At 36.8% G+C, this 57,671-nt stretch carries 51 protein-coding genes and 1 pseudogene (1 of these 52 running past the window's edge); 35 read left to right on the top strand and 17 right to left on the bottom strand.

All coding sequences use genetic code 11. The features are described 5' to 3' along the window. From AC3WV0_RS11840 to AC3WV0_RS11810, 7 genes are all read left to right on the top strand, one after another. Positions 1–578, top strand: partial view of a glycosyltransferase family 4 protein gene (locus AC3WV0_RS11840; protein WP_488846270.1) — the 3' portion only. The gene continues 625 nt to the left of window position 1, outside the view; 578 of the gene's 1,203 nt are visible here — the last part of the coding sequence; its start codon lies beyond the left edge, outside the window; its stop codon occupies positions 576–578. Continuing rightward, entirely contained in the window at positions 578–1,474 is an 897-nt protein-coding gene (locus tag AC3WV0_RS11835; protein ID WP_488846269.1) for an NAD-dependent epimerase/dehydratase family protein, read from the top strand. Before AC3WV0_RS11840 ends, AC3WV0_RS11835 begins: the two co-directional genes overlap by 1 nt. Next, on the top strand, positions 1,471–2,445 hold the full coding sequence (locus AC3WV0_RS11830; protein WP_488846268.1) for an MraY family glycosyltransferase: 975 nt from the start codon (positions 1,471–1,473) through the stop codon (positions 2,443–2,445). Before AC3WV0_RS11835 ends, AC3WV0_RS11830 begins: the two co-directional genes overlap by 4 nt. A 3-nt stretch (positions 2,446–2,448) precedes the next feature. Next, a complete protein-coding gene (rfbC, locus tag AC3WV0_RS11825; RefSeq protein WP_488846267.1) occupies positions 2,449–2,994 on the top strand; it encodes a dTDP-4-dehydrorhamnose 3,5-epimerase in 546 nt (181 codons plus the stop codon). A gap of 93 nt (positions 2,995–3,087) precedes the next feature. Continuing rightward, positions 3,088–4,389, top strand: a complete 1,302-nt coding sequence (gene rimO, locus AC3WV0_RS11820; RefSeq protein ID WP_488846266.1) for a 30S ribosomal protein S12 methylthiotransferase RimO — start codon at positions 3,088–3,090, stop codon at positions 4,387–4,389. Between the two features lie 188 nt (positions 4,390–4,577). Continuing rightward, a complete protein-coding gene (locus AC3WV0_RS11815) occupies positions 4,578–5,246 on the top strand; it encodes a hypothetical protein (protein ID WP_488846265.1) in 669 nt (222 codons plus the stop codon). Positions 5,247–5,560: 314 nt separating this feature from the next. Next, on the top strand, positions 5,561–5,932 hold the full coding sequence (locus tag AC3WV0_RS11810; protein ID WP_089997993.1) for a septal ring lytic transglycosylase RlpA family protein: 372 nt from the start codon (positions 5,561–5,563) through the stop codon (positions 5,930–5,932). Positions 5,933–5,995: 63 nt separating this feature from the next. Here AC3WV0_RS11810 and AC3WV0_RS11805 read toward each other — a convergent pair whose 3' ends face one another. Together AC3WV0_RS11805 and porX are read right to left on the bottom strand one after the other, a co-directional pair. Further along, complete coding sequence (locus tag AC3WV0_RS11805; protein WP_488846264.1) at positions 5,996–6,760, bottom strand: exodeoxyribonuclease III; 765 nt, start codon at positions 6,758–6,760, stop codon at positions 5,996–5,998. A 140-nt stretch (positions 6,761–6,900) separates the two neighbouring features. Then, the gene (porX, locus tag AC3WV0_RS11800) at positions 6,901–8,445 is read right to left on the bottom strand and encodes a T9SS response regulator signal transducer PorX (RefSeq protein WP_089997991.1); all 1,545 of its coding nucleotides are present in this window, start codon (positions 8,443–8,445) and stop codon (positions 6,901–6,903) included. 217 nt (positions 8,446–8,662) lie between these two features. Here porX and AC3WV0_RS11795 point away from each other — a divergent pair, with 217 nt between their 5' ends. The 9 genes from AC3WV0_RS11795 (at position 8,663) to AC3WV0_RS11755 (ending at position 16,812) form a co-directional block, all read left to right on the top strand. Next, positions 8,663–9,874: an HD domain-containing protein gene (locus AC3WV0_RS11795; RefSeq protein WP_089997990.1), complete on the top strand. Its 1,212-nt coding sequence runs from the start codon at positions 8,663–8,665 to the stop codon at positions 9,872–9,874. 87 nt (positions 9,875–9,961) lie between these two features. Beyond that, entirely contained in the window at positions 9,962–10,993 is a 1,032-nt protein-coding gene (gene lpxD / locus AC3WV0_RS11790) for a UDP-3-O-(3-hydroxymyristoyl)glucosamine N-acyltransferase (protein WP_488846263.1), read from the top strand. Continuing rightward, positions 10,986–12,383: a bifunctional UDP-3-O-[3-hydroxymyristoyl] N-acetylglucosamine deacetylase/3-hydroxyacyl-ACP dehydratase gene (locus AC3WV0_RS11785; RefSeq protein ID WP_089997988.1), complete on the top strand. Its 1,398-nt coding sequence runs from the start codon at positions 10,986–10,988 to the stop codon at positions 12,381–12,383. The genes lpxD and AC3WV0_RS11785 overlap by 8 nt, the downstream gene beginning before the upstream one ends. Continuing rightward, entirely contained in the window at positions 12,384–13,178 is a 795-nt protein-coding gene (gene lpxA / locus AC3WV0_RS11780) for an acyl-ACP--UDP-N-acetylglucosamine O-acyltransferase (RefSeq protein ID WP_089997987.1), read from the top strand. 6 nt (positions 13,179–13,184) lie between these two features. Continuing rightward, entirely contained in the window at positions 13,185–13,517 is a 333-nt protein-coding gene (locus AC3WV0_RS11775; RefSeq protein ID WP_488846262.1) for a hypothetical protein, read from the top strand. A gap of 15 nt (positions 13,518–13,532) precedes the next feature. After that, positions 13,533–14,099 carry an elongation factor P gene (efp, locus tag AC3WV0_RS11770; RefSeq protein WP_027379799.1) on the top strand — a complete coding sequence of 189 codons (567 nt, stop codon included), beginning with the start codon at positions 13,533–13,535 and terminating at the stop codon, positions 14,097–14,099. Positions 14,100–14,256: 157 nt separating this feature from the next. After that, positions 14,257–15,159 carry a UDP-3-O-(3-hydroxymyristoyl)glucosamine N-acyltransferase gene (locus AC3WV0_RS11765; RefSeq protein WP_488846261.1) on the top strand — a complete coding sequence of 301 codons (903 nt, stop codon included), beginning with the start codon at positions 14,257–14,259 and terminating at the stop codon, positions 15,157–15,159. Positions 15,160–15,249: 90 nt separating this feature from the next. Next, the gene (gene sucD / locus AC3WV0_RS11760; RefSeq protein ID WP_029294782.1) at positions 15,250–16,122 is read left to right on the top strand and encodes a succinate--CoA ligase subunit alpha; all 873 of its coding nucleotides are present in this window, start codon (positions 15,250–15,252) and stop codon (positions 16,120–16,122) included. Between the two features lie 21 nt (positions 16,123–16,143). Next, positions 16,144–16,812: a porin family protein gene (locus AC3WV0_RS11755; protein ID WP_488846260.1), complete on the top strand. Its 669-nt coding sequence runs from the start codon at positions 16,144–16,146 to the stop codon at positions 16,810–16,812. 87 nt (positions 16,813–16,899) lie between these two features. Here the strand turns inward: AC3WV0_RS11755 and AC3WV0_RS11750 are convergent, their stop codons facing one another. The 3 genes from AC3WV0_RS11750 to AC3WV0_RS11740 all read right to left on the bottom strand — a co-directional run bounded on the left by AC3WV0_RS11750 (position 16,900) and on the right by AC3WV0_RS11740 (position 19,578). Next, complete coding sequence (locus tag AC3WV0_RS11750) at positions 16,900–18,210, bottom strand: ABC transporter permease (RefSeq protein ID WP_488846259.1); 1,311 nt, start codon at positions 18,208–18,210, stop codon at positions 16,900–16,902. 2 nt (positions 18,211–18,212) lie between these two features. Then, positions 18,213–19,124, bottom strand: a complete 912-nt coding sequence (locus AC3WV0_RS11745; protein WP_488846258.1) for an ABC transporter ATP-binding protein — start codon at positions 19,122–19,124, stop codon at positions 18,213–18,215. A 103-nt stretch (positions 19,125–19,227) separates the two neighbouring features. Then, entirely contained in the window at positions 19,228–19,578 is a 351-nt protein-coding gene (locus AC3WV0_RS11740; protein WP_089997982.1) for a T9SS type A sorting domain-containing protein, read from the bottom strand. A 121-nt stretch (positions 19,579–19,699) separates the two neighbouring features. On the opposite strand from AC3WV0_RS11740, the gene hemB reads away from it, so the two are divergent. The 4 genes and pseudogenes from hemB to AC3WV0_RS11720 all read left to right on the top strand — a co-directional run bounded on the left by hemB (position 19,700) and on the right by AC3WV0_RS11720 (position 24,775). Then, positions 19,700–20,689: a porphobilinogen synthase gene (gene hemB, locus AC3WV0_RS11735; RefSeq protein ID WP_488846257.1), complete on the top strand. Its 990-nt coding sequence runs from the start codon at positions 19,700–19,702 to the stop codon at positions 20,687–20,689. Positions 20,690–20,775: 86 nt separating this feature from the next. Beyond that, positions 20,776–21,501 (top strand): annotated as a pseudogene (gene lptB / locus AC3WV0_RS11730) (LPS export ABC transporter ATP-binding protein); the annotation flags it as partial. 502 nt (positions 21,502–22,003) lie between these two features. Continuing rightward, positions 22,004–23,728: an ABC transporter ATP-binding protein gene (locus AC3WV0_RS11725; protein ID WP_488846351.1), complete on the top strand. Its 1,725-nt coding sequence runs from the start codon at positions 22,004–22,006 to the stop codon at positions 23,726–23,728. A gap of 93 nt (positions 23,729–23,821) precedes the next feature. Then, entirely contained in the window at positions 23,822–24,775 is a 954-nt protein-coding gene (locus tag AC3WV0_RS11720) for a helix-turn-helix transcriptional regulator (RefSeq protein WP_488846256.1), read from the top strand. 121 nt (positions 24,776–24,896) lie between these two features. On the opposite strand, the gene AC3WV0_RS11715 is transcribed toward AC3WV0_RS11720, so the two are convergent. Continuing rightward, positions 24,897–25,388: a DinB family protein gene (locus AC3WV0_RS11715; RefSeq protein WP_488846255.1), complete on the bottom strand. Its 492-nt coding sequence runs from the start codon at positions 25,386–25,388 to the stop codon at positions 24,897–24,899. A gap of 465 nt (positions 25,389–25,853) precedes the next feature. On the opposite strand from AC3WV0_RS11715, the gene AC3WV0_RS11710 reads away from it, so the two are divergent. From AC3WV0_RS11710 to AC3WV0_RS11695, 4 genes are all read left to right on the top strand, one after another. Continuing rightward, complete coding sequence (locus AC3WV0_RS11710) at positions 25,854–26,423, top strand: cob(I)yrinic acid a,c-diamide adenosyltransferase (RefSeq protein ID WP_488846254.1); 570 nt, start codon at positions 25,854–25,856, stop codon at positions 26,421–26,423. Next, on the top strand, positions 26,413–27,042 hold the full coding sequence (locus AC3WV0_RS11705; protein ID WP_488846253.1) for a thiamine diphosphokinase: 630 nt from the start codon (positions 26,413–26,415) through the stop codon (positions 27,040–27,042). The genes AC3WV0_RS11710 and AC3WV0_RS11705 overlap by 11 nt, the downstream gene beginning before the upstream one ends. 99 nt (positions 27,043–27,141) lie before the next feature. Continuing rightward, the gene (locus tag AC3WV0_RS11700; protein ID WP_488846252.1) at positions 27,142–28,017 is read left to right on the top strand and encodes a tyrosine-protein phosphatase; all 876 of its coding nucleotides are present in this window, start codon (positions 27,142–27,144) and stop codon (positions 28,015–28,017) included. A gap of 110 nt (positions 28,018–28,127) precedes the next feature. Continuing rightward, positions 28,128–29,522, top strand: a complete 1,395-nt coding sequence (locus AC3WV0_RS11695) for a type III PLP-dependent enzyme domain-containing protein (protein ID WP_488846251.1) — start codon at positions 28,128–28,130, stop codon at positions 29,520–29,522. A gap of 109 nt (positions 29,523–29,631) precedes the next feature. Here AC3WV0_RS11695 and AC3WV0_RS11690 read toward each other — a convergent pair whose 3' ends face one another. Next, positions 29,632–30,291 (bottom strand): HAD family hydrolase, encoded by a 660-nt coding sequence (locus AC3WV0_RS11690; protein WP_488846250.1) that lies wholly within the window; start codon positions 30,289–30,291, stop codon positions 29,632–29,634. Between the two features lie 163 nt (positions 30,292–30,454). On the opposite strand from AC3WV0_RS11690, the gene speB reads away from it, so the two are divergent. The 3 genes from speB (at position 30,455) to AC3WV0_RS11675 (ending at position 33,159) form a co-directional block, all read left to right on the top strand. Beyond that, on the top strand, positions 30,455–31,312 hold the full coding sequence (gene speB, locus AC3WV0_RS11685) for an agmatinase (RefSeq protein WP_488846249.1): 858 nt from the start codon (positions 30,455–30,457) through the stop codon (positions 31,310–31,312). A 66-nt stretch (positions 31,313–31,378) separates the two neighbouring features. Beyond that, entirely contained in the window at positions 31,379–32,227 is an 849-nt protein-coding gene (locus tag AC3WV0_RS11680; RefSeq protein ID WP_488846248.1) for a bifunctional helix-turn-helix domain-containing protein/methylated-DNA--[protein]-cysteine S-methyltransferase, read from the top strand. A gap of 320 nt (positions 32,228–32,547) precedes the next feature. Beyond that, positions 32,548–33,159 (top strand): alpha-ketoglutarate-dependent dioxygenase AlkB family protein, encoded by a 612-nt coding sequence (locus AC3WV0_RS11675; protein WP_488846247.1) that lies wholly within the window; start codon positions 32,548–32,550, stop codon positions 33,157–33,159. Positions 33,160–33,259: 100 nt separating this feature from the next. Here the strand turns inward: AC3WV0_RS11675 and AC3WV0_RS11670 are convergent, their stop codons facing one another. Beyond that, the gene (locus tag AC3WV0_RS11670; RefSeq protein WP_488846246.1) at positions 33,260–35,119 is read right to left on the bottom strand and encodes a CocE/NonD family hydrolase; all 1,860 of its coding nucleotides are present in this window, start codon (positions 35,117–35,119) and stop codon (positions 33,260–33,262) included. Between the two features lie 55 nt (positions 35,120–35,174). Between AC3WV0_RS11670 and AC3WV0_RS11665 the strand changes: the two genes are divergently transcribed. Beyond that, positions 35,175–35,429 carry a hypothetical protein gene (locus AC3WV0_RS11665; protein WP_488846245.1) on the top strand — a complete coding sequence of 85 codons (255 nt, stop codon included), beginning with the start codon at positions 35,175–35,177 and terminating at the stop codon, positions 35,427–35,429. A gap of 95 nt (positions 35,430–35,524) precedes the next feature. On the opposite strand, the gene AC3WV0_RS11660 is transcribed toward AC3WV0_RS11665, so the two are convergent. The 3 genes from AC3WV0_RS11660 to AC3WV0_RS11650 form a co-directional block, all read right to left on the bottom strand. After that, positions 35,525–38,293 carry an outer membrane beta-barrel protein gene (locus AC3WV0_RS11660; protein ID WP_488846244.1) on the bottom strand — a complete coding sequence of 923 codons (2,769 nt, stop codon included), beginning with the start codon at positions 38,291–38,293 and terminating at the stop codon, positions 35,525–35,527. Between the two features lie 176 nt (positions 38,294–38,469). Continuing rightward, entirely contained in the window at positions 38,470–38,889 is a 420-nt protein-coding gene (locus AC3WV0_RS11655) for an SH3 domain-containing protein (RefSeq protein WP_488846243.1), read from the bottom strand. Positions 38,890–38,897: 8 nt separating this feature from the next. Then, a complete protein-coding gene (locus AC3WV0_RS11650) occupies positions 38,898–39,389 on the bottom strand; it encodes a BON domain-containing protein (RefSeq protein ID WP_488846242.1) in 492 nt (163 codons plus the stop codon). 206 nt (positions 39,390–39,595) lie between these two features. Between AC3WV0_RS11650 and AC3WV0_RS11645 the strand changes: the two genes are divergently transcribed. From AC3WV0_RS11645 to AC3WV0_RS11635, 3 genes are all read left to right on the top strand, one after another. Beyond that, entirely contained in the window at positions 39,596–40,846 is a 1,251-nt protein-coding gene (locus AC3WV0_RS11645; protein ID WP_488846241.1) for a dicarboxylate/amino acid:cation symporter, read from the top strand. A 292-nt stretch (positions 40,847–41,138) separates the two neighbouring features. Next, on the top strand, positions 41,139–41,867 hold the full coding sequence (locus AC3WV0_RS11640) for a phytanoyl-CoA dioxygenase family protein (protein ID WP_488846240.1): 729 nt from the start codon (positions 41,139–41,141) through the stop codon (positions 41,865–41,867). A 337-nt stretch (positions 41,868–42,204) separates the two neighbouring features. After that, a complete protein-coding gene (locus AC3WV0_RS11635) occupies positions 42,205–42,792 on the top strand; it encodes a hypothetical protein (RefSeq protein WP_488846239.1) in 588 nt (195 codons plus the stop codon). Positions 42,793–42,932: 140 nt separating this feature from the next. Here the strand turns inward: AC3WV0_RS11635 and AC3WV0_RS11630 are convergent, their stop codons facing one another. Further along, entirely contained in the window at positions 42,933–45,734 is a 2,802-nt protein-coding gene (locus tag AC3WV0_RS11630; RefSeq protein ID WP_488846238.1) for a GH92 family glycosyl hydrolase, read from the bottom strand. 127 nt (positions 45,735–45,861) lie between these two features. Here AC3WV0_RS11630 and AC3WV0_RS11625 point away from each other — a divergent pair, with 127 nt between their 5' ends. The 3 genes from AC3WV0_RS11625 to AC3WV0_RS11615 all read left to right on the top strand — a co-directional run bounded on the left by AC3WV0_RS11625 (position 45,862) and on the right by AC3WV0_RS11615 (position 48,461). Next, complete coding sequence (locus AC3WV0_RS11625; RefSeq protein WP_089997962.1) at positions 45,862–46,968, top strand: Mrp/NBP35 family ATP-binding protein; 1,107 nt, start codon at positions 45,862–45,864, stop codon at positions 46,966–46,968. Between the two features lie 38 nt (positions 46,969–47,006). Next, entirely contained in the window at positions 47,007–47,255 is a 249-nt protein-coding gene (locus AC3WV0_RS11620; protein WP_066439129.1) for a NifU family protein, read from the top strand. A gap of 591 nt (positions 47,256–47,846) precedes the next feature. Continuing rightward, positions 47,847–48,461 carry a LuxR C-terminal-related transcriptional regulator gene (locus AC3WV0_RS11615; protein WP_488846237.1) on the top strand — a complete coding sequence of 205 codons (615 nt, stop codon included), beginning with the start codon at positions 47,847–47,849 and terminating at the stop codon, positions 48,459–48,461. A 144-nt stretch (positions 48,462–48,605) separates the two neighbouring features. Here the strand turns inward: AC3WV0_RS11615 and AC3WV0_RS11610 are convergent, their stop codons facing one another. From AC3WV0_RS11610 to ppk1, 5 genes are all read right to left on the bottom strand, one after another. Further along, a complete protein-coding gene (locus AC3WV0_RS11610; protein ID WP_488846236.1) occupies positions 48,606–51,647 on the bottom strand; it encodes a choice-of-anchor I family protein in 3,042 nt (1,013 codons plus the stop codon). A gap of 189 nt (positions 51,648–51,836) precedes the next feature. After that, positions 51,837–51,989 carry a hypothetical protein gene (locus AC3WV0_RS11605; protein ID WP_175443587.1) on the bottom strand — a complete coding sequence of 51 codons (153 nt, stop codon included), beginning with the start codon at positions 51,987–51,989 and terminating at the stop codon, positions 51,837–51,839. Further along, entirely contained in the window at positions 51,986–52,639 is a 654-nt protein-coding gene (locus AC3WV0_RS11600) for an NAD-dependent epimerase/dehydratase family protein (protein WP_488846235.1), read from the bottom strand. The genes AC3WV0_RS11605 and AC3WV0_RS11600 overlap by 4 nt, the downstream gene beginning before the upstream one ends. Before the next feature lie 350 nt (positions 52,640–52,989). Next, positions 52,990–53,874, bottom strand: coding sequence for a Ppx/GppA phosphatase family protein (locus AC3WV0_RS11595; RefSeq protein WP_488846234.1), 885 nt, complete (start codon positions 53,872–53,874; stop codon positions 52,990–52,992). Then, on the bottom strand, positions 53,871–55,943 hold the full coding sequence (gene ppk1, locus AC3WV0_RS11590) for a polyphosphate kinase 1 (protein ID WP_488846233.1): 2,073 nt from the start codon (positions 55,941–55,943) through the stop codon (positions 53,871–53,873). Before ppk1 ends, AC3WV0_RS11595 begins: the two co-directional genes overlap by 4 nt. Before the next feature lie 276 nt (positions 55,944–56,219). Between ppk1 and AC3WV0_RS11585 the strand changes: the two genes are divergently transcribed. Then, entirely contained in the window at positions 56,220–57,446 is a 1,227-nt protein-coding gene (locus tag AC3WV0_RS11585; protein ID WP_488846232.1) for a M43 family zinc metalloprotease, read from the top strand. Positions 57,447–57,671: the final 225 nt, after the last annotated feature.

Here is a 57,671-nt window from a genome sequence, read left to right as displayed (position 1 = left end):
AAAACTTCCCATTGCCTGAGCTTCCAGAAGGATTCAGGGTAATGTTCGCTGGAAATATCGGTGAAGCACAGGATATGGATAATGTTATGAAGGCTGCTTTGTATTTAAAGGAAAATACTGATATTAAGTTTATTTTAGTAGGAGATGGTAGGAGAATGCCTTTTGTTCAGGAGTTTATTAAAAACAATGACCTTAAGGAAACTGTCTATACGGTAGGTCGCTATCCCGTTGAAGCTATGGCTTCTTTTTTCAATGCTGCAGATATATTATTAGTAAGTCTTAAAGATGATCCTATATTCAATATTACTGTTCCTGCAAAAGTTCAGGCATACATGAGTTCAGGAAAACCAATTTTAGCAATGTTAAATGGAGAAGGAGCGGAAAACATAGCCGAAGCTAATTGTGGCTTTTCTGTGCCTGCGGGTCAAGCAGAAAAGCTAGCATCTGTAATTCAAATGATATCACAAATGAAAAATGATGATTTGGCTACCTTAGGAAGAAATGGAAAAGAATATTATGATTTTAACTACACAATGGAGCAATGTATTTCAAATCTTGAAAAAATAATTTCTCAATAATGAAAGTTATAATCACCGGAGCATCAGGCTTTGTAGGGCAAAATGTATCGAAATATCTTAATGAAGAAAAAATAAATATTTTCGCAATTTCCATGCGTAACGAATGGAATTGTCCTAAAGATGCCGATGCCATTATTCATCTTGCAGGTAAAGCACATGATACTGAAAATACTTCAGTTGCAGATGAGTATTTTAAGGTGAATACTGAATTAACAAAGAAAATTTTCAACGATTTCTTACATTCTGATATAAAAGATTTCATTTATTTCAGCAGTGTAAAAGCTGTAGCAGATACCGTTGAAGATATTTTGTATGAAACTCAAATCGCACAACCTCAAACACCTTATGGAAAATCTAAATTACTTGCAGAAGAATATTTACTTTCTATTAATCTTCCAAGTACAAAAAGACTTTTTATTATTCGCCCATGCATGATTCATGGCCCGGGAAATAAAGGAAACTTAAATCTGCTTTATAAGTTGGTCAAAAAAAATGTTCCGTGGCCTTTAGCAGCCTTTGATAATAAAAGATCTTTTTTAAGTATAGATAATTTAAACTTTTTAATATTAAAATTATTAACAAATAAAGAAATTAAGTCTGGAATTTATAATTTTGCAGATGACGATTTTGTATCAACTAATGAATTGATAGAGATTATTGATGAAGTTCTTGGAAAAAAAACAAAACAATTAAAAATCTATCCTTTCGTTATAAAATCTTTTTCGAAAATTGGTGACAAATTAAAATTTTCATTAAATTCGGAAAGATTAAAAAAACTAACGGAAAATTATAAAGTTTCCAACCAGAAAATAAAAGAAAATTTAAATATTCGACATCTTCCCTCGTCGACTAAAGAAGGATTAATAAAAACTATAAAAAGCTTTGAACACGAATGATAGAACATCTCTTGGTTTTCATAACATTATTTATTTTAATACATATCTATTTTAAAATCGCCGATAAATATAATATTATCGACAAGCCTAATCATCGCAGCGCCCATTCGCAGATTACACTGAGAGGAGGTGGAATTATCTTTCCGATAGCCTTTGTGATTTTTTGTTTATTTAACTTTAAAGAGGCAACTGAAGAATACTTGTCCTTCGGACTTGGATTACTGGCAATATGTCTCGTCAGCTTTATAGATGATATCAAAACGCTGTCAGGTAAAGTGAGAATTTCAGTTCATTTTATATCTGTATGCCTTTTGCTGTATTTCACTAAAACATTCAATCTATTACCCATTTGGACGTGGCCGATGTTCTTTATAATGATCATAGGTACATTAAATGCCTATAATTTTATGGATGGAATAAATGGGATGACAGGTGCTTATACTTTAGTTACATTACTGACTTTGCTGTACATCAATCAATATATTATTACTTTTACAGCAGATGACTTTATAACCTATGCAATTCTTGCATCTTTGGTCTTTCTGTTTTTTAATTTCAGAAAAAAAGCGAAATGCTTTGCAGGAGATGTGGGAAGTATGGGTATCGGTTTTTGGGTAATTGGTTTGGTAACTCTTCTTATTATGAAAACTCAAGATTATAAATATATTTTGCTGTTTTCTGTTTATGGGATGGAAGTCGTACTAACCATTATCGAACGACTAAGTCTGAAGGAAAACATTTTCGAAGCTCACAGAAGACATCTGTATCAGTTGCTTGCTAATGAAAAAAAACTGTCTCACCTCACAATCAGTAGCATTTATGCTATTAGTCAGTTAGTGATCAATGTATTTTTACTCCATACAAAATTACCCATTGGTATTGTTATATTGATTATTTTTATTCCCTTTGGAGCAATATATTTAGGTATGAAAATAAGCTTAAAAAGGAAAATGAAATCTGTTATTAAATAAAATATGAAAATAAAAGAAACTCCGCTAAAAGATTGTTATATCATCGAACCTACAATTTTTGAAGATGAAAGAGGATATTTTTTTGAAAAATTTAATGAAAAAAAATTTGAGGAGCTTACAGGAATGAACGGGCATTTTGTTCAGGATAACATCTCCAAGTCTTCTTATGGTGTAATCCGTGGAGTACATTTACAGAAAGGCGAGCATGCACAGGCCAAATTGGTTTCTTGCCTTGAGGGCAGCGTTTGGGATGTTGCAGTTGACCTGAGAGAAGATTCACCAACCTATGGAAAATGGTTTGGAATTGAACTTACAGCAGAAAACAAAGTACAGCTGTATGTGCCAAGGGGGTTCGGACATGGATTTTCTGTACTCAGCGAAACTGCGGTTTTCTCTTACAAATGTGATAATTTTTACAATAAGGAATCCGAAGGAAGTGTAAGATATAATGATTCAGATCTTAATATTGACTGGAAAATTAGTGTACAGGATGCCATACTTTCCGAAAAAGATGAAAATGCTCCCAGCTTTAAAGAAAAGAATTTTTAAACAGATACTGGAAAGTCACTTTATTAAAGTGGCTTATTTTTTTAATCTATACTCTTCAATATTTCGTATCTTTGCAAACTCAAAATCAAAAAGATGCGTACAAAATCTGTAGGAAAGAAGAAAATCAATGTAGTAACACTTGGATGTTCCAAGAATGTTTATGATTCCGAAGTTTTGATGAGTCAGCTGAAAGCCAATGGTAAAGAAGTTGTTCATGAAGACAGAGGAGATATTGTTGTCATTAATACCTGCGGATTTATAGATAATGCTAAAGAAGAATCGATTAATACGATTCTTGATTATGTAGAGGCCAAAAACAGGGGCGAAGTAGAAAAAGTATTTGTTACCGGTTGTTTATCAGAACGATATAAACCGGATCTTATAAAGGAAATTCCTGATGTTGATCAATATTTCGGGACAAGGGATCTTCCGATTTTGTTAAAGCATTTGGGTGCAGATTACAAGCACGAACTGGTGGGCGAACGTTTAACGACAACTCCTAAACACTACGCTTATCTTAAAATTTCAGAAGGTTGTGACAGGCCTTGTTCTTTCTGTGCAATTCCACTTATGAGGGGTGGACATGTTTCTACACCTATTGAAAAATTAGTTTCTGAAGCTCAAAAGCTGGCCAAAAAAGGAACTAAAGAATTGATTCTTATTGCACAGGATCTTACCTATTACGGGTTGGATATTTATAAAAAACGTGCGCTTGGGGATTTGCTAAAGGAATTGGTAAAAGTAGAAGGTATCGAGTGGATTCGTCTTCATTATGCCTTCCCTAGTGGCTTCCCGGAAGATGTGTTAGACATTATCAGAGAAGAACCCAAAGTTTGTAATTATATTGATATTCCTCTTCAGCACATCAATTCAGACTTATTAAAGTCGATGAAAAGAGGAACTACTCATGAAAAAACGAATGCTCTTTTGTCAAAATTCAGAGAGAAAGTTCCGGATATGGCAATCAGAACAACACTTATTGTCGGCTATCCTGGTGAGACAGAAGAAATTTTCCAGGAGCTTAAAGACTGGGTAAAAGAACAAAAGTTTGACAGGCTTGGATGCTTTACGTACTCTCATGAAGAAAATACAGGCGCTTACGTTTTGGAAGATACTATTCCACAGGAAATAAAAGAAGCCAGAGTAGAGGAAATTATGGAGCTTCAGTCACAAATTTCATGGGAAAAAAATCAGGAAAAAATCGGAAAGATATACAAGTGTATTTTCGATAGAAAAGAAGGCAATTATTTCATTGGAAGAACAGAATATGATTCTCCGGATGTCGATAATACAGTTTTGGTATCAGCAGAAAATACTTACATTTCCATCGGTGATTTTGCTGATGTAAAAATTACGTCTGCGGAAGAATTTGATCTTTATGGAGAATTGGTTTAAGATTCAGAGTTCATAATGAATTTGATCACTGATTATTACACAGCTTTATTTTCCATTTAAAATAAAATATTACATTTGCGATAGATAATGCTTTGAAAGTTAATTACATTTGAAGACAAATAATTTAATAATAATTTATAAATGCACAAGTTGATATTAGAGAATTTATTTAAATCTTAAAAAAACATATGAAAAAAACATTATTAACATCAACAATTTTAGTTGTTTTAGGAATAAGTATTCATGCCCAGCAGGGTAGAGTAGGAATTAACACAACCAGTCCTGCCGCAACTTTAGATATCCAGGCTAATACTTCAAACAATTCTTTACCGGATGCGATTTTGGTTCCCCGTTTGACGCGAGCTCAGCTGGAAGCAAAAAATGCAGCCTATACCAATGGTACCGGAGCTGCAAACCAAAACGGAGCTTTAGTATTTGTAAATGATGCAACCAGTGGAACAGGAACAGGCAAAACGATAAATGTTAAAAGTTCCGGATTCTACTATTACGATGCGCCAAACGCAGTTTGGGTAGCGGTAACCCCAAATCTGAAAGTTTCAGTTGGTACTGCCGAGACGCCTACCAATACACTTGTCGGCAGCTCACAGGTTTATGCGATAAAAGGATCGTTTAATGCAACAGGAACTTCATCCACAGTAAGCATTCCCTCACCTCCCGGAATGACCTCTTTATATTCCATTACTATATATAAGACAGGGTCAGGAGTGGTGTATGATAGAAGTCTTTATTCTTATACTATTTCAACAAATGCTGGAAATGCTGTTACAGGCTCACCCAATATGTCTGTAATATATCCTATGGGTAGCTACGATTATGTAATGGAATATCTTAAATGAGAAATTTTATTTAAAGCTATTTATAGCATGGTATAATTGGCAAAATTGCTAAAGGTGATAATGTTTAAATATCTGGTTATTAATAATTTATATTTTTTAAATTTTAAAATTCAATAGAAACAAGTTAAATTTGTTAACTTTTTAGTGGTAATTTTAACATTTTTTAACAATATGGTTTATTTGTTTGATTTTCAATTTTTTAAATAAAAAATTAACATTAATTTATGTTTTTGTTAACATTTATTAACAGTTAGAATAGGCACTTTAAAAGAATCCTGATACATTTGCCAAGTCAAAACCAATAAAAGTTCAAAGTGATGAAAAGATTCATTCTCGTAATCATAATGATGATTTCAACCCTTGGTGTTTATTCGTTCAAAATGAATGCCATAGATGCGAAAAAAACAAGTTATGCATCGTACTACCACGATAAATTTAACGGTAGAAAAACTGCAAGCGGAGAAATCTTTGATAATGCAAAATTCACTGCAGCAAACAGAACGCTTCCTTTCGGAACAAACATTAAGGTAACTAACCTGAACAATGGTAAAGAGGTAATTGTGAAAATTAATGATAGAGGACCTTACCATTCGTCAAGAGCTTTAGATATGTCTAAAGCAGCGTTCGATGAAATCGGAGATACCGATAGGGGTACCATTCCGGTGGAATATGAAATTGTCGATTAATCTTATGATTTAAATTACAAAAGCCAACTAAAGAGTTGGCTTTTTGTTTTTATATAAATGTATTTAAAAATGAAGTTCTACGAGGGCCGGACAATGATCAGAATGTGCAGCTTCTTTTAAAATAACCGCTCTGGTAAGTTTGTCTTTTAAAGTATAAGAAGTAAAATTATAATCCAGTCTCCAGCCTTTATTTTTTGCCCTGGAATTCTGCCTGTAGCTCCACCATGTATAGTTATCAGGTTCATTATTAAAAAACCTGAAACTGTCGATTAATTCACACTCATTAATGAAATCGGTCATCCATTCTCTTTCCATTGGTAAAAACCCTGAAACATTCTTTAAACGGACCGGATCATGAATGTCAATCGCTTCATGACAGATATTAAAGTCTCCCGAAATAATAAGATTAGGAATTTCCTTTTTTAAATTTTTGATGTAGTCTAGAAAATCATGACAGAACTGCATTTTAAACCCCAGCCTTTCAATATTCGAAGCAGATGGTACATAGACTGATATTGCAGAAAAGTCGTCAAAATCAGCCCGTATAATTCTGCCTTCGTTATCATAGCTTTCAATACCACAACCGTATTCAACATGATTGGGCTTTACTTTTGAAGCGATTCCGACCCCACTGTAGCCTTTTCTTACTGCCGAATGCCAATAGCTGTGATATCCTAACTTTTCCAGGCTTTCGATGTCGATCTGGTCATTTCCTGCCTTACTTTCCTGAATGCAGATAACATCCGGATCAGCTGATTTCAGCCAGCCTAAAAAATCTTTTGTGAAAGCGGCCCTGATTCCGTTTACATTATAAGTGATTAATTTCAATATTTTAATTTTTCCAAAAATACGAAATGAAATTAGCTTATTAGGTTCTAAAATAGTTTCGGGCGGAAAAAATCTTAGATTTTTTCCGCCCGAAACATGATATTAATAAAGTCATTGGCGAACTGCCAAAAACCATCTGCTTATTTAGGCTCCAGAATACTGATCGGAATAATACACTCTTCCAGTGAAATTCCCCCATGCTGGTAGGTTTCTTTATAATAGTTCACAAAATGATTGTAATTCTTAGGATAAGCGAGGAAAATATTATTTTTCGCGAAAATATATTTCGAGCTCAGATTTCCTTTTGGTAGAAACAGCTTTTCAGGATTAGTGATTGCCCAGACATCGCTGTCATCATAGGTCAGACTTTTCCCCGTTTTATATCGGATGTTAGTTGAAGTTTCTCGGTCACCCACCACTTTACTCGGTTTTTTTACATACACCGTTCCGTGATCGGTAGTGATTACAAGCTTAAATCCGTTTTCAGCAGCCACCTTGATGATTTTCATCAAAGATGAATTCTCAAACCAGTTTAAAGTAAGAGATCTGAACGTCTTATCATCACGGATCAGCTGATCCACAATGTGGTTGTCTGTTTTCGCATGAGAAAGAATATCGATGAAATTATAAACAATCACTAACAGATCATTATTTTTGTGCTGGTTAAAATCATCGTAGATTTTTCGCTCGAAATCTGCATTCAGGACTTTAAGGTACTTCATCGACTTAGAACCAAGACCGATTCTTTTCATCTGATCTTCAAGGAAATCACGTTCGTATTCATTTTTGTTTCCCTCTTCATTATCGTTAAACCATTTGTCAGGAAAACGTTTTTCAATTTCTGATGGCATCAGGCCTGCAAAAAACGAATTTCTCGCATATTGTGTTGCCGTAGGAAGGATACTGTAATAATAATCTTCAGAAATTTTATTGTAATATTTGGTGAATAAAGGCTCGATGACTTTCCACTGATCATAGCGGAGATTATCCACCATCAAAAGCAAAACTTTTTCTTTTTCTACTTCCGGTTTTACTTTTTCTTTGAAAAGAGTATGGCTCATAATGGGTTTTTCGGAATCGTGAAGCCAGTCTTCGTAATTATTCTCAATAAACTTGGCAAACTGAATATTCGCTTCTTCTTTCTGTGATTGTAAAAGATCTGCAAATTCATTGTCTGTAACCTTATCAAATTTAATTTCCCAGTTTAAAATTTTCTTATAATATTCCGCCCACTCCTGATAGGTTCTCAGGTATGAAAGCTCCATCGAAAGATTCCTGAATTCCTGCTGATACTGAAGAATTGTCTTTTGCTCAACCAGATTGTCCTGCTGCAGGTTTTTCTTTAAAGAAAGTAAAATCTGGTTCGGATTTACAGGCTTTAATATATAGTCAGCAATCTGGGAACCGATTGCTTCCTCCATAATATGCTCTTCTTCACTTTTAGTGACCATCACTATTTTTAAAGAATTATCTTTATCCTTTATCATAGGAATAGCCTCAAGCCCGGATATTCCGGGCATATTTTCATCTATAAGTGTTAGTGCGAATTTTTCAGAATCCATCAGTTCCAAAGCCTCATTTACATTGTTCACAGGAGTTACCTGATAGCCCTTTTTTTCAAGGAATACAATGTGAGGTTTTAAAAGGTCGATTTCATCATCTATCCATAATATCTTTTCCGACATAAAATTTATTTTTTACATGGTTATTGTATCAAATTGCCGACCAATTCAAATTAAAATCTGCCAAAATGAACACCTGTAAAGTTAAATATAAGTTAATGAAAACTGCAATGTTTCCGGATATTTATTCTTATTGAATTTTTGCAGAATTTTTTAATGATGATTTAATGAATGCTCAAATTTAAAATTCCTAAATTTGTTCACTAATTCAGACGTTTCAATGCAGAATAAACTCAAAATTATCAACGATCCCGTTCACGGCTTTATCAGAATTCCACATGAAATTTTATTTGATATTATTGAGCATCCATATTTTCAGAGACTGAGGAGAATCGGACAGACGGGTCTGTTGAATCTTATCTTTCCGGGAGCCACTCACACCAGGTTTCATCATGCTTTGGGTGCAATGCATCTGATGTTCACAGCCCTCGAAACACTGAAACAGAAAGGAGTCAGCATTTCGCCTGAAGAAGAGAAAGGAGCCATGCTTGCGATTTTAATGCATGATATTGGCCACGGTCCATTTTCCCACGCGCTGGAATGTATGCTGATGGATGACTGGCATCACGAAAATCTTTCATTACTGTTGATGAACCGCCTGAATGATGAATTCAACGGCGAATTGTCTTGCGCTATTGAAATGTTTCAGGGAAAATATCACCGTAAATTTTTCAATCAGCTTATTTCTTCCCAACTTGATGTAGACAGGCTTGATTATCTGAAGCGCGACAGCTTTTTTACAGGAGTTTCTGAAGGAAGCATCAACACACAGCGTATTATTTCAATGATGAATGTTTGCGATGAAGGAGAATTGGTTATAGATGCCAAAGGGGTTTATTCGATTGAAAATTTTTTAACGGCCAGAATGTTTATGTATTGGCAGGTATATTATCATAAAACATCGGCATTGGCTGAGTTTATTCTTGTTAAAATTCTGGAACGAGCCAAATATCTTGTTTCTCAGGGAATAGATCTTCCGGCCGGTGATAATCTTAAATATTTCCTGTACAGAGAAAAGAGTGCTGCTACGGATGAAGATGTGCGCAGGTTTACCCAGTTAGATGATAATGATGTAATTCAGGCGATGAAATCCTGGCAAAATGCAGAAGATAAAATATTGTCGTATTGGTGTACATGTGTCATCCAAAGAAACCTTCCGAAAACCATTATTTCATCCCATCCTTTTGATACAGAATTTATTAAGGAAAAAGTAAAAAATACCAATGATTTTTTCGGAATTGATAATGGGGATGAATTAGTGCATGAGATTAAAAGAAAATTGCTTCCTTACAATACTCAAAAGCAGCCTATTTATCTGTTGCAGAAAAATGGCAGGAAAATAAGACTGGAGGAGTCGGAAGACCAGCTTTTATCAGGGCTTATGGTAAATAAGACTATTAGATATATCCTTACTTTTCCGCGGGATATTTAGGGAATAGATTCTTAAATATTATTAAAATTTACGATCCTAAAACCAAAAAATGTTTGCGAATTATAGAATTTCTTATCTTTGCAGAATATGGAATTCACAGCTTCGCAAATTGCAAGTTTTATTGACGGAAAAATAATAGGTGATGAAAACGCACTTATTACTGGAGTTTCGCCTATTGAAAGCGGGGAAACAGGACATCTTTCTTTTATAGCACAAGATCGATTTACCCATTATTTAGACACCTCAAAATGCTCCGTTATCATCGTTTCAGAAGATCTTCTGGCTAAAGATTACTATAATCCTACTATTATATCAGTAAAAGATGCTTATCTTTCTTTCCAGGTATTGATGAACCTTTATCAGGAAATGCAGGGAAGAAAAGAAGGCATCGAAAACGGCTCTTCTATACATGATACCGCAATAATCGGGGATAGAGTATATATCGGAGCCTTCACTTATGTTTCTGAAAAAGCGAAAATCGGTGAAGGAACACAAATCTATCCGCAGGTTTATATCGGGAAAGGTGTGAAGATCGGTAAAAACTGCAAAATAGACAGTGGCGCAAGAATTTATGATTACTGTATCATCGGTGATAATTGTGTAATTCATTCCAATACGGTAATAGGTGGAGATGGTTTTGGTTTCCAGCCTACCCAGGAAGGATTTAAAAAAATTCCTCAGCTTGGTAATGTGATCATTGAAGATGATGTGGAAATCGGTTCAAACTGCAGCATTGACAGAGCAACCATCGGTTCTACCGTTATCGGAAAAGGAACCAAGATTGATAATCTGATTCAGATCGCACACAATGTGAAAATCGGTAAAAACAACGTAATTGCAGCACAGGCCGGAATTGCAGGTTCTACAACCATTGGAGACTGGAACCAGATCGGTGGTCAGGTGGGTATTGTAGGTCATATTAAAATAGGAAATCAGGTGAAGATCCAGGCCCAGAGTGGTGTGAATTCCAGTGTAAATGATAGGGAAACTTTATACGGTTCGCCGGCTATCAGCTACAATGATTACCTGAGAAATTATATTCATTTCAGAAACTTTACTGAAATCGTTAATAGAATAAACAATCTTGAGAATAACTCAAAAGATAAAACTAATGAGTGATATGCAAAAAACGCTTCAGCAAGAAGTAACACTTTCCGGAATCGGACTTCATACTGGTAAAGAAGTAAAACTTACCATGAAACCTGCCAAGGAAAACACAGGTTTTGTCTTTGTAAGAACAGACTTAGAAGGTCACCCTCAGGTAGAAGCAGACGTAAACTATGTGGTAGCTACAGAAAGAGGGACAACATTAGAAAAATTAGGTGTAAAAATTACAACTTGCGAGCATCTTTTAGCTGCATTGGTAGGTTGCGATATTGATAATGCCATTTTAGAAATGGACGCTTCAGAACCTCCGATTTTAGATGGTTCTTCCAAATATTTCGTTGAAGCTATTGAAAGTGTTGGCGTGGTTGAGCAGAATATTGCAAGAGAATATCTTGTGGTAAAAGAAGTGCTTACCTACAGTGATGCTGCTACGGGATCTGAAATCACCATAATTCCTTCTGATACCTACGAAGTAACGACTATGGTAGATTTTGGAACTAAAGTTTTAGGAACCCAGAATGCTACGCTTAAAAATATTTCAGAATTTAAAGATGAAATTTCTTCAGCAAGAACATTCAGCTTTTTGCATGAACTTGAAATGCTGTTGGATCACGGCCTTATCAAAGGAGGTGATATCTCGAATGCTATTGTTTACGTAGATAAAGATCTTACACCGGAAACTACGGAAAAACTTAAAAAAGCTTTCGGTAAAGACAATGTTTCTATAAGACCAAACGGAATTCTTGATAATTTAAATTTAAACTATCCTAACGAAGCGGCAAGACACAAATTACTCGATGTGATTGGTGACCTGGCTTTAGCAGGTGTTAAAATAAAAGGTAAGGTCATTGCCAATAAACCGGGACATTTCGTAAATACACAGTTTGCCAAAAAGCTGAACCGTCAGTGGAAACTGCAGAAAAAGAAAAACGTTCCTGATTTTGATCTGACGAAAGAACCTGTTTTTGATATCAATGGAATCATGAGACTAATGCCTCACAGACCTCCGTTTTTATTAATTGATAAAATTCTTGAACTGTCAGATTCTCATGTGGTTGGTTTGAAGAATGTCACGATGAATGAACCTTTCTTCGTAGGGCATTTTCCGAAAGAACCTGTTATGCCGGGCGTATTACAGGTAGAAGCATTGGCACAGACCGGAGGAATTCTTGTACTGGCAAGTGTTCCGGATCCTGAAAATTACTCTACTTATTTTATAAAAATTGATAAAGTAAAATTCAAAAGAAAAGTAGTACCGGGAGATACGATCATTTTCAAGATTGAATTGATAGAACCTATCAGAAGAGGAATCGTCCACATGCAGGGCTACGGCTATGTAGGAGATACTGTTGCGGTAGAAGCAGAATTAATGGCCCAAGTTGCAAAAAATAAAGTTGATTAAATGATTCATCAATTAGCAGCCGTAGATAAACGTGCGAAAATCAGCAAAAATGTAATAGTAGAACCTTTTACTACCATTGCAGGGGATGTGGAAATCGGAGAAGGCACATGGATAGGTCCCAATGTAACCATCATGGATGGCGCAAGAATCGGTAAAAACTGCAGGATTTTTCCCGGAACTGTTATTTCGGCTATTCCTCAGGATTTAAAATTCGACGGTGAGGATACCCAGGTGATTATCGGTGACGAAACAACCATCAGGGAATGCGTAACCGTAAACAGAGGGACAAAAGCGCTTGGATTTACTAAAATTGGTAAAAACTGCCTCATCATGGCAACATCGCACATCGCTCATGACTGCGTTATCGGGGATCATGTGATCATCGTAAACGGTTGTGGTATCGCGGGGCACGTTGAAATCGGAGACTATACCGTAATGGGTGGTTTATCTGCTGTTCATCAATTTGGTAAAATAGGAAAACACGTGATGATTTCCGGAGGAACGCTCGTAAGAAAAGATATTCCGCCTTATGTAAAAGTGGCTAGAGAGCCGATGTCTTATGCAGGAATCAATTCTGTAGGGCTAAGAAGAAGAGGTTTTACCAATGAGAAAATATTTGAAATCCAGAAAATTTACCGGGCGATTTTTCAAATGAAAATGAATGTTTCTCAGGCTATTTCCCATATTGAAAAAGAAATGCTTCCTACTGCGGAAAGAGACGAGATCCTTCAGTTTATCCAAAATTCTCCTAGAGGAATTGTAAAAGGGTACGGCACCGGAAAAGACAGTAATTAAAAAACTATGAAAATTTTAATCTTACTTATTATGCTTTCAGCGACTTCTTTGTTTGGACAGCAAACGGAAGGATTAAAAACAGAGAAAACAACCAGGACTTCCATCATGGAAAGAAAAATTCCTGATAAGTCTAAAGATAGCTTAGCCAAAAGTAATTTTAATTCTATTCTGAAGCAAAAGGATAATTCAAATTCTATTTTTGGTACGGCAAATCAACATACCTCTGAGATTCAGATGAATGTAAACAGATTACAAAACAATATGAATACATTCAACAATAACACATTCAACAGAATGATGCCTCAGGGGCAGGGAATACAATTTAATAAAAGAAAATAATTATATACAAAATTAATGGCAACAAGTAACGATATCAGAAAAGGGCTTTGCATTGAATACAGCAACGATATTTATAAAGTTATCGAATTCCTTCACGTAAAACCGGGAAAAGGTCCTGCTTTCGTTAGAACAAAATTAAAATCTGTGACCAACGGAAAAGTGATTGATAATACTTTTTCTGCAGGTCACAAGATCGACGAAGTAAAAGTAATTACAAGAAAATATCAGTATTTGTATGATGATGAAAATGGTTTTCACTTCATGAATAACGATGATTTCTCTCAACTTTATCTTAATAAGGAAATGATTGAAAACTCAAACCTGATGAAAGCAGGAGAAGAAGTTACCATCATCCTAAAAGAAGCAGATGAAACACCTCTTTCAGCAGAATTACCACAATCCGTTTATCTTGAAGTTGTGGAAGCTGATCCTGGAGTGAAAGGAAATACAGCGACCAATGCTCTGAAAAACGCTATCGTAGAAACAGGAGCAAGAGTAATGGTTCCTTTGTTCATTGAGCCGGGAGATAAAATTAAAGTAAGCACAGAAGATGGTTCTTACTTAGAAAGAGTTAAAGAATAATTTTCAATACAATATATAAAAATTCGGTCTGCAGTTGCACTCCGAATTTTTGTTTATAAAAGTATTACAGAGTCCCGAAGGGACGAATTATAAGGGAATCGGATGAAGTCCGATAATATTTGATATATTTTGATAAAATTTAAACCTCATAAAAAATATGACGTTTCATCAACCACAAAAACTAAGAACGATTGCCGAAATTATTGGTGCCAAATGGATAGGCCCTGAAGACTTTCAGGTATTAGGAACCAATGAGATTCATATGGTAAGACCAGGCGACATCGTTTTTGTAAATCATCCTAAATATTACGATAAAGCATTAAACTCCGCCGCGACCATTATCCTTATTGATAAAGAAGTAGAATGTCCGGAAGGAAAAGCGCTTTTGGTTTCTGAAGATCCATTCAGAGACTTTAATAAAATCAATACACATTTCACAAGAATCTATAATTTCACTGAAGAGCTTCATGATGTAGAAATTGGAGAAGGAACACATATTCATCGTTCTGCGGTGATCGGAAATAATGTAAGAATCGGAAAGAATACTCTTATTTTCCCGAATGTTGTAATCGGCGACAGGACAATTATTGGGGACAATGTAGTTATCCAGTCAAATACAGTGTTAGGAGGTGACGCATTCTATTATAGAAAATTAAACGGAAATTTTGACCGCCTGATTTCGGTAGGTAATGTAGTCATCGAAAACAATGTCGAGATCGGAAACGGCTGTACCATCGACAGGGGAGTGACTGATTCTACCGTGATTGGTGAAGGTTCAGTTCTTGATAATCAAATCCAGATTGGACACGATACAGTGATCGGTAAGAAGTGTCTTATTGCTTCTCAGACAGGAATTGCGGGATGCTGTATTATTGAAGATGAGGTTACGATCTGGGGGCAGGTCGGGATAGCATCAGGACTGAGAATAGAAAAGGGAACCGTTCTGCTTGCAAAAGCGGGCGTAAACAGAGACCTCACTAAAGGAACTTACTTTGGCCCTATTGCTGAAGACTTCAGGACATATCTTAAAAAAGAAGTCAAACTGAGAAATCTCAAATAAACAAATTGTTTAGATTTATCTTTAATCAAAGAAATTTAATTAAATTTGTGTGCATTAAAAAATTATCAAATAAATTAAATAAATAATAAAATGTCAATTTTAGTAAACAAAGATTCTAAAGTAATTGTACAAGGATTTACGGGGAATGAAGGTACTTTCCACGCAAGCCAGATGATCGAATACGGAACCAACGTTGTAGGTGGTGTTACTCCCGGAAAAGGAGGAAGCGAGCATCTTGGAAAGCCTGTATTCAATACTGTAGCTGATGCCGTAGCTAAAGCCGGTGCAAACGTGAGTATCATTTTCGTACCGCCTGCATTCGCTGCTGATGCTATCATGGAAGCTGCTGAAGCCGGAATCAAAGTAATTGTATGTATTACTGAAGGGATTCCTGTAGCGGATATGGTAAAGGTAAAATCTTACATTGCCGACAGAGACTGCAGATTAATCGGTCCGAACTGCCCGGGAATCATTACTTCTGAAGAAGCTAAAATTGGTATTATGCCAGGTTTCGTTTTCAAAAAAGGTAAAGTAGGTATCGTTTCTAAATCAGGTACGCTTACTTATGAGGCTGCAGATCAGGTTGTAAGAGCTGGTTTCGGTATTTCTACAGCAATTGGTATCGGAGGAGATCCTATCATCGGAACGACTACGAGAGAAGCTTTGGAATTATTCATCAATGATCCTGAAACAGAAGCAGTAGTGATGATTGGAGAAATCGGTGGTGGTCTTGAGGCAGAAGCTGCAAGATGGTACAAAGCCAGCGGTTCTACTAAACCAGTGGTAGGGTTCATCGCAGGACAAACTGCTCCTAAAGGAAGAACAATGGGCCACGCTGGTGCTATCGTTGGTGGTGCTGAAGATACAGCCCAGGCAAAGATGGAGATCATGAGAGAAAACGGTATCAATGTAGTAGATTCCCCAGCTGACATTGGTGTTACCGTGGCTAAGGTTTTAGCATAATTTTTTTTTAAACATAATGATATGAAAAAATTTTTATTGGCCTCTGGCCTAGTGTTTTCTGCGTTATCTTATGCACAGATAGATTTCAGCAGTACAAGATTTGGAGCCTCTCTTGGCGCTAATCTTTCAGGAGTTAGAAATGCACACAATCCCTCAGGAAGAAGGTTTACAATGCAGTTTGGAGCTTTAGCTTTAATCCCTGTAGGAACTGAAAACCAGTTTTTTCTGCAGCCTGAAATTCAATATTTCGGAGCAGGAGAGACAGGTAAAGATAGAGATGCTAAGGGTAAAGACGGATATAATGCCGTATATGCCAATGACTATCTGAGTGTACCGATCAGCTTTAAAGGATATTTTTCCGAAGCGGAATCAGAATTCTTTGGATTGATAGGGCCGAGATTTAATTTTTTATTAAGTCAGAGAGTAAAAAATGCTCCCGTATCAAGACCTTATTATGATCCGGATGTTGTTGTTTCATCGTTGCCTAATGTCAATGGTAAAGCAAATAAATTCAACTTTGGATTTGGTTTTGGATTTGGATATAGTTACAAAAGACAGCTGGAATTAACTGCCAGATATGATTTTGGACTTTCCAATACCTATCCGGGACTTGATCATGAGCCTGATGGAACCACAAAAAGTAAATCTGAACAGGTGATCAGTTTAAGTGTAAACTATATTTTCCAATAAGTAGATAGTACATTTTAAACATAAAAATTCCCGAAGCCTTTGGCTTCGGGAATTTTATTTATTTATAACAAAAAAGCTGATTATAATTTAACCTCTGATCCATTTCCAGATCTCTTTAAGAGTGGCTTTATTTCCGTACATTAAAATTCCTACCCTGTAGATCTTTCCTGCAACGAATATCATAAAAATGGTCGTTCCCAGTAACAGCACAATAGATAAAGCAATTTGCCACGCCGGAACCCCAAAAGGAATTCTTGCAATCATTGCTACCGGCGAAGTAAAAGGAATAATTGACAGCCAGAAGCCCAACGGGCCATCAGGATTGTTCATCAGTGAAAAGCTACCGTACATCCCCAACATAAGCGGAAGAATAGCGAACAGCGTAAACTGCTGCGTTTCTGTTTCGTTATCGACTGCAGAGCCAATAGCCGCATATATAGAGCTATAAAAAATATATCCCAAAAGAAAAAATACAATAAACACGCCGATGATCAGCGGAAAATTAAGCTCAAGAAGACTGTGGGAAACTTGAGTAGCAATTTGTGCCACATCAAGCTTACTGGCGAGCTCCTCATTTCCCCCGGGAATATTTTTCTGAATAGAAGAGAATCCGGTATTTAAAACAAGTGCTCCTATGACAGACATTGTAATCCAAACGACAAACTGTGTTAAGGCTACTAAAGTAACACCAAGAATTTTTCCCATCATCAGCTCAAAAGGTTTTACCGAAGAAATAATAATCTCTACAACACGATTGTTTTTTTCTTCCAGCACACTGCGCATTACCCTTACTCCATAGATAATGATAAACATGAAGGTGACATACATCAAAAGAATGCTAAGACCACTTTTTACCCCGAAGGCAAGATCAGAATCTTCCTTGTTGTTTTCAGAAACATTGATTGTTTTTAAGGTGAAACTTTTATCAAGATTGATAAGTTGGGATTCGGCAATGCCGAGCTGCCTGATCTTTTCTTTTTTAATAACATCGGTAATGTCAGAGATGATTTTCTGTTTGGTATCAAATCCTATTTTATTGTTGATAACCAGTCGTGTATTTTTCTGAAGATTATCAAAATTTTGATCTTTAAGCTCAGGCAAAATTAAAATGCCATCTAATGATTCATTACCTTTCAGGTTGTTAATTTTAGACTTTTCATCAGCGGCTGAAACAAAAATATACTTCAGCTGGTCCGAAGATTTGAGCTGATGGGTAAACAGTCCACTTTTATCCACAACTTCAATTACATTGTGTGATTCATTTGCTTTAAACATAAGTCCGATCACCGCTCCGAAGGCTACCAGAAGAATGGGCGCCAGAATAGTAAGTATAATAAAAGACTTTTTCTTAACCTGGGTCAGAAATTCTCTTTTTGTAATTAAAAAAATATTATTCATAATTAAAAGTTGCTGCTTACTGCATTAATAAAAACCTCATTCATACTCGGAATTTTCTCCTCAAAAGATCTCACTTTTCCTACATGTATAAGATCCAGAAGAATATGATTTTGATTAGATTCATTCTTTAAATCAAATGAGACCAGACCGTTTTCATTGGTAATATTGAAAATTTCATATTGGTTTCTGAAGTTTCCGAGCTGTGCGTCATTGACTTCAGAAAGTGTTATCCCGAAAATATTTTTCTTAAACCTTTCCCTTACGTCAAATACTCTTCCGTCAATGATTTTTTTAGAATTGTTAATGAGGGCAACATAATCACACATTTCTTCAACACTTTCCATACGGTGCGTCGAAAGAATGATTGTTGTACCATTATTTTTAAGATCGATAATCTGATCTTTAATAAGATTGGCATTCACCGGATCAAAACCGGAAAAAGGCTCGTCAAGGATTAGTAGATTGGGCCTGTGAAGAACAGTTACCACAAACTGGATCTTCTGAGCCATACCTTTTGAAAGCTCAGATAGTTTCTTCTTCCACCACTGATCAATATGCAGTTTATCAAACCATTTTTTTGCTTCATTTAAAGCCTCATTTTTGCTCATTCCTTTGAGCTCGCCGAAATAAAGAAGCTGATCGCCAACCGTCATATTTTTATAAAGACCTCTCTCTTCAGGCATGTAGCCGATATCTTTAATATGATCCGGATTCAGTTTTTGTCCGTTGATGGTAATATCTCCTGAATCAGCCTGGGTAATCTGATTGATGATGCGGATGAATGAAGTTTTACCGGCGCCGTTCGGGCCCAGAAGACCATAAACGCTTCCTTTCGGAACATGGATGCTGAAGTCATCCAAAGCCACTTTTTTTCCGGAATTATAGGTCTTTCTTATATGTTCAGCTTTTAGCATTAAATTGTTTTTACTGATTAGTATTAAAAAGTTCCGAAAGTTACGGAATTATTGAAACAGAATTAATCTAAAAGAAAAAATCCTGATGATGATCAGGATTGAATTATTGTTTTACGATTTGTGTAACCTTCATGGTATTGTCGCTCAAAATATAGCGGATCAGATATTTTCCGGGTTTCAATTTTTCAATATTGATTTCTCCCGAATTCATATTCACCGAATAATTGGCAACCTGTGTTCCTAAAATAGAATAAAAGGTCACACTTTTAATTTTCAGATTTGAGTCCTTCGCCTTTATTACCAGAAAATCCTTCGCAGGATTCGGATAGGCTACAAGAACACCATCATCAGATTTCTGAGAAAATGCTGACGGCTCTTTTATCTGAGCTTTCATATTGTTGGAAAAACCAACAAAAGCGCCTAAAAAGATAAATAAAAGTAAAAGTTTTTTCATCAAATTACAATTTCTATAAATATATTAAAACAAAAATAAACAATTCTACAATCTCCCGCAATACTTTTTTGTTTAAGTTGTAGTAAATTTGCATTAAATTTTATTCAAAAAGTATTCCAAAATGATACATTCAAGAAATAGAAGGCTGAGAGTAAGCGAATCTGTCAGAGGTCTCGTAAGAGAATGCACCCTTACTACAAGTGATTTCGTAATGCCAATCTTTGTGATGGAGGGCGAAAATAAGCAGGAACCTATTGCATCTATGCCCGGAATTTTCAGGCGAAGCATTGATCTGACAGTGAAAGAATGTAAGGAATTATTTTCTTTAGGCGTTAAAGCTGTCAATCTGTACATGAAAGTTTCAGACCATCTTAAGGACAACACCGGTAAAGAAGCCTGGAACAAAGACGGATTGATGCAGAATACCATCAGGGCGATAAAAGATGCCGTTCCGGAAATGGTGGTAATGCCTGATGTGGCGCTGGATCCTTATTCAATTTACGGACATGATGGCATTATCGAAAACGGTAAGATTCTAAATGATGCGACCAATGATGCTTTGGCAAAAATGTCAGTTTCCCATGCTGAGGCAGGAGCTGATATTGTAGCGCCAAGTGACATGATGGACGGTAGAGTGCAGGTGATCCGTGAAGCATTAGAAGAAAACGGTTTTACGGATGTCGGTATTCTGAGCTATGCGGCAAAATATGCAAGTTCTTTCTATGGTCCTTTCAGAAGTGCTTTGGACAGTGCTCCGAAAGATAATATGGAAATTCCGAAAGACAAAAAAACATATCAGATGGATTTTCATAATTCACGTGAAGCATTGAACGAAGTGTTTAAGGATATTGAAGAAGGAGCGGATATTATCATGATTAAACCGGGACTTCCTTATCTGGATATTGTTTCAAAAGTTAGAGAAGCGATTGATCTTCCGATAGCGGTTTATAACGTGAGCGGAGAATATGCGATGGTAAAAGCTGCTGCAAAAAACGGCTGGCTTGATAATGATAAAACAATTATCGAAAGTTTGACTTGTTTTAAAAGAGCCGGAGCAGATATGATCTTTACCTATTTTGCCAAAGAGGCCGCCATGATTTTAAATAAATAATCAGCATTAAAAACACCTCATATGGGGTGTTTTAAATTTTAGTATTTGTGTAAATTTAAAACATTTACATTTTATATATTTGCTTCATGATTTTACGAGGAGAAAACTTAATCAAAGAATACGGCCCGAAAAAAGTTGTAAAAGGCGTATCAGTACAGGTTCAGCAGGGAGAAATTGTTGGATTGCTCGGCCCGAACGGAGCCGGAAAAACCACTTCTTTTTACATGATTGTAGGATTGGTTAAGCCCACTTCAGGGAAAATTTTTCTTGACAAACAGGAAATCACAACCGATGCAATGTACCGCCGGGCACAAAAAGGTATCGGTTATCTTGCCCAGGAAGCTTCTGTTTTCCGTAAGCTTTCGGTAGAGGAAAATATCATGGGGGTCTTGCAGCTTACAAAGCTTTCAAAACGTCAGCAGCAAATTAAATGTGATGAACTGATCGAAGAATTTTCACTGCAGCACGTACGTAAGAACAGGGGAGATCTTTTGTCCGGAGGTGAACGTCGTAGAACGGAAATTGCACGTTGTCTTGCCACGGATCCGAGTTTTATCCTTTTGGATGAGCCTTTCGCAGGAGTAGACCCGATTGCGGTGGAAGATATTCAGAAAATTGTAAGAAGCCTTGTTGATAAAAATATCGGGATTCTTATTACCGATCACAACGTACAGCAGACCCTTGCTATTACCAATAAAACGTATATCATGTTTGAAGGAAGAATCCTCAAAGAAGGTCTTCCGGAGGAACTTGCCAACGATCCGCAGGTTAGAGAAGCATATTTAGGAGAAAACTTTGTATATCAGAGTATTTTAGATAAACCTAAAAAGAAAAGCTATGCCTATAATATTTGGGCCGGAAATTTTGATTCTAAAGCTCAGTTGCAAGCTTTTGTCAATGAAAATTTTGTTCAATATGATGATTTAAGGTTGATGTACGGTTTCGAAGATATTAGTTTTGCTTCATTGGGAAATTCAGAAATTCAGCATATTTTCAATGATGTGGTAGACAAGAACGCTAATAATGCCTTTGTTTTTCAGAAAAAAGAAATTAACTCAAATTATTCTTTAGAACAGGCAGAAACTGAGTCTAAAGCTGCGAGTAGAGAGGAGTTGCATTATCTTACAACTTACGTATTCGAAAATTAAATTAAAGCAATACTTGCTAAAAAATAGAATAAAACGTACCTTTTTCTTTGTAAAACGGTGCGTTTTTCAATTATAAAGAATTCGTATGGCAAAACCATTTAACAGGACGATCACATTATTCGGAATTTATAAACAGCTTGTTCCGTTCATTAAGCCTTACCGGTTAATGATCTATGGAACTTTATTTCTTACATTTCTTGGAGCGCTTGCGGCACAGGTGAATCCTTTGGTACTGAAATATACGGTGGATGAAGTCACAAAGCTCACTCATCTTCCGCACCCGATGTCAGAAGGAATTCACGTTCTGGTTTTGATTTCTGTCATTTTATTAGGGAAGGAATTGTTAAATATTTTTATCAATTTCGGACAGAAATTTTATGGTGAAAAAATTAGAATTAATGTAAGTTCTGTGCTGGCTCAGTCAGCAATCGATAAAATTTTGACGTATCGTGTGGCTTATTTTAACGATGAAAACCATGAATCCGGAAAATTGCAAATCCGGATCGACCGTGGTATTGAAAGTCTTACAAGACTGGTTCAGAATTTCTTTATCGATATGCTTCCTCTATTTTCCAACTCGGTTATTGCGCTGGTGATTATGTATATGCAGAATGTTTATGTCGGATTGGTTTCTACAGTTATCGTTCCTATTTACTTTTATGTCAGTGCTTTACAGGCGAAAAAATTGGGCGGTGTAAGAAGGACTTTGAGAAATCAGCGGGAACAGAAAACCTCGGGGTTATTGAATCTTATTACTTCCATTATGGTAATTAAAAGTTTTGTTCGTGAAAAATTTGAGGGGAAAAAACAATATGATCTTCAGATGCAGCTGATGGAAAGCCAGATGTTTACCCGGAAGACAAATTTTATTTATGATGGTCTAAAAACATTTATCGAACAGTTTGGTATTGTTTTAATTATCCTTTTAACGGTTTATCTTGTATTGGATCAGCAGATGACAATCGGTGCTATCATGTTGCATATTATGCTTTTTAATAACGTTTCGGCTCCAATCCGCCAGCTTCACAGGATTTATGATGATATGAATGACGCGATGATTTATGCTGAAGGCTATTTTGATATTTTAAATGCTGAAGATGAGAAGGAGCCAAGTGGCAATTTCATTGAAAAAGAAATCAAAGGAAATTTCGAACTGAAAAATATTAATTTCACTTATCCTAACGGAACTCAGGCATTACATGATGTATCCATGAAAATCGAAAACGGAAAGACAACCGCGCTGGTTGGTCTTAGTGGTGCCGGAAAATCTACTATTATCAATTTGTTATGCAAATTTTATCTTCCTGATTCAGGCAAAATTCTGTTGGATGACGTCAATCTCAATGATTATGATAATACTTTTCTTAGAAATGACCTTGGTTTGGTGCTGCAGAAAAATCATATTTTTCAGGGGAGTATTGAAGACAACATCCGTTACGGAAACATGAATGCCAGCTTTGAAGAAATTGAGGAAGCAGCAAAAAAAGCATATTTGCACGACCAGATTTTAGAACTGCCGGATCAGTATGCCCACGATGCGACGCAGCTTTCGGGAGGTCAGCAACAGCGTATAGCGATTGCCCGATTGTTTTTGAAAGATCCGCCGATTATTTTTCTTGATGAGCCTACGGCAAGCCTCGATGCCATTGCCACAGAACAGATTAAAAACTCTCTTGATGCCATAAAAGAAGGAAGAACGGTAATCATCATCTCTCATTCTTTATCACAGATTTTAGATTCTGATAAAATATACGTCATGAAAAAAGGCAGAATAGTGGAAAGCGGAACGCATGATCAACTTGTACAGCTCAACGGAACCTACAGGGAAATTTTTGATGCCTCTGCAAGAAGCTTGAATCTTGATAAATTGGTTAACAGCTTTAAAATGTAACAGGTAATAGTGTAATAATTTACCAATATAACAGTGTAACAATTTTATAGTCTGTCAACTATCAACCACGAACTACTTATTATCTCTCATAAGATGAACGATCATTACCTTAAAAAACTGGATAGAGTTACTGCTATACTCACCCAGTTACAGTCCAAACCAACTGTCAGGGCTCAGGATCTTGCCCGGAAATTTGACGTAAGCGTGAGAACAATCTACCGCGATGTAAAAACATTGGAAAATGCAGGGATTCCTATTATTGGCGAGGCTGGTACTGGATATTCCCTGATGGATGGCTATAAGCTTCCACCGGTAATGTTCACGAAAGAAGAGGTATTAAGTTTTATTACAGCCGAAAAGCTTATGCAGAAATTTTCCCATCAGAGTTTGGGGAACCATTACAAAACAGCCATGGAAAAAGTGCGCTCCGTTTTAAAATATTCAGATAAAAATCTGATCCAGAATATTGAAAAGCAGATTGATATCTATAACTATTATCCGGAAACAGAAGATCATATAAAAGATGTTCTTCCCATCATTCTGGAAAGCATAGCAGAGAAACGTCAACTGACCATGGAATATAAAACCATTGAAGGAAATATTTCAATGAGAACCATAGAAGCGGTAGGTGTTTTTTTTGAATTCAATTATTGGTATATCATGGCTTTCTGTACGCTCCGAAATGATTTCAGACAATTCCGGGTAGACAGGATCTTACAGATTTTTAAAACCCAGAATCCCTTTCTTCAGGAATATGGCCAGATCAATGATTACAGGCAAAACGGAAACGGCAACAAAACCATTGTAAAGCTTTTAGTAAAAAAAGAAATAATCAATCATTTGTCGAATTCAAAAAAGTATTACGGATTAATTGAAGAAAAAGAAACCGCTGAAGGAATCGAATTGACCTTCGAAACCGAATGGATCAAAGACGGATTTCCGCGTTGGCTGATCACTTTTGCAGATTATGCAACCGTTCTGGAACCCGAAATTCTGAAAACCCGGCTGAACGAACTCATTACAAAAATCGCGGAAAAACATCAATAAAAAACCTCAGCAAAGTAGTTTGCGGAGGTTTCAAATATGTTCGTAAATGGATTTTAAACGACTGATGTTTGCTGCTTAGCGTTGATCAGAGCCCGCAACCTGAACAGAGGTACCAGAAAGCTTAAAATCTCTCCCAAAAAAAAGGCGGTTCAATTCCCAATGCTCTCAGGTAAACATAACCTTGCCCACGATGATGAATTTCATTGTCTACGAAATACATAATATTCTGATAAACAGGAAATTCGTATTGTCCGAATAAATTGAATGTTTCCTGGAAACGTTCTTCTGAGATCTGAGCAAAATAACGGTTGATCACTTCTGTTTCCTCATCCCATTTCTGCAGCAACTCTGCTTTTGTTGTAGGATTAAAGCCTTCTTCATTGTAGCCTTCCATGTTTTTCTCTACAATTCCTTTTAAAGCAGGACCGCCGATACTGATGAGTTCAACCACAAGTTTTGCAAAAGGTCTCATTCCGCCAACAGAAAATTCAAAAAGCTCTTTTTCCGGGAATGCCTCAATTACTCTTCTCGTAAGATTTCGGTGTCCCTGCCAATGTTCAAGTAACTGATCAGATGTCATGAATTGTTTGGTGTTAATTGCTGTAGTTGTCATAATTTTAATATTGTTTGTTATTGTTGATACAAAGGTAGACCGAAGTAATGACAACAGTTTGTCAGTAGAATTTTGAGAAAGAAAAAATTTTTGAAAAATAACTTACTGACTTTTTCCGTTAAAGGCTTACTTAAGCAATGTTAGGTAAATAATAATTTTGAGTGGTCGGTCTTCTGTAAGACCGATCATTTTATTGAACAGCAAATATTTGCATTGATTTAGCTTTTTAGGAGCATCAAAAACAGACTATTATTTATTTGAAGCTATTTCCCGCTCTCCGCACTCGCTATTTTATTAGAATTCGGCGCGGCGGCTCCGCCGCGCCGAATTCTAATAAAATGAGCTCAAACAAATGCTTCGATCGGGGCTAGGGCATCAGTCAATAATAGAATACCGAAAATACTAACTACTATAGTCCGAAAAATCAGATTTGTAAACCTTATTATAAAAAAGTAATTTAGTACTATGAAAATTTACACAAAGACAGGCGATAAAGGGCAGACGGCATTGTACGGCGGAACGAGAGTTTCAAAAGCCAGTGCAAGAGTCGACAGCTACGGAAATATAGACGAACTGAATTCATTCATCGGAATTGCAAAAAGCCACATCGAAGATGAAGAAGTTTTAAGACAATTAAAGAAAATTCAGTTTGATCTGTTTACGGTAGGATCCGAAGCGGCAACGCCGGTTGATAAGCTAATGCTGGCCAATGGCAAATCACGTCTTCCATTAGTAATTTCCGATACAGAAATCGAAGAACTGGAAAACTGGATGGATGTTTTTGACGAAAAAGTAGAACCGTTGCAATATTTTATCCTTCCAGGAGGCGGAAAACCAGCAACTTTTTTACACGCTGCACGCACAATCTGCAGAAGGGCAGAAAGGTCCCTGGTTTTCTTAAATGAATCGGAAGAAGTTCGTCCGGAATTAATTAAATATCTGAACAGGCTCTCAGATTATCTATTTGTTTTAGCGAGATACATTTCAAAAATCAACAACGAACCGGAAGAATACTGGAATCCGAATGAAAAATAAAGCCTTACTTTTCATCAACGGTGATGCACCGAAATCTTTTCCGGATATAGAAAAATATAGCCTGATTGCCTGTACCGATGGAGCTTTTCATTATCTGAAGAATATAAATTTTCCTCTGGAAAAGCTGGATTTTATTTCAGGTGATTTTGATTCACATTCAGGGTCTGATGAAAATATTTATCAGGATAAATTTATTTATACGCCGGATCAAAACAAAACTGATTTTCATAAAGCACTCGAAATTATTCTCGAAAAAGGATTTACAGATGTCGATGTTCTCGGAGGAAGTGGCGGCGAGCAGGATCATTTCTTAGGAAATCTTACCGTAGCTTTCGGTTTTAAGAATAAATTAAATATAAAATTCTATGATGAGTTTTCTGAATATTATTTCATTCCGAAAAAGCTTATTCTGAAGGACGTAAAAGATAAAATGATTTCATTATATCCCTTTCCTTCTGTTGAAAATATTACAACCATAGGCTTGAACTGGCCATTAACAGACGCAAGCTTGAATATTATTTCCAATATTGGTACCCGGAATTTTGCCATCAAAAACGAAGTATCCATTGAATACGAAAAAGGCGATTTACTGATTTTTATTGGTAAAAATTATCTGTAATTTTAAACACAATTTATAATCAATAGGGACGGGCTTTAGCCAAAACTTAAAAATGATACGCACATACCTGTGAAATCCATGAATTTGTGGAAATAAAAAATGAAAAACCCAATTAAAATATTGTTTCTTATTATATCATTGCTTTGTGTTTTCTCATGCAAAACACAAAACTTTTCTGCTCCCGAGTACGGAAAAAACATACCTGAGGAACATATTAGAATTAAAAAAGTCAACAATTTCAGATCCGTAGGAAACATCAGAAATATAGACGGAAGAACTTTAAAAGAAGGAAAATTTTACAGAAGTGCAAACCTTCATAAACTGAAAAAAAAATCCTTTACCCAATTTGAAAGCCTTGGAATAAAAGAAATTATCGATCTCAGAAATTCCAAAGAAATTGCACAGAAACAGGACAATCTCCCGGATGATATTTTGTATAAAAATTATTCAGCTTTTGAAGATGAAGGCGATCAGCTGGATCAGGCTAGAAAATTAGTCTTAAAAGGAAAAGTCAATGGTGCTGATGCCGACAAAAGAATGATTGATTTCTATAAAGATTATGTTACGGAAAATCCGGAAATGATCCGGAAAATTATTATTGAAATTTTAGAATCTGATCAGCCTGTTTTATATCATTGTACTGCCGGAAAAGATCGAACGGGAATTGTTACTGCATTGATTTTAAGTATTTTAAAGTTTGATAAGAATACAATCTACAATGATTATCTGATGTCAAATAATTACAGAAAAAAGCTGGTAGAAAAAAGACTGAATCTTGCTGATAATCTCCATTTCCTTTATCCGAAAATGGATGTCCGTATTCTCGAAAAACTGAGTTGGGTTGAAACTGATTATTTAAACTCAGCCTTTAATGAAATCAATAAAGAATATGGCTCTATAGATACTTATATTCAAAAGGTTTTAAAGATATCTGATGATAAACGCGAAGAATATATCATGAAGTTTACATATTGATAATTCTTACATATTTCGATATAAAAGTGTTCCAAATTTTATAATAATTTTAACGCTAAAAAACCAAACTTTTTTAGCAATTTTGCAGTTCTTAATTCACTTGTTTAGAAATGAAAATAAAATACTCGGAACTAATTGATCAGACATTGTATTTTCCAACAGAAGAATTCAATGTTTCTGAGAACAATTTGTTGTTTCACGACATTCCGTTAATGGATGTTGTTGAAAAATTTGGCACTCCGCTAAAGATTAGCTACCTGCCGAGAATTTCTCAAAATATCCAGAAGGCGAAAAGCTGGTTCAAGGAAGCTTTTGAGAAAACCGAATATAAAAAAAATTATACCTATTGCTACTGTACAAAATCAAGTCATTTCAAGTTTGTACTGGAAGAAGCGCTGAAAAATGATATTTCCATAGAAACTTCTTCTGCTTATGACATGGATATCGTAAAATCTCTTTACGACAATGGAAAAGTTGAAAAAAATATTGAAGTAATCTGCAACGGTTTTAAAACGGATGATTATCTGGCGAAAATTTCAGATATGATCAACAGCGGGTTTGAAAATATTACGCCGATTTTGGATAATTACCGCGAACTGGATAAGCTTACGGAAAGTATCGACACCACATTTGATATAGGAATCAGAATTGCCTCAGAAGAAGAGCCGAAGTTCGAATTTTATACTTCCCGATTAGGAATCGGATACAAAGATATTATCCCTTACTACAGCCAGAAGATCGCTGAGCATCCCAATGCAAGGCTGAAAATGCTTCATTTTTTCATCAATACCGGGATCAAGGATACAGCCTATTACTGGAACGAATTGTACAAATGTCTTCGTGTGTATGCACGTTTGAAGAAAATCGCTCCTGAAGTTGATTCGTTAAACATTGGTGGAGGTTTCCCGATCAAGACTTCTCTTAATTTTGATTACGACTATCAGTATATGGTAGAAGAAATTGTTTCACAGATCAAAAAATTCTGTGAAGAAGAAGGAGTTGAAGAACCTAATATTTATACAGAGTTCGGAAGCTTTACCGTTGGAGAAAGTGGTGCGAATATTTATAAGATCATTTCCCAGAAACGTCAGAACGACAGAGAAAAATGGAATATGATCGATTCTTCTTTCATGACCACACTTCCTGATACATGGGCAATTTCAAGGCACTTTATCATGCTTCCGCTTAACAGATGGGAAGATACCTATGAAAGAGTTTTCTTAGGAGGTTTAACCTGTGATTCGGATGATTATTATAATTCTGAGCAGCATACCAATGCCATTTATCTGCCGGTGTTCAGTGATACGAAACCTTTATATATCGGCTTTTTCCATACAGGGGCTTATCAGGAAACCATCAGTGGGTTTGGTGGAATTCATCACTGCTTAATGCCGCAGCCAAGACATATTCTGATCCAGAAAGATGAAAATGGTGAGCTGCAGTACGAAATTTTCCGCGAAAAGCAGGAACCGGAAGATGTATTGAAAATTCTTGGATATAAATAATACGATCAATAGGAACGGGCTTTAGCCCGTTTAACAAAAGCATAACATTAAATTGGCTTTAGTCAAACTTACAGCAAAAAAGCTCTCAGATCTTGAGAGCTTTTCGTATTTAAAAATATTTTGAAATTTTATCCAATTCCAATTCTTCATAATCGGAAACCACGGTGTCTGCCAAAGTATAATCCTGATTTTTAGAATTCGGACTTCTGTAGGCGGCACAGAAAATTTTTGCGCGATGTGCCGCTAAAATACCGTTGGTAGAATCTTCAATCACCATACAGTTTTCAACAGGTTCTTTTGCCATTTCTGCTGCCAGTAAAAAAACTTCCGGATGAGGTTTTGATTCTTTTAAATCGGCTCCGCTTATTTTTCCCGAAAAATATTTTTCCAGCTCAAACTTTTCAAAAACCATATTAATCGTCGTCATCGTTGCCGAGGATGCCAGGATTAAAGTAATCCCGTTTTCATAATAATGCTCAATCAGTTCTTTTACTCCCGGAATTAAATCAAATTCTTCGTCATTATAAAAATAGTCCTTAAAATAATCCCTTTTTATTTTTGCTATTTCTTCAAAAGTCTGCTTTAAGTTAAAATTTTCAATTAAGGTATCACATACTTTTCTGGTAGATGCTCCTGTAAATGAGGTATAAAGATCTTCCGAAACATCGATTCCTAAATTATTAAATGTTTTAAAGTAGGCTTTTCTGTGCAATGGTTCCGTATCCACAATCACGCCATCCATATCGAATAGCACAGCTTTTAATGACATAAAATTTTGTTTTCACAAAGGTAATGATTTTGGCTGGAAGGGAGAAGTTGGAGGATTGAAGTTTAAAATACACTGCATAATTTTAGCACTTTTTATAAAACTTCCGGCACCATCTTCCATCTTCTTTGTATCTTTGCCAAAATCATTTAATTTCAAATAAAACATGAAAACATACGCAGGAATTCCTGAAGAAAATGCATCATTGGAGAGCTCAAAAGTAATGCTGGTAACCGTTCCCTACGACGGAACTTCAACCTGGGGAAAGGGAGCCGACAAAGGCCCCGCATTGTTCTTAAATGCTTCCGAAAACATGGAACTTTACGACATCGAAACCCAGACTGAACCTTATTTGGAAGGTGTTTATCTGGCAGGAGAAGTTTCTGAAAATTCGACTCCTGAAGCAATGACGGAGGCAGTTTACCAAAAAACAAAAGAGCTTTTGAATAATGACGGTAAGTTATTCACCCTTTTCGGTGGAGAACATTCTGTTTCCATTGGTTCAATTCGTGCGGTGGGTGAGAAATTCGAAAACTTAACAGTTCTTCAGCTGGATGCTCACACAGACCTTCGTCCTGAGTTCCATGGATCAACTTCCAATCATGCCTGTGCAGTTTTTGAGGCCAATCAGAAACACAATCTGGTACAGGTGGGAATCCGTTCGATGGATATTGAGGAAGCTCAGTATTTACCGGAAGGAAGAGTATTTTTCGCTCACGAAATTGCCAACAATGAAAATTGGGTAAACGATGTATTGGAAAAAGTTTCCGGAAACGTATACATTACGATAGATCTTGATGCTTTTGATCCTTCCATCGCTCCATCCACAGGAACTCCTGAACCGGGCGGATTACAGTGGTATCCAACGCTGGAATTATTAAGAAAAGTATTTGAAAAATGCAATGTGGTCGCATTTGATATTGTGGAACTAATGGATTCTCCAATGGCTAAACCAAGTGCTTTCCTGGCCGCAAAGTTATATTACAAAATGCTTGCTTACTATCATCTCTATAACAACAACTAAATTCCGCAAGAATCGGATTTTTTCTGCCGTATATTCTTTGGAAATTTGTGAGGTAAAAATAATGATATGTCCACACAAGATCAGATTGACTACGATAGAATTGCTAAAGCGATAGAATATATACGCAGCAATTTTAAGCTTCAGCCGAGTTTGGAGGAAGTGGCGGAGAGAATACATTTAAGTCCGGCTCATTTTCAGAAAATGTTTTCTGATTGGGCAGGAACAAGTCCGAAGAAATTTTTACAGTTCATCAGTCTTGAACATGCCAAAAATTTGTTGAAGAAAGAAAAAGCGAGTTTATTTGATACCGCATATGAGACAGGGCTTTCAAGCACAAGCAGACTGCATGATCTTTTTGTGAAAATTGAAGGAATGTCTCCGGCAGAATATAAAAACGGTGGAAAAAGCCTGAATATCAATTACCATTTTTCCGAAAGTCCTTTTGGGAAAATCATTGCTGCATCTACAGAAAAAGGAATCTGTTATATGGCTTTTGAAAACGATATCATTAAAGCATTGGGAGATTTAAAGAATAAATTTCCCAATGCTTCTTTTTTTGAAAGGACGGACGAATTTCAGGAAAACGCCTTGTCTATTTTTAATAAAGACTGGACCCAGCTCAACACGATAAAATTACATTTAAAAGGCACCGATTTTCAGCTGAAAGTATGGGAGAGCCTTTTGACAATTCCAATGGGAAAACTCTCCACTTATGGAAATTTAGCAGAAAAGATAGGAAGCCCGAAAGCTTCGAGAGCGGTGGGTACGGCAATAGGAAGTAATCCTGTAGCATTTTTAATTCCCTGTCATCGTGTGATCCAGTCTTCCGGAAATATCGGTGGTTATATGTGGGGAAGCGAAAGAAAACAACTGATCATCGGCTGGGAAAGCTGTAAAGTTTATCAGGATGTTTAAACACAAACGGCACAAATTTTTTCACAGATAAACACAGATTGATTTTTTTAAACTTTTAAAAGTCAATTATTCTATCAATAGGAACGGGCTTTAGCCCGTTTTAAAGATATATGAATCAAAATTGGCTTTAGCCAAAACTTATTTCAAAAAAACATGTTCTTGTCATTTCGTACGAATCTAAGCTTCGCATTTTTTTAATTTAAATCTAATAAATAAGCCAGATTTCTACAGAATAAAAAGTATAATAAACCCTAACCTCGACCTCAGTCTCAACCTCAACCTCAACCTTAACCTTAACCTTAACCTTAACCTTAACTGCCATGCTAAACCTCTTCGAAGACATCTCAGATTACCCTTTAAACATCCTTCCTAATGACGGAATCGTTCACTACTACGGAAAAGTTTTTTCTAAAGAAAAGTCTGATTTCTATTATGATTATTTATTAAACCAGATTCCATGGGAAAATGATGAAGCAATGATTTTCGGAAAGTTAATTTTAACCAAAAGAAAAGTAGCCTGGTTTGGAGAAAAAGCATTTGAATACACCTATTCAAAACGCACAAAATATGCAAAGCCGTGGACTCCCGAACTATTGGAATTAAAACAGAAATGTGAAGAAGTCACAGGAGAAACGTACAATTCGTGCCTGCTGAATTTATATCATGACGGAAGCGAAGGAATGGCCTATCATAGCGATGCAGAAAAGGATTTGAAAAAACATGGTGCCATTGCTTCCCTGACTTTCGGAGCGGAAAGAAAGTTTATCTTTAAACATAAAACCACCAAAGAAAAAGTAGAAATATTCCTGGAAAACGGAAGCATGCTTGTGATGAAAGGGTCAACGCAGGACCATTGGCTCCATAGACTTCCACCAACAACAAAAGTGAAAACCCCAAGAGTGAATCTTACCTTCCGGACTATTGAGGAATAAAAAAATGGTGGCTTCGAGAACCTCAGCCTCCATTTTTAGGTATACATTTTAAGATATAGCCATCTCACTATCGGTGGCTGAGGACCCCGAAGCCACAGTTCTATTTCAAAACCTCAACCTCAAGCGAGCTGTCGCCAAATACTTTGATAAAAGCCTTGGTATAATCTTCCTTTGTCGCAAAATTCGGATTTTCCATAAACTTCTGCGGATTGATGGCAAAAAGCGGAAACCATGTTGAAGAAATTTGAATCTGGATTTTATGGCCTTTTTTAAAAGTATGAACCACGTCCTGCAGCCTGAAATTCACCGCCGTTTTCTGATTCGGAACCAAAGCTTCGGCTTTTTCCCTGGAGTTTCTGAATCTTGCCGGCATGATCTCGCTTCTTACCATCTGGTGATAGTTACCATAAATCACACCTTCCTTTTTTTCGGCTGGTTTAAAATCTTCAGGATAAATATCAATCAGCTTCACTGCAAAATCTGCGTCGGTAGAGGTGGAAGCGATGTTCAGTTTAGCCATAATTTCTCCAGCAAGAGTGAGATCTTCTGTTAAAACATCGGTTGTAAACGTCAGAACATCTGGTCGTCCTTCGGCAAATCTCTGGTCTTCCGACATATAATTTCTGGGTGTAAAGCCATTAAAATCTTTAAGTTTATCAGAGCTCAGCACCGGATTATTCGGGTCACTGTAGTATTCTGAAAAGCCTTGTCCTGCTGAATTTTTCAAAGTTCCGCCTGATAAATAGAAGTTGACTTTTTCCACTTCTTTTGGCGGATAGGTGGCAAATTCCCGCCATTGTTTCGCACCGGTATCAAACATCAGAGCTTCCGGTAAACCTGCATCCTGTTTGGTATTTCCCTTTAAATAATGATTGAAAAATTTAGTTTCAATATTCTTCTGATAATACGTGGCAATGCTGTCTCCGAAATAAATATCATTGTGGAAATGTTTTCCCTGTTCATAGGCCCAGGCTCCATGTGAAAATGGTCCCATGACAATCGTATTTTTGGCTTTCGGACTTGTCTTTTCAATGGTTTTATAAATATTCAGCGGGCCGGATAGGTCTTCTGCATCAAACCATCCGCCTACGGTCATTACCGCATGATTTACGTTTTTAAGATGAGGTAAAAGACTTCTTTTCTGCCAGAACTCATCGTAATTCGGGTGATTCATAATTTCGGTCATAAAGAAATTGTCCTTATAATATTTTTCATAACCGTCTTTCAGAGTTCCCATGTCTCTGTAGAATTTCAGACCGTCTTCAGAAGTGGGTTTAATCATGGTATCGTTGTACCAGGCCTTATTCTCCGGTTTCGTTTTCTGAACGCCAAATACTGGAAAAGTTTTAAAATAAGCTAACATTACTTTTCCGTTGTGAAGAAAATCATCATTCCAGAAATCAGAAATCGGTGCTTGGGGTGAAGAGGCAACTAATGCCGGATGCTTTGCCAGAACCCCAACTGCGGTATAGAATCCTGGATATGAGGTACCGTATTGACCCACTTTCCCATTGTTTCCTTTTATATTTTTAAGAAGATATTCGATCGTATCGTAAGTGTCCGTACTTTCATCAACATCTTTTTTTGTTTTTCGGTCCACCTGTGGGGTCATGTTCGTGAAAGTGCCTTCACTCATGTATCTGCCACGTACATCCTGCAAAACGAAAATATATTTGTCCTGCATCAGGTATTTATTGGGTCCAAGCCTTTCCCTGTATTCATTTTCACCGTACGGCGCAATGCTGTAGCAGGTTCTCTGCATCAGAAAAGGATATTTGTTTTTACTGGAAATATCTTTGGGAATATAAACCGCTGTAAAAAGCTTCACCCCGTCACGCATCGGAATATAAAATTCCTTTTTGGTGAAGTTATCTTTCACAAAAGTATCTTCCTGATCTGTATTTTGTGCGTTTCCAAAAACGAAACATAGAATGAATAAAATTGAAAAATGAATCTTCATATATAAAATTTGTGGCTAATTTAATGATAAATGATTTTAATTACCGTTTGTTCGAATGTTTTTCGAAGGAGATTCTGAAAGAATTTTATATCTGATATCTGCAAAAAACAAAAGCTTTGATAGATCGTCCGGTTGTTTTGATAACTGCTTCAACCTGTTAGAAGCAACGTTCAGGCATTTCGTTGAAAAGATGAGGCGTTTCGATGAAGCGATCAGGTATTTCGAACAGACGATCAACCACTCCGAAGAAGCAATCAACCAGTCCGAAGAGGCAATCAAGTACAATTTGTTATATTTCAGTATTTTATAGCTTTATTTCAACTGGTGTTAATTGTAGCTATGCCTACTTACAAACAAAAAAAAGCATCCCCGAAAAGAGGATGCCGTTGTGTAAATAATTTTGATCTATTGGGTTTTTGTCTTTTTTCCTGCGAATTTATTGAGTTTCATTGTTAGCGAGAACATGACATAACGTTTCAGGATCAGGTCGTCGCGGTCTTCAAAATAGGTGTTTGAGATCACTCTTCTTACACTCTGGTTTTGATTCAGTACATCATAAACTTTAACTTTAGCAGTCAGCTGCTTATTGAAGAATGAATAGCCGACGCTGGTATTCCAGAAATAAAAATCTCTTTTAAAGCCGGGAGCAATATTGGTGCTGGTATTGTATTCCATATCATTTCCTAAGATCAGCCTGCTTTTGAAAATGTAATTGGTAAGTTCCAGTTTGAGGGCCTGATTGGTGGTGTTCACATCATCGATGCTGTAATTTTTATATTTTGAAAAATTATATCCTATCGTGTAAGAAGGTTTTACCGTTAACTTTTCCTTGATTTCGTAAGTTAAATTGATCCCGGGATTGATGTTATATGACTGGCTTGTAAATTCCTGTCCGTTCACGAAACCTTTGCTGAATGCATAATTGGTGTTGATTCTCGGGTTAATCGTCAGCTTATTCTCTTTCCATTTAAAGGTCTTGCTAAAGCTTCCTCCCAGATTAATGTTTTTATTTCCACTGATATTGGCATAGGTGATCAGCTGTCTTCCGCTCTCATCGAAAGATGAGTAGTTGACAATATCATTATTTCTGTAGGTAAATCCGATATTCAGGTAGTAGTTGATATTTTTTACCATATTGAAATTGTTGAAGTACAGGTACGTGGAATTGCTCCATGTATTTTTCAGATCCGGATTTCCCTGAAAGGCCACCAAAGGATTGGAAAGGTCACGATAAGGAGTAAGCTGTTCTGCCGTCGGAATGGTAAAGTCTGAAAAATGATAAAGATTTAAACGCTTATTCTGGGAGAACTCATAGTTTAATCCTACATTGTAGCCGGGAAGGACAAAGTTTTTCTGCAGATCGTAATTCTGGCCGGTGTAGCTTGAATTGACATTCATGTTCGAAATATCAGCATTAAAAGCTCCCCAGGCACTTATTTTCTTTTTGTTGAGTTCAAATGATAATTCGGGAGTAAACTGATCGATCTTCTGGTTCATCCTGTTTGATAAGATGTCGTTGTAGCTGGAATAGTCCTGTGTTGCGGCATTGAAATCATTCACATCCCGCAGGTTTCTCATGTTCGATGAATTGTAGGTTATGCCCAGACCAATATTCAAAGAATCTGAAAGTGGTTCCGAATAGCCCACACTCATGCGGTAATTATTGTTGAGGTTTTTCTTTACCGAGTACTGATTTCTGTTGTCAGAAGAAAGGGGGGCATAGAAAATGTTTTCAGAACGGTTCAATCGGTTTTCCTTGTTTTCACTGATGTTGCTGTTCAGATTGGCGTGCATCTCTCTGCCTTTTTTCCGGAATTTCTTCGAGAAATAAAGGTTGGGATTAAAAGTGTTGTTCTCAGAATCGGTTTTGGTGTAGTTGTCACTGTTATTTAGCAGTTCGTTGTCTCTGAATGTTTTTGAATTCGAGGCGTTGAAATTATGGGTCTCATTTCTGGCGAATGAAGGGGAAAAATAGATGCTCGTGAGAGAATCAAGGCGGATTCTGGCTGAAAGATCGAAATTGTACTGCTTCGATTCATTTTCACCATTATTTTCAGAATCTGTTTTTAAAGTATAATCCGGCAATAGAGTAGTTCTTGATACTTTGGATCTGGTTTCGAGATTATTGTCGATATGAATCAGACTCAGATTATCTAGGTCGGTATCTTTTCCGAATTTATCACTGTAATTGAACCCGATAGTTGTCGACTTCTGAATACCTTTAGTGTTTCCTCCGCCAGGAGTATAATAGGTAACGCCTCCAGAAGTTACTACCGATCCGCCCTGCATCAGCCATGAATTTCTTCCACGTCCCATACTGTCGAAAACCTCATCGCTGGAAAACCCCTGGGAATTGATGTTATTGGAAGCGGCCAGAAGGCTTATTTTCGTATCATTTTTAAAATAACTCAACAGCCCGCTGCCCTCGTATCTCTTATCAGAGCCATAGCCCACTGTAAGTCTTGAGATAAGCCCTTTATTTTTCTTTTCATCAATATTGAAGTTGATGGTGGCATTATTGGATTTTGAAGCTTTCCCGCTCAGTTCCTCTTCTTTGGTTTTGGTCGTTGTAAACTGAATATTCTTGATAATATCTGCAGGAAGATTCTGTAGGGCTATTCTTCCGTTTTTGTCAAAGAAAGGCTTCCCGTTAATGGTAATCTGGTCAACCTCTTTGCCATTGATCGTAATTTTTCCATCGTTATCGATCTGAACACCAGGAATCTGCTTAAGAAGTTCCTCAATTTTACTGTCAGGGCGAACTTTTATGGATGAAGCATTAAATTCAATTGTATCCTTTTTAATCTTGACAGGGGAAGCTGTAAGCTTGACTTCCTCAATATTGGTCACCGAATTTTTCTCCAGCTCGATATCTCCTAATGAAAAAGATTTGTCGATCGTTTCAAGACGTTTAGAGAAAGAAACCATTTTATCGGCATCTATTTTCAGAATACTGGGCTCGCTCATTTCGTCTGCCTTCAGGGAAAACTTACCTTCACGATTCGTTGCGGTATAATTGACGATGGAAGAGTCTTTTTCTTTAAGAAGATAAACCGTTGCGTTTTCAATAGGTTTTTTTTCGAAGTTGAGGATTTTTCCGTCGATGTTTAATTTTTGTGCATTAAGAATCACAATGTTGAATGTCAGGATAAGCAGGATTGCTAATTTCTTCATGTAATATAGATTATTAGAGCCGCAAAAGTATAAAAAATCTTATTTAATTCACAATTAATAGAGTTAAATACAGTTAATCTTTTCCCTAAATTAAGGGTTAACTGTTAATTTTTCCATAAAAAACAAAAAAACATCCTTATTACAAAGGATGTTTTTTTTAAGTATGATGAGAGTTCTTATGCTCTCAGGTATCTTGAGTAAGCATAACCTTCCTGTCCGTCGGAAGTTTTTACCTTCCACCAGTCATCAGAAGTTTGCTCGACCAGCGTGATGGAAGACCCTTTACTTACTTTACCGATAATCGCAGCATCTGTAGAAGGCTCCTGTCTGATATTCAGATTGGAATTATCAGTCGCAACGGTAAGAGCTGTGCCTGCTGACAGACCTGAAACCTGAACATCAATATTGATGTCTGAAGCAGAATACGTAGAATCAATCGCTCCCAAAGCATTCCATACTGCATCTTTTGAAGCGGTACTGGTAGCATTTCCTGAAACGTACAGAATACCATCCTGTTCCTGAATTTTAAGATCGGAGATTCCTGCGGACTGTGCTGCAGAAACCACGCTTGAATATTTGTCCTGTAATGTGCTCATGGTGATTGTTATTTAACAGTATAGTTATAATTTACTTTTCCTACTTTTAAAGCATCCACAGATTCTTTAACTTTTCTCGCATCTGAAGAGGAAATATTTCCCGTAAGTGTCAGTTCTCCGTTGATGACTTCTACTTTCACTCCCGGAATATCCTTTACGGCATCTTGTACTTTTTGTTGTACGGCAGGATCTGCGGCAGACTGAGTTTCCAGCGGTGTAGGCGTTGCATTAGCAGGCGCTACTGTAGCCATATCGTGTACGTCTTTGATTCCATTGATGGCTTTCAGCTGTTTGATCATGGCATCTTTTGCTTCCTGACTTTCAAAAGTACCGCTTAAGTGGGCAACACCATCTTTTACTTCTACAGAAGCTCCGGGATTTGAAGTTACTACAGTCGTAGCCTGGGTTTGAAGGTCGGCATCAGAAACTTTCTTTTTACAGGAAACTGATCCGAAAGACACAGCTACAGCCAAAGCAGCCATTGCAATAGTTTTTTTCATAGTAGTATATTTTGATTTGTTAATATGCTTAAATGTAACAATAAAATTTGTACCAAAAGATAAATAAACCTTCTATTTTGCCAAATATTGATATAATTCAGCCAAATTAAATTTATAATTTATGATACCATTACAGTGATTATGTGTAAAGTGGGATTGGAAGCAATTGTAAAAATATTATATTTGCCCAAACTTGAATTATCAATATGAAAGGACAGAATAAACTATTTATAGCGATTGTGATTGCCCTTATCCTGGGAGTCGGAATTGGTGGATTTGTACATCTGCAATACCCGGAAAGTGCAGAGCCTTTTTCCAAAAATATAAAACTCCTGGGAACTGTTTTCATCCGTTTGGTACAGATGATTATTGCTCCTTTGGTATTCACAACTCTGGTCGTGGGAATTGCCAAGATGAGTGATATCAAAATGATCGGAAGGGTAGGCACAAAAGCAATGCTGTGGTTTATTTCCGCTTCTTTGGTATCCCTTTTTATAGGGCTTATTTTGGTCAACTGGCTTGAGCCGGGACACGTAACAAAACTGCCGATTCAGGATGCGGCCTCCGCAGAAGAGCTGTTGAAAAGCAGCAAAGGATTTTCGATGGAAGATTTCGTAAAGCATGTTATTCCTAAAAGTCTTTTTGAGGCCTTTGCTACCAATGAAGTGCTGCAGATCGTCGTATTTTCCATTATGTTTGGGATTGCACTGGCTAATTTAGGAGACGAGTATGCACAACCCGTAGTGAAGCTGTTTGATATTGTTGCACACGGAATTCTGAAAATGGTGGGATACATCATGTGGTTCGCTCCTCTCGGAGTTCTGGGCGCTATTGCTGCAGTAGTGGCTACCAACGGATTTGAGATTTTTAAAGTTTATGCCATTTATCTCAGGGATTTCTTCTTTGCTTTAGGAATACTTTGGCTGGTTCTTTTACTGGTAGGATATTTAATTATCGGCAACCGCCTTTTCGAATTATTAAGAAGAATTAAAGAACCGTTGCTGATCGCCTTTTCTACGACCAGCTCCGAAGCAGTCTTCCCGAAGCTGGTGGAAGAGCTCGAAAGATTCGGGTGTAACAACAGAGTCGTGTCTTTTATTCTGCCTTTAGGCTATTCATTCAATCTGGATGGAAGTATGATGTACATGACATTTGCATCCATTTTCATAGCACAGATCTACGGAATTGAAATGACGATCGGACAGCAGATTACTATGCTTCTGGTTTTAATGCTCACTTCAAAAGGTATCGCAGGCGTACCAAGAGCTTCTTTGGTCATTATCGTAGCCACCTGTTCCATGTTTGGGATTCCGCCGGAAGGGATCGCTCTTATTTTGCCTATTGACCATTTCTGTGATATGGGAAGAAGCATGACCAATGTTCTCGGAAATGCCCTGGCTACCTCAGCTGTTTCCAAATGGGAAGGACAGTTGGATAATCACGGCGGCGATTTATAAAAATATAAATTTCAGCTTTGCTGGTGAATGGTCAATAGTGTTTTTCATTGTTGACCATTTATTTTTTTAGGAGCTGTTTCCTGCTCTCACTACTCGCTTTTTTATATTCTTCCGCGGCGGCTTTGCCGCCGCGGAAAAATATAAAAAGAGCTCAGACATGCCGTTCGATCAGGGCTAGGAAAAGCTGTTTTCTTTGAAGTTTTGTTCGATGAATAAAGAAGGAATTGTTTGATTGAAAAGAAATCTTTGCATCTTTGCGTTAGAAATGAGTCTCCAGAATAAAACTATAAAAATGAATTTACAAAATCATAAAGATTTAATACAAGAAAACGGCTTTACAATAATCAACAATATTTTTTCGGATGAAGAAACTGAAAAGATAAGTGAGCTCATTCAACATATAGACACTTCCAAAGAAACATTCAGGAAATCAGAAGACCTTTTTGCCATTCGACAGTTCCTGAAAGAAATTCCCAACGTGAAAGATTTAATCTTTAATGAAAATATTAAAAGCATCATTAAAGATATTTTCGGGAGTGATTATTTCGTAGTAAAAAGTATTTATTTCGATAAACCTGAAAAATCAAACTGGTATGTTGCTTATCACCAGGACCTGACTATTTCAGTAGACAGAAAAGCTGAACTCCCGGATTTCGGTCCGTGGACAACCAAGCAAAATCAGTTTGCGGTTCAGCCTCCGCTGGATATTTTGGAAAATATTTATACCATCAGAATTCATCTTGATGATACAGACGAAAACAACGGTGCACTGAAAGTCATTCCCGGATCTCATGCCAAAGGAATTTACAGACCTGAAACCATCGACTGGACCATCGAAACCGAGGAGATCTGCAGGGTAGAAAAAGGTGGAATTATGATTATGAAACCTTTGATTCTGCACGGTTCCAACCGTACCACCAACGGAAAGAGACGAAGAGTAATTCATATAGAATTTTCCGATACAAAGCTTCCGTCGGAGCTTAACTGGTCGGAAAAAGCATTGATAGATTTCAATGGCTAAGTAAAAATTAGATGCTACTTGTATTTATCTACAACTTTATTAAAATATACTTTACTTTATTTGTCCTGAGCTCCTTTGAATAAGCAAAGGACCCGCATTCTAAAGTATACGCAATCCTTTTCAAATAAATCCCTTATGTCGGTATAAACAAGAGGCTTGCTTCGGTGCAAGCAAGAGGTTTACAAGGAAGCTTGTAAGGGTATTGCAAGGTGGCTTGCAAGATGATTGCAAGGGAGCATGCAACCGGCTTGTGATGAAAAGCGAAAATAGTGCAGTAAATCATTTTGTATATTTGCTCGTGGGTGACATTATATCCTGTAGAAGAATTAAACATATCATGGAGACAATACAATTAGCTGCCGAAAACCTTACAAGAAAAATACATAAAGGGTATTTTTTCATCGTATTGCTTACTCTTTTTTGTTCCTGTACCTCATCGAGTAAAGAAGAATATGAAGTTTTGAACATTGCAATAAATAAATGTGTCTTTAAGGCAATAGATCCCAAAGAGATTTCTAAAATCATGGAGCAGGACAAAGTAAGTTCAAGTGAGGCACTGGATATCATAGATGAGAGAATGAAAGACCGACAATATACATTTTCGATGTCTGATACTCTTTATGCCGCAAATCTGCCCAAAAGTACATGGGATTATCTGCATTATAATGATATTTTCGAAAATAATGATCCGTCAGTTTTAATAGATTTCAGTAAAATAAAATCTTTGGAAAACAGGAAAAGGATTAATAGGCCCATAAAAAATGATGATTATTTAGGTCATTTTAAATTTTACAGGGTTCTTTTTGATAAATGGGGCGAAAGAGCTTATATGAGAATCGATATTCCGGAATCTAAAGGTCGGATATATGGTTCGTTCGGATTGATGTTTAAAAAAGAAAATGGAAAGTGGAAATTAGAAAATTAATTCCTTTATCCGTCATTTCAAATGCAATGTAAAACCATCAATAGTTTGAGCTGGAAAATTTTGCAAATGATAATGACACTTGTCAGCGATCATCGTATAAATAAAAAGGAGACGCTTACAATGGCAGTCTCCTTTTAAATTTATCTCACCGAAATTTCATCAATAAAAATATACGCATCTCCACCTGCTCCCTGGTGCCATTCCGGAAGCTTGCCGAAATGATAAGCTTTTACTTTTATATATCGGGCCTGCGTTGGCAACACTTCAGCTGAAAAATCTTTTACCTGAACGGTTTCATCTTTCGGATCGAGTGTATTGTCTACGGTTTTCAACAAAATATAATCTTTACCGTTATTGGAAACATAATATTCCACTTTCTTCGGCATCAGGATCCACGCTCTGCTGTCCTGCAGATATGTTGATGATAATTGGGTAAATTGTTGTGGAGATTTCATGTCAATAATCGCTTCAAAAGTCTGTCCCTGGTAGCCCAGCCATTCTCCTTTTCTCCAGTTGGCATCGCCGTTGATCCCGTCAATTAAAGAGAGATTTCCGCTGGCGGTATACTGTGGAGTAGCAGTAGAATTAACTGTAATGTCCCAATGGTTTGGTCTTCTGTTAAAGTTTGCTCTTACGATTGAACTTTTTTCACCATTTCTTTCAGCATACGCCGAAACCTGCGTTGTTTTTGTGATCGTGAAAGGTCCTTTATAAGCTGTAAACATTTTCCTTACGTTCGCATCGCCCTCATCCATTGTCATGTAATAAATTTTATCTTTGGAATTTAATGCCGTGATTTCAACTTTAGTATTCAGATCAAAAATCCTGGAGGCGGCAATAACGGGAGAAGGTGTTAATTCATCATATTTAAAATCTTTGAAGTATTTTACATTTTCAAAACCAAGTTTTTTGAGTTCATCTCTGCTTGTATTTCTAGTGATTGTACGCGTGGTTCCGTCTTCAAGATGGATTTTAACCTCATCAAAATAAGGTTTTGTGGTTTGCCATTCAGGTAAGCCCGGGGTTACAGAATAAATTCCCATGGCACTCAGAATATACCAGGCACTCATCTGTCCACAATCTTCATTTCCGATAAGTCCGTCCGGGGCATTTTTATAATAATTATCGAGGATAAATTTTATTTTGTCATCTGTTTTCTCAGGTTTATCTACATAATTATAGAGATATGCAATATGGTGGCTCGGCTCGTTTCCCTGGGCGTATTGACCGATCAGACCGGTGATATCCACCTGCTCTCTGCCTGTCGTTTTATCTGGAGCAGAAAAGATAGCATCGATAAATTGCTCAAATTTTTCTTTTCCGCAATGGGCTGCAATAAGTCCGGGAATATCCTGCTGAACGGAATAGGAGTAGTGCCACGAATTTCCTTCGGTATAATTATTATTGACTTCTCTGGGTTCAAATGGCTCATACCAGTTTCCATTTTTTCTCGGTTGCATAAATCCGTTTTTAGGGTTATAAAGATTTTTCCAGTTCTGAGAACGTTTCATGAAATATTGGTAATCTTCTTTTTTACCTAAAATTTTGGCCATTTGGGCAATACACCAGTCGTCATAAGCATATTCCACCGTTTTGGAAACGCTTTCATGTTCATCGTCAATGCTGATGAAATTATTCTGTTTATAGGCATTTAACCCGAAAATATCCAACATCGCAGAATGTTTAGAAGCTTCGAATGCCTTTTCATAATCAAAGCCTGTAATTCCTTTCGCCATCGCATCTGCAATCACTGAAACAGCATGATAACCGATCATACACTCTGTTTCGTTGGAAGCCAGCTCCCACACCGGAAGCTTTCCGCCCTGTTCGTATTGCTTGATAAATGTATTGATGAAATCAGCCGTTCTTTTTCTGTCGATCAGCGTCATCAGGGGATGCGCTCCCCTGAAGGTGTCCCAAAGTGAGAATACCGAATAATAATCAAAACCATTGGCCATATAGAACTTGTTGTCCCGGCCTCTGTATTTCCCGTCAACATCCATATTGATGTTGGGTTGGGTGAAAACGTGATACATTGCCGTATAGAAAACCGTCAGTTTGTCTTTATCGGAAGATTTCACTTCAATCTTTGACAGTTCTTTATCCCAGTCTGCTACAGCTTGTTTTCTGATTGATTCGAAATCATTAGACTTGCCTTCAGCTAACATGTTTTTTGCTGCCCCTTCGTAGCCTGTAGGAGAAATCGCCACTTTCACACTGATTTTTTCTCCTTTTTTCACGTTGGTTGAAAAAGCTAAGGCGAGTTTTGTTCCTGCAAAAAGGTTGGTTTCTTCTTTTCCGTTTACCAGTTTTTTTGATATTTTCATCGGTTTTGAAAATTCAATGCGTGCATAAATGTATTGGTTGGTTGCCCAAGCCTCACTTCTGCGGAAAACTTCGATGGTTTTGTCATCGATGATTTTAACCTCTCCTTCCAATAATTTATCCCTGTGATTTAAGTCTAAAATAATATTGGCAGTTCCCGCATTGTTGAAGGTGTATTCATGATAACCGACTCTTTTTGTTGTTGTTAGTCGTATATCAATATTGTGCTTATCTAATTTAACCGAATAAAATCCTGCAGAAGCTCTTTCGTTTCTGTGAGAAAATTTTGAAGAATATTCATTTGGAGTCAATCCGGGTTTTCCCATCGTAGGCATCAGCATAATATCTCCGTAATCAGAAACTCCCGTTCCGTTCAGGTGCGTATGCGAAAATCCATAGATCACAGAATCCGAATAGTGATACCCGCTGCAGCCGTCCCAACTTCCGTCGATTCTTGTATCCGGTGAAAGCTGTACCATTCCGAAAGGAACAATGGCTCCGGGAAAGGTGTGGCCATGACCACCCGTACCGATAAACGGATTCACATATTGCGAATAATTTTGTGAAAACAGATTATGAAAAAAAATTCCTAAAAGAATGATCAATATTCTTTTCATTAGATATAAATTAAAATTTCCCTAAAATACTATAAAATTAGCTTCTGCAAAAGAAAATATCTATCAGTCTCTTTACTTATTCTAAATAGGTTAATTTTTCGTAAATTTGTAAACAATTTATTAGTTTATGTTGACGAAAGAAAAGGTTCAGAATTTCCTTAAAGAGATAGAAGTTGATGATTTGGTAAACAATCTTCAGATCATGGGTAATGACGTTTACATTGATATGACAGCTCATTCGCCTGCCATGCATGAAAAGAAAAAGCTTGAGGCAGCCATGAAACAGGCTTTCGCCAGCGAATTTGGAGAAGAAGTTCATTTGAAACTGAAGATCGTTTCTCCGGAACCTAGTGAGATTCAGCAAAGTCAGATCAAAGGAAAACAAATTCCGGGAATTCAAAATATTATTGCCATCGCTTCCGGAAAGGGAGGTGTAGGTAAGTCTACTGTTTCTGCTAATATGGCAGTTACGTTAGCAAAAATGGGTTTTAAAGTAGGTCTACTGGATGCTGATATCTACGGACCTTCGGTTCCTACGATGTTTGATACAGAAGGGCAAAAACCAATTTCTGTAGAAATCGAGGGAAGAAACCTGATGAAGCCTATTGAAAATTATGGTGTGAAAATGCTTTCCATCGGATATTTTTCAGGTGCCAATCAGGCCGTTGTATGGAGAGGGCCGATGGCTTCCAAAGCTTTGAATCAAATGATCAGAGATGCGGCCTGGGGAGAACTGGATTTCTTACTGATCGATCTTCCTCCGGGAACGGGTGATATTCACCTTTCGATCATTCAGGAAGTTCCTGTAACGGGAGCGGTAATCGTAAGTACGCCTCAGCACGTCGCCTTGGCGGATGTAAGAAAAGGAATCGCTATGTTCCAGATGGAGAGCATCAATATACCTGTTCTTGGATTAATCGAAAATATGGCGTATTTTACGCCGGAAGAATTGCCGGATAATAAATATTACATTTTTGGTAAGCAGGGAGCACAATATATGGCTGAGGATCTGGGAATACCTGTATTGGGAGAAATTCCTCTTATCCAGAGCATCAGGGAGGCAGGAGACGTCGGCAGACCGGCTGCATTGCAGGAAAATTCTAAAATTGCAGAGATTTATACAGAAACAGCCAGAAATATGGTAGAAAGTCTTGTGGAAAGAAATAAAAATCTTCCTCCGACAGAAGCTGTTAAGATCACGACGATGGCGGGATGTTCACCAAAAGCAAAGTAATATTTCACTAATTGAAAACCCAATTGAACAGAAAAAATATGGAAACAAATATAACACACGAAGATACAGTAACAAGGGTATTGGAAGCTCTGGAAAGCATCCGGCCGTTTCTCAATAAGGACGGTGGTGATATTGAGCTGATTGATGTTAAGGATAACCTGGTTTATGTAAAACTTTTAGGCAACTGTTCCGGATGTTCGCTAAATTTTTCAACCCTAAAATTAGGCGTTGAAAATACGATCAAGCAGCATGCTCCGGAAATTGAAAAAGTGATAAGCGTAGAGTAAAATATTTAAAAATATATTTTTTAACAGACCTTTGAACTTTAAGGGTCTGTTTTTTATTTGTAAAAAATAAAATTCCTGAAAAATGCTGTCAGTACTTATGATAAGGATATTAATAACACATTATCGTTCCTAGGATGGGATTTGAACAGCAATTTTGTATTTTTAAAGTATTATCATGGGATACAGAAATTTACCATTGAACGTTTTTTGCTGATTTTTAAGAAATTATTAGAGATTTTGTGAAAAATTTATAGTAATATTTCTACATGCTCGTGAATATTATATGTATTATTTTTGTAGAAAATATTTACAGTGCTGATATGGGGGATATGCTTTGTAACATACTTTTTTATTCATATAATTTAAATGTTTAATAATTTTTAGAATTTTTTTGAAAATTATTCCAATTACAGATTCCTGAATTTCCGGAATCGGAAAAACTGGTGTTATCAAATTAAAGATAAACTTCTTGATAGATGGTTAAGAATATGATTGTATGTGGTATTTGGTCTGTAACTTGTATTGAAAAATGTAAAATAAAGAGAAGCTTGTTTCCCCCTTCAAGGGAAATTTATTAAAAAAACTAACTCTATGAAAAATATACTCATTGCTGACGGTCACTATGTAGTAAGGACAGGTACAGCTCTGGTTCTAAAATCAAAACTTCAGTATAATTGTGATATAGATTTTGCAGAAACTTATTCCGAAACAAAGGATATGATTTCTGAAAAAATATATGATTTGTTGATTATTGATATTGATATACCGGGCAGTATTTTTAAAGCAATGGTAAAGGAGCTTAAGAAAAAGCAAAAATCACTTAAAATTTTATTTTTTTCGACATATGATGAAAACGTAGGGATTCAATACATCGAAGAAGGAGCAACCGGTTATCTCAGTAAAGGTGCTTCAGAATCTGAGATTATAACTGCTGTTACTGCCATGTTTGAAGAAGGGTATTATTATACCATTAATATGATGAAAAAACTGGTTACACACTCTACCGCCAGTCATTCCGTAGAAAGGCTTTCAAAGAGGGAATTCCAGATCTTCAAGTTGCTGGCACAAGGTAACGGAAATATAGAAATTTCAAACATCCTTAATCTTAAGATGTCTACCATAAGCACTTACAAGAAAAAAATCTTTGAAAAACTACAGGTGAAAAATGTGGTCGATCTCGTAAGAATTTATGACGACATGCATTAAAGTACAAATCCGGTGAAAATAATTCTACCGGATTTTATTTTTTTAATATTTCAATATCGTTGAACTAATAAAACTTCTTTAGAAATGGCTTACACAAAAAAGCCCCGACAAGCGGGACTCATTTTAATCAACTAATACTATATCCTATTTTACAATTACCCTTTTTATGTGTCCTTCAGACGTCTTTATCAGATAAACTCCCGTATAAAGTTTTGAAGTGTCAATTGTTAAAGCATTCCTCTCTTTCCCGATCAGCTTTCCCGACATATCATACAGTTCGTAGTCCTGAACTCTGTTAAAATATAATGGATTGCCTTTTGCAACCGGGTTCGGGAATACATTAAATGTCACTTTTTCAGATTTTACCTCACCTGTTGCCAGATTACCTGCGCCACCAACTTCGTACATTGACAATGTTCCGCTGATTTCGTTGGCAACAACCACATAGCCTTTTCCTGTGGTTGTGTTTTCCGGAGCAATATAGATGATTCCCTCCGGACCATTGTCGCCGCCATAAGCAGAAGTCATACGGGAATGTTTATAATCCGTAAATGTAGGATTGTTGGGATCTGAAATATTGTACACCATTACTCCTCCTGTTCTTTCCAGGGTGATGAAGGCGTATGTCTGTCCGTTAATGTTTCCCAGAGCAACACCTTCAGGCTCGGGTCCTTTAGCACGGCTTCTGCTCTTTATGGTATTGGATTCATTATCGGCATTAAAAATCAACGGATGATTGGCTGCAATATACCTCTCAAACTGATCGCCACTGTCGTAAACAATTTGTCGGGTATCTGCATTGAAAATTGAAAAAGAACGGGCGCCTAAAGCCGCTATTTCTTCAAAGTCTGCATCACCGTCCGTATTTCCGGTAGCATTGGAAACCCTGAATCTCCCAAGATTATAGGAAGCTTTTAAAACAGCTGACTGAGGAAATAAGGTGTTGTCTAATGTGTAATTATTAGCTCCTACTGTCGTTCTTTCACTGAATCCTGAAAGATCTTTTTCATCTCCCTCGTTGGCAGTTACGATATAATGCGTATTTCCTACCTTATAATTCTGAATGGCATCCGGAGTATAATACGCTTTTACCGGCCAGTTGGCGATTAAAACTTCATTATTGTTATCGGAAGCATCAAAGCCATTTCCGGGAATGCTCATGTCTTTTTTACCTAATCCCCAGATTCCCGTAATGGTTTTTGTGGTTAAATTCACTTCTGCCACAGCATTATTTTCCTGAAGAGTTACCCAGGCTTTCTGGCTGTCAGAGCTTATCGTAATATATTCAGGTTCTAAATCCTGAGAAAGTGTGTTGTTGGTTCTTACTTTTCTTAAGCCCGTTGCTGCTAAAGCCGCTACCTGTGAATCGAAGGCATTAAAATTAAGTGTTGTAACATTGCTTTGGGTAAGATTGGCAATTCCTCCGGAAATATCAATAATACTTACTGTTCCTTCCGGGTCTACCGTATAGGCATCGTTCGGCTCTCCTTCATTCGCGGTCATTACTTTTGTACCATCTGGAGAAAAAGTGATCATATCCGGTAATGCACCTACTGTTACCTGCTTAAGGAAATTGCCGTTAATGTCAAAGAAAACCACGGAGCCGTTCTGCTGTGGATCTGTATTGGGTGACGCAGCAGCAATGATGCCATTCTTCACGGCAATGCTGGTAATACCACCGTATGGAGCCATATTAATGGTGTTAATCACTGATGGTGTGTTTGGATTACTGAAGTTGATGATATCAAAAACATCGGTAATAGAACTGATAGTAAATAATCTTTGCGTAGCAGCATCATGAACAACAATTTCCGTAGAACTGTTGTTATTTCCTGACGGATCAAAGCTCCCTATATAATTTAATGCAATCTGATGAGAAGGATTCGGTGCAGGCTTGTCATTGTCAATAATATAAACGGTAGCATTAGGATCTCCGGAAATGGTTGCTCCTGCAGGGCTTTCAAGGCTTACCACGAAATATTCTGCTTTTTGTTCTTCCAAAGTGTCATCAATGATGGGAATATTTACGGTATAGCTTGTTGTCGAAGGAGTAAGTGTAATGGTTTGATTGGCTAAAGTAAAATCATTAGTGTCTGCCGTACTGAAAGGCGCCGGTTTTACTACAAGATTTACGGTAGCATTCGAAGGATTGGCAATATTTAATTTAAATGCTAAAGTTCCTGAGTTTTCATCGACTTTAATGAAATTTTTATCTAAAGAAATGGAAGTTCCTGCTGTTGTAAATGTTGTGGCTGTTACCGCAGTCACCGCATTGTCATTTGTGTCCTCAATAGTATTTGGTTTTAGTGCCAGATAATACGTCTGATTGGGAACTAAAACTGAAGTTGGGATTATGGTAATCTTATTGTTTAAAAAAGTAGTGGTGAAAGGGATCTGGTTTCCTGAAGCATTGTCCAAACGGAAATCAACAAGATCTTGTGCATTCGAATCACTGATCGCAGTATTGTCGATTAACCTTACATTTTCATTAAATGAAATAGTAGGATTTACAGTAGTTGAAGCATTATTCGTATTATTTGACGGAAGATAAGTGACAGTTGGCGGTGTAGTGTCCGCCCCATTTATTGCGGTTGCATCTACGGTAAAATTGTCGAAGCGGTTATTTCCTCCTGTTCCTCCTCCGGTAGCAGAAAATTCAACTTTAAGCCTGAAATTAGGATTGTTCGCTACACCTGCAACTCCGGAAAAATCAAGGGTGATTAGTTGCGGATTGGCATCCTGCGGCGATACGGTCTGATAGGTCTGAAAATTAGTTCCGTCCGTTGAATAAGACCATGTCTGGGTTCCGGCTCCTGAACCGGATCTTCTTGTCGTAAACTTTACAACAACATTTTGATAACCTGTAGTGGGAATATTAAACTGCAGATTCCCGTTGATCGGGAAGTTGTATCTTAAATGAGCTCCGGCAGGATCTCCGTTTCTGGCGTTCAGGTTTTCAGTGCCGAAGTTTTGTCCTGTACCGCCTGCGAAATCTATTTCCGTTGTGGCGTTGATAACAGCGGTCATTGATCCTCCGGTTAAACTTAACGTCGGAGTGGCAATGGCAGCAGCTGATGTATTGTTGTTAAAATTCCAGTAGTGGATAAGTGAGGTTTGCCCGAAAACCGCTCCCTGAAGAAAAAATGCGGCTACCACAGAACCTTTTAAAAAGTAATGATTAATCATTTTTGCTGATATTAAATTTATACAAAAATGAAACTTCTCCTTTTTAAATATTTTAAGGTAATTTTAATAAATGATTAATAAATAGGTAATTATTACTGAATCTGATGAAGAAAAATAAAACCGTAAGCGATGGACCGTTATCAGAATGCTCTAAAAACGATTGTTGAACTTCTTTGAATATTCGTTTTGCTACTTTGATACATGTCCTGAAAAATTCAGGTTTTTCCCTGTTGTCTTTCGTCCTTCCAGCGGATGCTTCTGCATATAAAAAAATCCCGAAATAGCAGTCAGAACCAATAAAATAAAAGCAACCAGAAAAATTCTTTTTATCATTTCTTTCATATTGCCAGATTTTTAATGTCCTTAATTTCTAATGTTGAGGTAGGGTATCCTTTCTGTACCGCGTTGATCATCGCTTTACCCACTTCCTGTAAAGTTAATGATTTTGAAGGTAATATAATAGGAAATATCCAAATAAAAGGTTTAAAAAACCATTTTATATTTTTCTGACCTTCAATAGGTTTCATGAATCCCGGACGAAAATTATACTCACCACGGAATCCAAGCTTTCTTAAATCATTTTCCGTTTTTCCTTTTACTCGTGCCCACATAAACTTGCCGCTTTCCGTCTTGTCGGTATGCGCTCCCGAAACGTAGTTGAAAACCATATCAGGATTCTGCCCCAGAACAGCTTTGGCGAAATGCATTGTGGTGTCATAAGTAATTTCAGTGTATTCTTCTTCGCTCATTCCTACACTGCTGATACCGGCACAGAAGAAAGTAGCGTCGTACCCTTTAAAGTTTTCATCATTAAGATCAATTGCAAGAAAGTCAGGAACGATATACTCTTTCAGTTTTGCATGTTTTTTTCCGGAAGGCTTCCGGCTTACGCTCAGGATTTCTGAAACGTTGGGATTTTCAAGGCATTCCATCAGAACACCTTCACCTACCATTCCTGTAGCTCCGGTCAGTATTATTTTAATTGAGTTCATTTTCGAATATTATTTACTGATAAAGACGTATCCAGGCCGTGTTTTACTTTAACATGAGGTATCAAAATGATAATTTTTTTCTTAGAATAAAAACGTAAATATCTTTAACCTAAAACGTCGATACCTTTTGAGTAAAACGTCGAAGGGTTTTCAGCAAAACGTCGAAAGGTTTTCAGTAAAACGTCGAAACGTTTTTTACCAAGAGAAATAATGATTGAAAATCAATAAATTACACGATCGGTCTATTGAGCATCTCTCTTTAAATAACATACTCACGGCTTCAAGTTTAATCAAAAGAAAACCGGCTGGTATTATAAAAAGCCAGCCGGTTTATGATATATGCCGTAAAACTACTTCTTGTTCTGCAGCTTGCTGTAAATATTATGAATCAGCCCGTCCGCAACAGATATTTTCGGAACAAAAATCCTGTTGATTTCAGACCATGACATCACGTTGTTGAAAATTTTTAAGGCATGAACCAAAACATCGGCTCTGTCTTCCCGGAGGTTGTATTTGGTCATTCTTTCATCAACGGTGAGATCATTAAATTCCTTGTAGACTTTCTTCAGGTGCGTCAGTGACATTGGTTTGCCGTCTTTTGTTTTGCTCATGGAGAACACTTTGTTGATATTCCCTCCGGAACCTATTGCCACGATCGGCTTTTTACTGTTGATGTTTTTCCGGATTTCCTCTTTCATATCTTTCCAGTTGTCGGGCGTTACCAGATTATTCAGCAGACGGATCGTTCCGATATTGAAAGACTTCTCATAAAGCATTTTCCCGTTTTCATAAAAAGTCAACTCGGTAGAACCTCCGCCTACATCAATATAAAGATAGGCAAATTCTTTGTCGAGTGCTTCTGCCACATGATTTTCAAAAACCAGCGTGGCTTCTTCATCTCCTGAAATGATCTCAATATGGATTCCGGATGTTTTTTTAACTTCATTAATGATATCCATTCCGTTAGAAGCATCACGCATCGCACTGGTGGCACACGCTCTGTAATGTTCAACGTTGTAAATTTTCATCAGGTCACTGAATATCTTCATGGCATCGATCACCATTTTCTCACGCTCTTCACCGATTTTTCCCAGGGTGAAAACGTCCATTCCCAGCCTCAGAGGAATTCTCAAAAGGTTGAGTTTGATAAACTCCGGCTGCTTATTGTTTACTTTAACTTCATTGATCAACAGTCGGGCTGCGTTACTTCCTATGTCTATTGCTGCAATCTTCATTCTTTGTTCGTTTTGGCATGTAAATACCGGTAGGTTTCTACCTGAGAGCGGCATTCTTCTTTATTGTTGTGAATATACTCGTTGCTCAATTTTTTGTCTAAAATACGAGCTTTTACATTATCTTTCAACTGTATATCGAGAATATCCTTCAGTTCCTTCTTCAGGTTTTTATCGGTGACTTTTGCGGCGGCCTCAATTCTGTAATCAAGGTTTCTGGTCATCCAGTCGGCTGATGAAATATAGATGTCTTCTGCACCTTTATTATAAAAATACATGACTCTGGCGTGCTCCAGATATTCATCGACGATACTTATGGCTTTTATTTTTTCTTTAAATTCCTTTTGGTTTACCGCACAATAAATCCCTCTTACGATCATTTTGATGTGAACTCCCGCATTAGCGGCCTCATATAATTTTTCAATCAGGGATCTGTCACTCACCGAATTGGCTTTAATGATCATCTCCGCATGCCTTCCCGCTTTGGCCTCTTCAATTTCCTTGTCGATATGATGAACGATCTTTTCACGCATAAACTGAGGGCAAACCAGAAGATTTTTACATGTTTTGAGAACTGATAAATAGTCATCTTTCGGCTTTTTAAGCACATTAAATACTTTGTTGATGTCTGCCATTATTCCCCGATCTGCAGTCATAAGCAGGTGATCTCCGTAAATTCTTGCTGTTTTTTCGTTAAAGTTCCCGGTACTGATAAATCCGTACTGAATTGTCTTATTATGAGATCTTTTTTTGATCACGCAGAGCTTGGCGTGCACTTTCTTATTCGGAAGACCTATTAAAACCGTGATGCCTTCAGGCTCCAGCATTTCTTTCCATTCAAGGTTGGATTCTTCATCGAACCTGGCCTGAAGTTCAAGCATTACCGTTACTTCTTTGCCATTTCTGGCTGCGTAAATAAGGGCATTAATAATTTTAGAGCTGCTCGCCAGACGATAAGCCGTAATCTGAATAGATTTTACATCAGGATCCATGGCGGCTTCCCGTAGCAGGTCGATAACAGGATTGTATTTGTGATAAGGGAAAGTAAGAAGAACATCATGTTTTAAAATAACATCCGTTACTCTTTCACCGTGTTCAAAATCAGGGTGGGTAAAAGATGTTCTCTCTACAGGCCTTTCATACTTCTCGAAAACATCCGGAAAATCCATGAAATGTTTAAAGTTATGAATTTTTCCACCCGGAATAATGCTGTCTTTTTTGGTTAAATTTAATTTTCGGATAAGCATTTCCAGTAACGCTTTATCCATATCTTTATCAAAAACAAAACGGGTAGGCTTTCCTTTTCTTCTGTTTTTTAAACCTTTTTCTATTTTCTCTGCGAAGTTGGTCCTGATGTCATTATCGAGATCCAGCTCAGCATCTTTTGTTACTTTGAATGCATGCGCCGAAAATTCATCATATCCGAAATAGGAGAAGATGTGCGGCAAATTAAAGGTGATTACATCTTCCAGAAGCATCACATCCTTTTCCTGAGGGTCATCCGTCGGAAGCAGGACAAATCTTCCCACAAAACGTGACGGAATTTCAATAATGGCATAGTTGCTGGAATACTGCCAGTCTTTTTTTCTCATGGCAACACCCAGATAGAGACTTTTATCTCTCATATATGGCATGGGCGTATTTTCATGAAGAAGGATGGGAATTACGTTGGATTCTACCACTTCATCAAAATATGTCCTGACAAATTCTTTCTGCTTTTGTGTTAAATTTTTTGAGGTTTTAATAAAAACATGATGATCGGCCATTTCACCCTGAATTTTCCTCCAGGTTTTATCAAAATTTTGCTGATGCCTGATCACAATGTCATTGATCTTTTGAAGAATTTTGGATGGAGGCTGATAAAAAGATTCTGCAATTACCTTCTCTTTAAAATCCATGGCGCGTTTTAATCCGGCAACACGCACTCTGAAAAATTCATCCAGATTATTTGAAAAAATTCCCAAAAACCGGATTCTTAAATGTAAAGGGACGTTCTCGTCCATTGCTTCCTGAAGTACCCTTTCGTTAAAGGCAAGCCAGGTAATATCTCTCGGATTAAAATGTAATGACATATTTAATAGTGAAGTTTATCAAAAATAGTAATTGTCGGTCATTAATAATGATTTTTCATATTAAAGTTTAATTAAATGTTAAAATCATTTTCATGTTAATTTAAATTAAAACTTAAGATAATCTAATTATGTTTAATAGTTTACGTAATATATGATTTTTATTATCAATGTAATTATTATAATTATTTACGCTTAATAAGAATATTATTATCTTTATTTTAAGGTTTTTTGTGATGTTATTTTTAATTTTTACATTAGCCAATTAATTAATTTAAAATGAAAAAGATATTATTATTTCTCACAATTCTTTTTCTTACCAATGTCTATGGACAAAGATTTTGTGGGACAGATCAGAAAATGAAAGAATTTTTTGCAAATAATCCGGATGCATTAGCAAAAAAACAGGATTTAAGAAATTATTTAACGACAAAAAACAATAGTGCAAAAAATACTCAAACTGTTATAACTATTCCTGTCGTAGTACATGTTTTATATAAAAATGCAAATCAGAATATTTCTGATGCTCAGATTGCATCTCAACTTGCAGTACTTAATGCTGATTTCAGAAGATTAAATACTGATTACAATACTATTGTTCCTGCTGCTTTTCAGCCTTTTTCAGCAGATATGGAACTGGTTTTCTGCCTGGCGACTAAAAAAAGTGATGGCAGCTCTACGACAGGTATTGAAAGAAAATCTGTAGCTACGAATTTTAATTTTGCCAATAACTACTTTCAGTCTTCAGGACTTCTGGCATGGGATCCTACAAAATATCTGAATATTTGGGTGGGAGATATGCCAAGTCCATATTTAGGATGGGCTTATTTACCAGATGCGGCAGGTTATCCCCAAGATGGGCTGGCTATTGGATATAAATATTTTGGTACCACTGGTGCTGCTGAATATCCTTACAATGGAGGAAGAACTGCAACACACGAAATTGGCCATTATTTTGGTCTTTTGCATCCATGGGGAGAAGATGATAGTGTATGTGGATCTTTAGATAATGATGATGGCTGCCCAGATACACCAGCAACTAATAATCCACATTATGGGGGGAATGTCTTCCCGGATAATACAAATACCTGCGTTTTTTCAGCTAACGGAGCAATGTTTATGAATTTTATGGATTATGTTACGGATGAAGAGATGGCTTTCTTTACCAATGATCAAAAAACGATTAAAACCAACACGATGGCTGGACCAAGAGCTAGTTTGCTTAATTCTAATGCTTGCACATTCTTATCGGTAAATGATGTAGAAAAAGCAAATGCAATCAATTTATTTCCAAATCCTACAACACAGTATATTTCGATAGCTTCTCCATTAACTAAAATCAACGAAGTAGAAATATTCAATTCTGAAGGAAGGTTAGTGAAGAGGGTTTCAATAAGTAATGAAACGGATAAAATTGATGTAAAAGATTTTCCTTCGGGAGTATATTATGTAAGAACATATAATAAAAATGATTTTATAAAATCTATGAAATTCATTAAAAAATAAGTGAAAATATTTCCATTGTTTTTATAAAAAAAACCTCGAGTTATCGTAGTCATGGTCGGAAGAAATTCCGACCATATTTTTGTGTTTTGAAAACCTTGGCAGGATCACCTCCTGCAAAAAGGATTAGAATGGCAGTAATCATATCTCGAAGCTCCATTGTAATCCGCCTTTTTGCGGTTTTGTAGCCTAAATTATTTGCTTTTTTGTAAATCAGCAGTAGCATAG

The sequence above is a fragment of the Chryseobacterium sp. 27AL genome (assembly GCF_057815395.1).
The sequence above is the reverse complement of the archived record's forward strand: the minus strand, read 5'-3'. Positions and strand labels throughout refer to the sequence as shown.

What these genes read in the sequence shown, in the direction of transcription:
- AC3WV0_RS11835 (WP_488846269.1), top strand. Translation starts at nt 578, where the DNA reads ATGAAAGTTATAATCACCGGAGCATCAGGCTTTGTAGGGCAAAATGTA.
- AC3WV0_RS11830 (WP_488846268.1), top strand. Translation starts at nt 1,471, where the DNA reads ATGATAGAACATCTCTTGGTTTTCATAACATTATTTATTTTAATACAT.
- rfbC (WP_488846267.1), top strand. Translation starts at nt 2,449, where the DNA reads ATGAAAATAAAAGAAACTCCGCTAAAAGATTGTTATATCATCGAACCT.
- rimO (WP_488846266.1), top strand. Translation starts at nt 3,088, where the DNA reads ATGCGTACAAAATCTGTAGGAAAGAAGAAAATCAATGTAGTAACACTT.
- AC3WV0_RS11815 (WP_488846265.1), top strand. Translation starts at nt 4,578, where the DNA reads ATGAAAAAAACATTATTAACATCAACAATTTTAGTTGTTTTAGGAATA.
- porX (WP_089997991.1), bottom strand. Translation starts at nt 8,445, where the DNA reads ATGTCGGAAAAGATATTATGGATAGATGATGAAATCGACCTTTTAAAA.
- AC3WV0_RS11795 (WP_089997990.1), top strand. Translation starts at nt 8,663, where the DNA reads ATGCAGAATAAACTCAAAATTATCAACGATCCCGTTCACGGCTTTATC.
- lpxD (WP_488846263.1), top strand. Translation starts at nt 9,962, where the DNA reads ATGGAATTCACAGCTTCGCAAATTGCAAGTTTTATTGACGGAAAAATA.
- AC3WV0_RS11785 (WP_089997988.1), top strand. Translation starts at nt 10,986, where the DNA reads ATGAGTGATATGCAAAAAACGCTTCAGCAAGAAGTAACACTTTCCGGA.
- lpxA (WP_089997987.1), top strand. Translation starts at nt 12,384, where the DNA reads ATGATTCATCAATTAGCAGCCGTAGATAAACGTGCGAAAATCAGCAAA.
- AC3WV0_RS11775 (WP_488846262.1), top strand. Translation starts at nt 13,185, where the DNA reads ATGAAAATTTTAATCTTACTTATTATGCTTTCAGCGACTTCTTTGTTT.
- efp (WP_027379799.1), top strand. Translation starts at nt 13,533, where the DNA reads ATGGCAACAAGTAACGATATCAGAAAAGGGCTTTGCATTGAATACAGC.
- AC3WV0_RS11765 (WP_488846261.1), top strand. Translation starts at nt 14,257, where the DNA reads ATGACGTTTCATCAACCACAAAAACTAAGAACGATTGCCGAAATTATT.
- sucD (WP_029294782.1), top strand. Translation starts at nt 15,250, where the DNA reads ATGTCAATTTTAGTAAACAAAGATTCTAAAGTAATTGTACAAGGATTT.
- AC3WV0_RS11755 (WP_488846260.1), top strand. Translation starts at nt 16,144, where the DNA reads ATGAAAAAATTTTTATTGGCCTCTGGCCTAGTGTTTTCTGCGTTATCT.
- AC3WV0_RS11750 (WP_488846259.1), bottom strand. Translation starts at nt 18,210, where the DNA reads ATGAATAATATTTTTTTAATTACAAAAAGAGAATTTCTGACCCAGGTT.
- AC3WV0_RS11745 (WP_488846258.1), bottom strand. Translation starts at nt 19,124, where the DNA reads ATGCTAAAAGCTGAACATATAAGAAAGACCTATAATTCCGGAAAAAAA.
- AC3WV0_RS11740 (WP_089997982.1), bottom strand. Translation starts at nt 19,578, where the DNA reads ATGAAAAAACTTTTACTTTTATTTATCTTTTTAGGCGCTTTTGTTGGT.
- hemB (WP_488846257.1), top strand. Translation starts at nt 19,700, where the DNA reads ATGATACATTCAAGAAATAGAAGGCTGAGAGTAAGCGAATCTGTCAGA.
- AC3WV0_RS11725 (WP_488846351.1), top strand. Translation starts at nt 22,004, where the DNA reads ATGATCTATGGAACTTTATTTCTTACATTTCTTGGAGCGCTTGCGGCA.
- AC3WV0_RS11720 (WP_488846256.1), top strand. Translation starts at nt 23,822, where the DNA reads ATGAACGATCATTACCTTAAAAAACTGGATAGAGTTACTGCTATACTC.
- AC3WV0_RS11715 (WP_488846255.1), bottom strand. Translation starts at nt 25,388, where the DNA reads ATGACAACTACAGCAATTAACACCAAACAATTCATGACATCTGATCAG.
- AC3WV0_RS11710 (WP_488846254.1), top strand. Translation starts at nt 25,854, where the DNA reads ATGAAAATTTACACAAAGACAGGCGATAAAGGGCAGACGGCATTGTAC.
- AC3WV0_RS11705 (WP_488846253.1), top strand. Translation starts at nt 26,413, where the DNA reads ATGAAAAATAAAGCCTTACTTTTCATCAACGGTGATGCACCGAAATCT.
- AC3WV0_RS11700 (WP_488846252.1), top strand. Translation starts at nt 27,142, where the DNA reads ATGAAAAACCCAATTAAAATATTGTTTCTTATTATATCATTGCTTTGT.
- AC3WV0_RS11695 (WP_488846251.1), top strand. Translation starts at nt 28,128, where the DNA reads ATGAAAATAAAATACTCGGAACTAATTGATCAGACATTGTATTTTCCA.
- AC3WV0_RS11690 (WP_488846250.1), bottom strand. Translation starts at nt 30,291, where the DNA reads ATGTCATTAAAAGCTGTGCTATTCGATATGGATGGCGTGATTGTGGAT.
- speB (WP_488846249.1), top strand. Translation starts at nt 30,455, where the DNA reads ATGAAAACATACGCAGGAATTCCTGAAGAAAATGCATCATTGGAGAGC.
- AC3WV0_RS11680 (WP_488846248.1), top strand. Translation starts at nt 31,379, where the DNA reads ATGTCCACACAAGATCAGATTGACTACGATAGAATTGCTAAAGCGATA.
- AC3WV0_RS11675 (WP_488846247.1), top strand. Translation starts at nt 32,548, where the DNA reads ATGCTAAACCTCTTCGAAGACATCTCAGATTACCCTTTAAACATCCTT.
- AC3WV0_RS11670 (WP_488846246.1), bottom strand. Translation starts at nt 35,119, where the DNA reads ATGAAGATTCATTTTTCAATTTTATTCATTCTATGTTTCGTTTTTGGA.
- AC3WV0_RS11665 (WP_488846245.1), top strand. Translation starts at nt 35,175, where the DNA reads ATGTTTTTCGAAGGAGATTCTGAAAGAATTTTATATCTGATATCTGCA.
- AC3WV0_RS11660 (WP_488846244.1), bottom strand. Translation starts at nt 38,293, where the DNA reads ATGAAGAAATTAGCAATCCTGCTTATCCTGACATTCAACATTGTGATT.
- AC3WV0_RS11655 (WP_488846243.1), bottom strand. Translation starts at nt 38,889, where the DNA reads ATGAGCACATTACAGGACAAATATTCAAGCGTGGTTTCTGCAGCACAG.
- AC3WV0_RS11650 (WP_488846242.1), bottom strand. Translation starts at nt 39,389, where the DNA reads ATGAAAAAAACTATTGCAATGGCTGCTTTGGCTGTAGCTGTGTCTTTC.
- AC3WV0_RS11645 (WP_488846241.1), top strand. Translation starts at nt 39,596, where the DNA reads ATGAAAGGACAGAATAAACTATTTATAGCGATTGTGATTGCCCTTATC.
- AC3WV0_RS11640 (WP_488846240.1), top strand. Translation starts at nt 41,139, where the DNA reads ATGAATTTACAAAATCATAAAGATTTAATACAAGAAAACGGCTTTACA.
- AC3WV0_RS11635 (WP_488846239.1), top strand. Translation starts at nt 42,205, where the DNA reads ATGGAGACAATACAATTAGCTGCCGAAAACCTTACAAGAAAAATACAT.
- AC3WV0_RS11630 (WP_488846238.1), bottom strand. Translation starts at nt 45,734, where the DNA reads ATGAAAAGAATATTGATCATTCTTTTAGGAATTTTTTTTCATAATCTG.
- AC3WV0_RS11625 (WP_089997962.1), top strand. Translation starts at nt 45,862, where the DNA reads ATGTTGACGAAAGAAAAGGTTCAGAATTTCCTTAAAGAGATAGAAGTT.
- AC3WV0_RS11620 (WP_066439129.1), top strand. Translation starts at nt 47,007, where the DNA reads ATGGAAACAAATATAACACACGAAGATACAGTAACAAGGGTATTGGAA.
- AC3WV0_RS11615 (WP_488846237.1), top strand. Translation starts at nt 47,847, where the DNA reads ATGAAAAATATACTCATTGCTGACGGTCACTATGTAGTAAGGACAGGT.
- AC3WV0_RS11610 (WP_488846236.1), bottom strand. Translation starts at nt 51,647, where the DNA reads ATGATTAATCATTACTTTTTAAAAGGTTCTGTGGTAGCCGCATTTTTT.
- AC3WV0_RS11605 (WP_175443587.1), bottom strand. Translation starts at nt 51,989, where the DNA reads ATGAAAGAAATGATAAAAAGAATTTTTCTGGTTGCTTTTATTTTATTG.
- AC3WV0_RS11600 (WP_488846235.1), bottom strand. Translation starts at nt 52,639, where the DNA reads ATGAACTCAATTAAAATAATACTGACCGGAGCTACAGGAATGGTAGGT.
- AC3WV0_RS11595 (WP_488846234.1), bottom strand. Translation starts at nt 53,874, where the DNA reads ATGAAGATTGCAGCAATAGACATAGGAAGTAACGCAGCCCGACTGTTG.
- ppk1 (WP_488846233.1), bottom strand. Translation starts at nt 55,943, where the DNA reads ATGTCATTACATTTTAATCCGAGAGATATTACCTGGCTTGCCTTTAAC.
- AC3WV0_RS11585 (WP_488846232.1), top strand. Translation starts at nt 56,220, where the DNA reads ATGAAAAAGATATTATTATTTCTCACAATTCTTTTTCTTACCAATGTC.